Origin of the sequence: Caballeronia telluris (assembly GCF_001544495.1) — a bacterium.
Taxonomy (GTDB): Bacteria; Pseudomonadota; Gammaproteobacteria; order Burkholderiales; family Burkholderiaceae; genus Caballeronia; species Caballeronia telluris.
This window is the reverse complement of sequence record NZ_FCNZ02000018.1, coordinates 1-57,671: the sequence shown is the minus strand read 5'-3', so window position 1 is coordinate 57,671 and position 57,671 is coordinate 1. Positions and strand designations below refer to the sequence as shown.

50 protein-coding genes (1 of these 50 running past the window's edge) are annotated in these 57,671 nt (G+C 65.6%); 40 read left to right on the top strand and 10 right to left on the bottom strand.

All coding sequences use genetic code 11. The features are described from left to right. On the bottom strand, window positions 1-122 hold the start of the coding sequence (locus tag AWB66_RS21995) for a TlpA family protein disulfide reductase (protein WP_087632293.1). The gene continues 412 nt to the left of window position 1, outside the view; only the first 122 of its 534 coding nucleotides appear in the window; the start codon lies at window positions 120-122; the stop codon falls past the left edge of the window. A gap of 37 nt (window positions 123-159) precedes the next feature. Beyond that, on the bottom strand, window positions 160-828 hold the full coding sequence (locus tag AWB66_RS21990; protein WP_087632292.1) for a UDP-N-acetylmuramate--alanine ligase: 669 nt from the start codon (window positions 826-828) through the stop codon (window positions 160-162). A gap of 197 nt (window positions 829-1,025) precedes the next feature. Between AWB66_RS21990 and mpl the strand changes: the two genes are divergently transcribed. The 16 genes from mpl to pyrF all read left to right on the top strand — a co-directional run bounded on the left by mpl (window position 1,026) and on the right by pyrF (window position 18,231). Further along, the gene (mpl, locus tag AWB66_RS21985; RefSeq protein WP_087632291.1) at window positions 1,026-2,432 is read left to right on the top strand and encodes a UDP-N-acetylmuramate:L-alanyl-gamma-D-glutamyl-meso-diaminopimelate ligase; all 1,407 of its coding nucleotides are present in this window, start codon (window positions 1,026-1,028) and stop codon (window positions 2,430-2,432) included. Next, the gene (locus AWB66_RS21980) at window positions 2,429-3,028 is read left to right on the top strand and encodes a YqiA/YcfP family alpha/beta fold hydrolase (protein ID WP_087632290.1); all 600 of its coding nucleotides are present in this window, start codon (window positions 2,429-2,431) and stop codon (window positions 3,026-3,028) included. Before mpl ends, AWB66_RS21980 begins: the two co-directional genes overlap by 4 nt. A 148-nt stretch (window positions 3,029-3,176) precedes the next feature. Continuing rightward, window positions 3,177-5,261, top strand: a complete 2,085-nt coding sequence (locus AWB66_RS21975; RefSeq protein WP_087632289.1) for a ribonuclease catalytic domain-containing protein — start codon at window positions 3,177-3,179, stop codon at window positions 5,259-5,261. Next, window positions 5,258-6,103, top strand: a complete 846-nt coding sequence (aroE, locus tag AWB66_RS21970) for a shikimate dehydrogenase (protein ID WP_087632288.1) — start codon at window positions 5,258-5,260, stop codon at window positions 6,101-6,103. The genes AWB66_RS21975 and aroE overlap by 4 nt, the downstream gene beginning before the upstream one ends. A 28-nt stretch (window positions 6,104-6,131) precedes the next feature. Then, the gene (mtgA, locus tag AWB66_RS21965) at window positions 6,132-6,869 is read left to right on the top strand and encodes a monofunctional biosynthetic peptidoglycan transglycosylase (protein ID WP_087632287.1); all 738 of its coding nucleotides are present in this window, start codon (window positions 6,132-6,134) and stop codon (window positions 6,867-6,869) included. 357 nt (window positions 6,870-7,226) lie between these two features. Continuing rightward, complete coding sequence (locus AWB66_RS21960; protein ID WP_087632286.1) at window positions 7,227-8,165, top strand: IclR family transcriptional regulator; 939 nt, start codon at window positions 7,227-7,229, stop codon at window positions 8,163-8,165. Continuing rightward, on the top strand, window positions 8,162-9,160 hold the full coding sequence (locus AWB66_RS21955; RefSeq protein WP_087632285.1) for a 2-dehydro-3-deoxygalactonokinase: 999 nt from the start codon (window positions 8,162-8,164) through the stop codon (window positions 9,158-9,160). The genes AWB66_RS21960 and AWB66_RS21955 overlap by 4 nt, the downstream gene beginning before the upstream one ends. Before the next feature lie 13 nt (window positions 9,161-9,173). Then, window positions 9,174-9,851, top strand: a complete 678-nt coding sequence (locus tag AWB66_RS21950; RefSeq protein WP_087632284.1) for a 2-dehydro-3-deoxy-6-phosphogalactonate aldolase — start codon at window positions 9,174-9,176, stop codon at window positions 9,849-9,851. Then, window positions 9,848-10,627, top strand: a complete 780-nt coding sequence (locus AWB66_RS21945) for an SDR family oxidoreductase (RefSeq protein WP_087632283.1) — start codon at window positions 9,848-9,850, stop codon at window positions 10,625-10,627. The genes AWB66_RS21950 and AWB66_RS21945 overlap by 4 nt, the downstream gene beginning before the upstream one ends. 158 nt (window positions 10,628-10,785) lie before the next feature. Next, entirely contained in the window at window positions 10,786-11,799 is a 1,014-nt protein-coding gene (locus AWB66_RS21940) for an arabinose ABC transporter substrate-binding protein (RefSeq protein WP_087632282.1), read from the top strand. A 66-nt stretch (window positions 11,800-11,865) separates the two neighbouring features. Next, complete coding sequence (gene araG, locus AWB66_RS21935) at window positions 11,866-13,380, top strand: L-arabinose ABC transporter ATP-binding protein AraG (RefSeq protein WP_087632281.1); 1,515 nt, start codon at window positions 11,866-11,868, stop codon at window positions 13,378-13,380. A 28-nt stretch (window positions 13,381-13,408) separates the two neighbouring features. Next, a complete protein-coding gene (gene araH / locus AWB66_RS21930) occupies window positions 13,409-14,425 on the top strand; it encodes an L-arabinose ABC transporter permease AraH (RefSeq protein ID WP_062632554.1) in 1,017 nt (338 codons plus the stop codon). 19 nt (window positions 14,426-14,444) lie between these two features. After that, window positions 14,445-15,236, top strand: coding sequence for an SDR family NAD(P)-dependent oxidoreductase (locus AWB66_RS21925; protein WP_087632280.1), 792 nt, complete (start codon window positions 14,445-14,447; stop codon window positions 15,234-15,236). Then, complete coding sequence (locus AWB66_RS21920) at window positions 15,236-16,111, top strand: SMP-30/gluconolactonase/LRE family protein (RefSeq protein ID WP_200819041.1); 876 nt, start codon at window positions 15,236-15,238, stop codon at window positions 16,109-16,111. The genes AWB66_RS21925 and AWB66_RS21920 overlap by 1 nt, the downstream gene beginning before the upstream one ends. Before the next feature lie 83 nt (window positions 16,112-16,194). Continuing rightward, entirely contained in the window at window positions 16,195-17,301 is a 1,107-nt protein-coding gene (locus tag AWB66_RS21915; RefSeq protein ID WP_087632279.1) for an aldose 1-epimerase, read from the top strand. A gap of 117 nt (window positions 17,302-17,418) precedes the next feature. Next, on the top strand, window positions 17,419-18,231 hold the full coding sequence (pyrF, locus tag AWB66_RS21910) for an orotidine-5'-phosphate decarboxylase (protein ID WP_087632278.1): 813 nt from the start codon (window positions 17,419-17,421) through the stop codon (window positions 18,229-18,231). A 7-nt stretch (window positions 18,232-18,238) separates the two neighbouring features. Here pyrF and AWB66_RS21905 read toward each other — a convergent pair whose 3' ends face one another. From AWB66_RS21905 to thiL, 4 genes are all read right to left on the bottom strand, one after another. Then, complete coding sequence (locus tag AWB66_RS21905) at window positions 18,239-21,592, bottom strand: DEAD/DEAH box helicase (protein WP_087632277.1); 3,354 nt, start codon at window positions 21,590-21,592, stop codon at window positions 18,239-18,241. Between the two features lie 77 nt (window positions 21,593-21,669). Continuing rightward, window positions 21,670-22,170: a CinA family protein gene (locus AWB66_RS21900; RefSeq protein ID WP_087632276.1), complete on the bottom strand. Its 501-nt coding sequence runs from the start codon at window positions 22,168-22,170 to the stop codon at window positions 21,670-21,672. A 32-nt stretch (window positions 22,171-22,202) separates the two neighbouring features. Then, window positions 22,203-22,736, bottom strand: a complete 534-nt coding sequence (locus tag AWB66_RS21895; RefSeq protein ID WP_200819037.1) for a phosphatidylglycerophosphatase A family protein — start codon at window positions 22,734-22,736, stop codon at window positions 22,203-22,205. Beyond that, entirely contained in the window at window positions 22,726-23,745 is a 1,020-nt protein-coding gene (thiL, locus tag AWB66_RS21890) for a thiamine-phosphate kinase (RefSeq protein WP_087632275.1), read from the bottom strand. Before thiL ends, AWB66_RS21895 begins: the two co-directional genes overlap by 11 nt. Here thiL and AWB66_RS33030 point away from each other — a divergent pair. The 5 genes from AWB66_RS33030 (at window position 23,744) to AWB66_RS21870 (ending at window position 27,814) form a co-directional block, all read left to right on the top strand. Beyond that, window positions 23,744-23,983 (top strand): hypothetical protein, encoded by a 240-nt coding sequence (locus AWB66_RS33030; protein WP_125469768.1) that lies wholly within the window; start codon window positions 23,744-23,746, stop codon window positions 23,981-23,983. The two genes, thiL and AWB66_RS33030, sit on opposite strands and share 2 nt — an antisense overlap. A 21-nt stretch (window positions 23,984-24,004) precedes the next feature. Further along, on the top strand, window positions 24,005-26,311 hold the full coding sequence (locus AWB66_RS21885; protein WP_087632274.1) for an NADP-dependent malic enzyme: 2,307 nt from the start codon (window positions 24,005-24,007) through the stop codon (window positions 26,309-26,311). Window positions 26,312-26,455: 144 nt separating this feature from the next. After that, window positions 26,456-26,743: a hypothetical protein gene (locus AWB66_RS21880; protein ID WP_087632273.1), complete on the top strand. Its 288-nt coding sequence runs from the start codon at window positions 26,456-26,458 to the stop codon at window positions 26,741-26,743. After that, entirely contained in the window at window positions 26,740-27,234 is a 495-nt protein-coding gene (locus AWB66_RS21875) for a ribonuclease (RefSeq protein WP_235021190.1), read from the top strand. Before AWB66_RS21880 ends, AWB66_RS21875 begins: the two co-directional genes overlap by 4 nt. Window positions 27,235-27,250: 16 nt before the next feature. Then, on the top strand, window positions 27,251-27,814 hold the full coding sequence (locus tag AWB66_RS21870; RefSeq protein WP_062632635.1) for a barstar family protein: 564 nt from the start codon (window positions 27,251-27,253) through the stop codon (window positions 27,812-27,814). A gap of 57 nt (window positions 27,815-27,871) precedes the next feature. Here the strand turns inward: AWB66_RS21870 and AWB66_RS21865 are convergent, their stop codons facing one another. After that, complete coding sequence (locus AWB66_RS21865) at window positions 27,872-28,609, bottom strand: 16S rRNA (uracil(1498)-N(3))-methyltransferase (protein ID WP_087632272.1); 738 nt, start codon at window positions 28,607-28,609, stop codon at window positions 27,872-27,874. A gap of 97 nt (window positions 28,610-28,706) precedes the next feature. Next, on the bottom strand, window positions 28,707-29,120 hold the full coding sequence (locus AWB66_RS21860; protein WP_087632271.1) for a VOC family protein: 414 nt from the start codon (window positions 29,118-29,120) through the stop codon (window positions 28,707-28,709). A 398-nt stretch (window positions 29,121-29,518) separates the two neighbouring features. On the opposite strand from AWB66_RS21860, the gene tkt reads away from it, so the two are divergent. Further along, window positions 29,519-31,573, top strand: a complete 2,055-nt coding sequence (gene tkt, locus AWB66_RS21855; RefSeq protein WP_087632270.1) for a transketolase — start codon at window positions 29,519-29,521, stop codon at window positions 31,571-31,573. 51 nt (window positions 31,574-31,624) lie between these two features. Beyond that, window positions 31,625-32,635, top strand: a complete 1,011-nt coding sequence (gene gap / locus AWB66_RS21850) for a type I glyceraldehyde-3-phosphate dehydrogenase (protein ID WP_087632269.1) — start codon at window positions 31,625-31,627, stop codon at window positions 32,633-32,635. Between the two features lie 49 nt (window positions 32,636-32,684). Here the strand turns inward: gap and AWB66_RS21845 are convergent, their stop codons facing one another. Further along, window positions 32,685-33,380 (bottom strand): FadR/GntR family transcriptional regulator, encoded by a 696-nt coding sequence (locus tag AWB66_RS21845; RefSeq protein ID WP_087632268.1) that lies wholly within the window; start codon window positions 33,378-33,380, stop codon window positions 32,685-32,687. 238 nt (window positions 33,381-33,618) lie between these two features. Between AWB66_RS21845 and AWB66_RS21840 the strand changes: the two genes are divergently transcribed. Genes AWB66_RS21840 through AWB66_RS21830 form a run of 3 tightly spaced genes read left to right on the top strand, consistent with a single transcriptional unit; the run spans window position 33,619 to window position 36,500 of the window. Next, window positions 33,619-34,941: a C4-dicarboxylate transporter DctA gene (locus tag AWB66_RS21840; RefSeq protein WP_087632267.1), complete on the top strand. Its 1,323-nt coding sequence runs from the start codon at window positions 33,619-33,621 to the stop codon at window positions 34,939-34,941. 27 nt (window positions 34,942-34,968) lie between these two features. Beyond that, complete coding sequence (gene alc / locus AWB66_RS21835) at window positions 34,969-35,979, top strand: allantoicase (RefSeq protein ID WP_087632266.1); 1,011 nt, start codon at window positions 34,969-34,971, stop codon at window positions 35,977-35,979. Window positions 35,980-35,984: 5 nt separating this feature from the next. Further along, window positions 35,985-36,500 carry an ureidoglycolate lyase gene (locus AWB66_RS21830; RefSeq protein ID WP_087632265.1) on the top strand — a complete coding sequence of 172 codons (516 nt, stop codon included), beginning with the start codon at window positions 35,985-35,987 and terminating at the stop codon, window positions 36,498-36,500. A 93-nt stretch (window positions 36,501-36,593) separates the two neighbouring features. Here AWB66_RS21830 and fur read toward each other — a convergent pair whose 3' ends face one another. Beyond that, complete coding sequence (fur, locus tag AWB66_RS21825) at window positions 36,594-37,022, bottom strand: ferric iron uptake transcriptional regulator (protein ID WP_087632264.1); 429 nt, start codon at window positions 37,020-37,022, stop codon at window positions 36,594-36,596. Window positions 37,023-37,210: 188 nt separating this feature from the next. Between fur and AWB66_RS21820 the strand changes: the two genes are divergently transcribed. The 14 genes from AWB66_RS21820 (at window position 37,211) to AWB66_RS21755 (ending at window position 57,621) form a co-directional block, all read left to right on the top strand. After that, window positions 37,211-38,035: an outer membrane protein assembly factor BamE gene (locus AWB66_RS21820; protein ID WP_087632263.1), complete on the top strand. Its 825-nt coding sequence runs from the start codon at window positions 37,211-37,213 to the stop codon at window positions 38,033-38,035. A gap of 179 nt (window positions 38,036-38,214) precedes the next feature. Further along, window positions 38,215-39,012 carry a 4-hydroxy-tetrahydrodipicolinate reductase gene (dapB, locus tag AWB66_RS21815; protein ID WP_087632262.1) on the top strand — a complete coding sequence of 266 codons (798 nt, stop codon included), beginning with the start codon at window positions 38,215-38,217 and terminating at the stop codon, window positions 39,010-39,012. 18 nt (window positions 39,013-39,030) lie between these two features. Continuing rightward, complete coding sequence (locus tag AWB66_RS21810; protein WP_087632261.1) at window positions 39,031-39,708, top strand: MotA/TolQ/ExbB proton channel family protein; 678 nt, start codon at window positions 39,031-39,033, stop codon at window positions 39,706-39,708. 5 nt (window positions 39,709-39,713) lie between these two features. Next, window positions 39,714-40,142, top strand: coding sequence for an ExbD/TolR family protein (locus AWB66_RS21805; RefSeq protein WP_087632260.1), 429 nt, complete (start codon window positions 39,714-39,716; stop codon window positions 40,140-40,142). Window positions 40,143-40,361: 219 nt separating this feature from the next. Next, window positions 40,362-42,956, top strand: a complete 2,595-nt coding sequence (gene leuS / locus AWB66_RS21800; RefSeq protein ID WP_087632259.1) for a leucine--tRNA ligase — start codon at window positions 40,362-40,364, stop codon at window positions 42,954-42,956. Window positions 42,957-43,022: 66 nt separating this feature from the next. Next, entirely contained in the window at window positions 43,023-43,601 is a 579-nt protein-coding gene (locus tag AWB66_RS21795) for an LPS-assembly lipoprotein LptE (protein WP_235021193.1), read from the top strand. 16 nt (window positions 43,602-43,617) lie between these two features. Then, complete coding sequence (holA, locus tag AWB66_RS21790) at window positions 43,618-44,703, top strand: DNA polymerase III subunit delta (RefSeq protein ID WP_087632257.1); 1,086 nt, start codon at window positions 43,618-43,620, stop codon at window positions 44,701-44,703. A gap of 127 nt (window positions 44,704-44,830) precedes the next feature. Further along, entirely contained in the window at window positions 44,831-46,102 is a 1,272-nt protein-coding gene (locus AWB66_RS21785) for a glutamate-5-semialdehyde dehydrogenase (RefSeq protein ID WP_125469767.1), read from the top strand. Between the two features lie 14 nt (window positions 46,103-46,116). Continuing rightward, window positions 46,117-46,533 (top strand): CopD family protein, encoded by a 417-nt coding sequence (locus AWB66_RS21780; RefSeq protein WP_087632255.1) that lies wholly within the window; start codon window positions 46,117-46,119, stop codon window positions 46,531-46,533. 544 nt (window positions 46,534-47,077) lie between these two features. Then, the gene (locus AWB66_RS21775) at window positions 47,078-49,447 is read left to right on the top strand and encodes a type I secretion system permease/ATPase (RefSeq protein ID WP_087632254.1); all 2,370 of its coding nucleotides are present in this window, start codon (window positions 47,078-47,080) and stop codon (window positions 49,445-49,447) included. Beyond that, window positions 49,444-50,703 (top strand): HlyD family type I secretion periplasmic adaptor subunit, encoded by a 1,260-nt coding sequence (locus tag AWB66_RS21770; protein ID WP_087632253.1) that lies wholly within the window; start codon window positions 49,444-49,446, stop codon window positions 50,701-50,703. The genes AWB66_RS21775 and AWB66_RS21770 overlap by 4 nt, the downstream gene beginning before the upstream one ends. A gap of 6 nt (window positions 50,704-50,709) precedes the next feature. After that, window positions 50,710-52,941, top strand: a complete 2,232-nt coding sequence (locus tag AWB66_RS21765) for a TolC family protein (RefSeq protein ID WP_087632252.1) — start codon at window positions 50,710-50,712, stop codon at window positions 52,939-52,941. Between the two features lie 488 nt (window positions 52,942-53,429). Next, window positions 53,430-55,220, top strand: coding sequence for an ESPR-type extended signal peptide-containing protein (locus tag AWB66_RS21760; protein ID WP_087632251.1), 1,791 nt, complete (start codon window positions 53,430-53,432; stop codon window positions 55,218-55,220). Further along, window positions 55,201-57,621 carry a hypothetical protein gene (locus AWB66_RS21755; protein WP_087632250.1) on the top strand — a complete coding sequence of 807 codons (2,421 nt, stop codon included), beginning with the start codon at window positions 55,201-55,203 and terminating at the stop codon, window positions 57,619-57,621. The genes AWB66_RS21760 and AWB66_RS21755 overlap by 20 nt, the downstream gene beginning before the upstream one ends. The last annotated feature ends 50 nt before the right edge of the window (window positions 57,622-57,671 follow it).

Sequence of the window (57,671 nt, the reverse complement as noted above, 5' to 3'; positions counted from 1 at the left end):
ACGGCATCGGTCGACGGCGCGGCCTCGGTCGTGCCGCCCGTCATCAGATGGCCCGCGTAGAAGCCGCCGCCGGTGGCGGCGATCGCGACGACGAGCGCCGCAAGAATGCGTTTGGAATTCATTGGATGGCGAGTGAGTGAACGTTCAGTCGTTGGCCGCTCAGCCGGCGATGCCGAGCGGCGGCGTGCCCGGGCCGCCAGCGCCGTCTGCGTTGTCCAGCAGCGCCCGCACGGCGGCCGCGTTCGCGCGCGCAAGCCGCCCGCGGCCGTCCGCGCGAACCGCGCCGCGCAGGTCGTTGGTGTCGTAGAGCGCGATGTGGATGCCGATCGGCTCCTCTGCGCGCGTCGGCCGATTCAGGAAGCTTAAGGTTTCAACGTAACCGCGCCCGGCGAAATGCCGCGTCTCGGAGACGTCGTACTGGATGTTCGCATTGAGCAGATAGATCGCGACTTCCTTCGGGTTGTCGCAGAAACATTGCAGATGGACGTCGGAATGTTCGCCGGCTGTGCCGTTGAGTACCGCGCCCGTCAGGTACGGATTGTACGGTTCGAGCCGCAGCATCCAGTCGAGCGCGACTTCGCGCATCCGGCGCAGCACGGCGGGCTGGCTGTCGCTCTGGAAGATCGCCTGGTATTCGCGGATTTCTTCTTCGATCTGGTCGTTATCCGGCAGCCATTCGCCGCCGACCTTCGATTCGCCCACGACCTGCCGCGCCGCCTTGCGCTTCGCGGTGGCGTAGTCGAGCCCGTCTTCGGCGATCATCCGTGCAGCCGCGATGGCGATTTCCTCGCGAACGCGCTGCGGATCGAAATGAGATTTGCGCACCATCTCGGAATAATACTAGAGATTCAGGCACGGCCCGCCGAGGCAGGGCGCCGCGCCAATGCTCCCGCGGGACGGCCGCAAAGCCGGTGCGCCGGGCGCCTCGGTTACAATGAGCGCCTTCTTGCATCTTCGCCGACGGGCATCCGAAAGCCGCCCGTCCAACGTTTTCCGGGACTGGCGCGCTAGCGCCGACACGCTTTATGCACATCCACATCCTCGGCATCTGCGGCACCTTCATGGGCGGTCTCGCCGTCCTCGCCCGCGAGGCGGGTCACAAGGTCACCGGCTGCGATGCCGGCGTCTATCCGCCGATGAGCACGCAACTCGAAGCGCAAGGCATCGAATTGATCGAAGGCTACGGCGTCGAGCAGCTTTCGCTCGAACCGGACCTGTTCGTGATCGGCAACGTCGTGACGCGCGGCAATCCGCTGATGGAGGCGATCCTCGATCGCGGTCTGCCGTATACCTCCGGGCCGCAGTGGCTCGGCGAACATGTGCTGGCGGGCAAATGGGTGCTGGCCGTCGCCGGCACGCACGGCAAGACCACGACGAGTTCGATGCTCGCGTGGCTCCTGGAAGAAGGCGGGCTGAATCCGGGCTTTCTGATCGGCGGCGTGCCGCTGAATTTCGGCATTTCGGCGCGGCTCACCGATTCCAGCTTCTTCGTGATCGAAGCCGACGAGTACGACACCGCGTTCTTCGACAAGCGCTCGAAGTTCGTCCACTACCGGCCGCGCACGGCGGTGCTGAACAACCTGGAATTCGATCACGCCGACATCTTCCCCGATCTCGCCGCGATCGAAACGCAATTCCACCATCTCGTGCGCACCGTGCCAGGCGTCGGGCGCATCGTGACGAACGGGCGTGAAGCGGCGCTCGAACGCGTGCTGACGCGCGGCTGCTGGTCGGGCGTCGAGCGCTTTGGCGTCGAAGGCGGCTGGCAAGCGCTGCCCGCCACCGACGGCGCGCCCGTCGACGAGCAGTTCGCCGTCTACTGGGAAGGCGAGCGGCTCGGGGTCGTCGACTGGCAGGTGCAGGGCGAGCACAACCGCATGAACGCGCTCGCGGCCATCGCGGCGGCGCGCTCGGTCGGCGTGCCGCCGTCGCAGGCGGTGAAGTCGCTCGGGAGTTTTCGCAACGTGAAGCGGCGCATGGAAGTGAAGGGCAGCGTCGACGGCATCACCGTCTACGACGACTTCGCTCATCATCCGACCGCGATCGAGACGACCGTCGCCGGACTGCGCACGCGCATCGGCGGCGAGGGGAAGACGGCGCGCATTCTCGCCGTGCTGGAACCGCGCTCGAACACGATGAAGCTCGGCACGATGAAGGCGCAATTGCCGTCGAGTCTCGCCGATGCCGATCTCGTCTTCGGCTACGGCGCGCGCGAAGGCCGCGACAAGCTCGGCTGGGATCTCGCCGGCGCGCTCGCGCCGCTCGGCGCGAAGGCGCAGGCGTTCAACGAAATCGATCAGTTGGTCAAGGCGGTCGTCGCCGCCGCACAGCCGGGCGATCACGTCCTCGTGATGAGCAACGGCGGATTCGGCGGCGTGCATCAGAAACTGTTGGACGCGCTGTCGGCGCGCCCAGCCAGGGGCCACGCGTGATCCTCTACCTGCACGGCTTTCGTTCGTCGCCGCAGTCGTTCAAGGCGCGCGCGATGCGCGCTCGCCTCACGGAACTCGGGCGGCTCGACGAATGGCAATGCCCGACGCTGCCGGTGTCGCCGCGTGAAGCGATCGAACTGGCCGAAACGCTGACCCAGGGCGTCGCGGCCGGCGATGTCACCGTAATCGGCAGCTCGCTCGGCGGCTATTACGCGACGTATCTCGCCGAAAAGCACGGCTGGCGCGCGGTGCTGCTCAACCCGGCGGTCGTCCCGCAGCGCGACCTGAGTCATTACCTCGGCGAGCAGCCGCTGTGGCACGGCGGCGGCAGCGTCGTCGTCACGCCGCGCCATCTCGATGAACTGCGCGCGCTGTCCGTCGAACCGGTCACGCGGCCCGAGCGCTACTATCTGATCGCCGCGACCGGCGACGAAGTGCTCGACTACCGCACGATGCTGGACCACTACCCGAATGTGCGAACGACGCTGATCCAGGGCGGCGATCACGCGATCAGCGATTTTCCGACGTATCTGGATCGGGTGATCGCGTTTTGCGCGCCCCGGCCGCCTGCGGCGGTGGCGTCCGCGGCGGCCTGAATTCGGCGACGGCAACAATGGCGGCCAGACGCCGCCGGCCGGGCGAAACCGGCGTCGAACTTCCATGCGCCGTGTGCATTGCCCTAAGCTAAATCCATTGCCAGTGAGCCTGTCGGCTCGCGGCTCCACCGTCTTACGAGAGTATTGAGTGAACGTCTTCTTCGAGGAATCGGGTAGTTTCAAGGCCGGCGCGGTGCTGTCCAGACAGGGCGACGCGTTCCAGGTCGAATTGCCGGGCGGGCGGCGGGCGAAGGTGCGCGCGAAAGACGTGCTGCTCGAATTCGAGAAGCCCGCTGCCGGCGACCTGATGAAGGAAGCGGACAGCGTTGCGCAGGAAATCGATCTCGATTTTCTGTGGGAATGCGCGCCCGACGAGGAATTCCCGTTCGCGACGCTCGGCGCCGATTATTTCGGCGACAAGTTCGGCGCCGTGGAGCGCGCCGCGCTCGTCCTGCGGATGCACGGCGCGCCGGTATATTTCCGCCGCAAGGGACGCGGGCAGTATCAGCGCGCGCCGCAGGAACAGTTGCAGATGGCGCTCGCGTCGCTGGAGAAAAAGCGCCAGCAGGCGCTCGTCCAGGCGGGCTACGAAGAGGAACTGAAGGCGGGCAAGCTGCCCGAGGCGCTCGCCGGAAAAGCGATCGGCCTGCTCACGAAACCCGACAAGAATTCGATCGAATACAAGGCGCTCGAAGCCGCCGCCGCCGCGCGTGGCATCTCGCAGGCGCGGCTCATGCTCGAATGCGGCGGCATTCCGTCGGCGCGCGCGCTGCACGAGGCGCGCTTTCTCTCCGAATTCTTCCCGCACGGCGTCGGCTTCCCGGCGGTTCAGGTGCCGCCGCTGCCCGACGATCTGCCGCAAGCGGACGTCGAAGCCTTCTCCATCGACGACGTCACGACCACCGAAATCGACGACGCCTTCTCCGTCGAGCATCTCGCCGATGGCCGCGTGCGCATCGGCATCCATATCGCGGCGCCGGCGCTCGGCATCACGCGCGGCGACATGGTCGACGCGATCGCGCGCACGCGCCTCTCGACGGTCTACATGCCCGGCGACAAGATCACCATGCTGCCCGACAGCGTGGTCGAGGCGTTCACGCTCGCCGAGGGTGGCCTGCGTCCGGCGCTCTCGCTCTACATCATCGTGAATCGCGAGACGCAGGAGATCGTCGCGACCGAAACGCGCGCCGAACGCGTGTTCGTGAAGAACAACCTGCGCCACAACCATCTCGATGAATTCGTCACCGAGGAAACGCTCGCGAACGGCAGCGGCGACTATCCGCACAAGGACGACATCGCCGTGCTGTGGCCGCTCGCGCAGGCGCTCTTCGAAAAGCGTCAGGAAGCGCGCGCCACCTACGGTCTCAAGCGCGAAGTGCAGCGCAACAACGACTTCAACTTCTACGTGGAAGGCGAGCACATCACGATCACGCCGCGCCGACGCGGCTCGCCGCTCGATCTGATCGTCGCGGAACTGGCGATTCTCGCGAATTCGTCGTGGGGCGCGTTCCTCAACGATCACGGCGTGCCGGGCATCTATCGCTCGCAGCGCGGTTTCGGCGGACCGGGCCCAAAGCGCACGCGCATGCAGACGACGCCCGCGCCGCACGAAGGTTTGGGCGTCGCGCAATATGCGTGGAGCACGTCGCCGCTGCGCCGCTACGTCGATCTGGTGAATCAGTGGCAACTGCTCGCGTGCGTGCAGCACGGCGTGATGGCGAAGCTCGCCGCGCCGTTCAAGCCGAAAGACGCGGATCTCTTCGCCGTCGTGCAGGGCTTCGACGACACTTATTCCGCCTACGCCGATTACCAGCGCCGCATGGAGTATTTCTGGTGTCTGCGCTGGATCAAGCAGGAAAACCGCAAGCAGGTGCAGGGCGCGGTGGTGAAGGACGACCTCGTGCGCCTCGATGAAATACCGCTGATCCTGCATGTGCCGGCGCTCGGCGTGCACGCTCGCGGAACGAAGGTGATGCTCGACGTGATGTCGATCGACGAATTGACGGTCGAAGCATCGTGCCGGCTGCTGCACGTGATCGACGCGCCGTCGTCGGCGGCGGCCGAGGAGGAAGAGCCGGAAGAAGAAATCATCGAAGCGGACGACCTGAGCGCGCAAAGCGAAGCGGAAGCGCAAGCTGAAGCCACGCCGGAAGGCTCGCCGGAAGCATCGCCGGACGCTCCGACGGAAAACCCCGAACAACCCTCGTCCGACGCCACGGAGCCGACGCGATGATCAAGGAACGTTACGCCGTCATCGGCAATCCGGTCGAACACAGCAAATCGCCGTGGATCCACGCGCGCTTTGCCGAGCAGACGGGCGAGCCGGTCGACTACGGGCGCATTCTCGGCACGATCGGCGGCTTTGAAAACGACGTGCGCGCGTTCATCGAAGCGGGCGGCCGCGGCATGAACGTGACCGTGCCGTTCAAGCTCGACGCCCACGCGTTCGCCGATTCGCTCACGCCGCGCGCAGCGGCGGCGGGCGCGGTGAACACGCTCGCGTTCACCGCAGAAGGCGCGCGCGGCGACAACACCGACGGCGTCGGCATCGTGCGCGACATCGAGCAGAACCTCGGCGTGTCGCTGCAAGGCGCGCGCATCCTGCTGCTCGGCGCGGGCGGCGCGGCGCGCGGCGTCGTGCTGCCGATGTTCGAGAAGAAGCCGGCCGCGCTCACCATCGTCAATCGCACGGCGGCGAAGGCGCATCAACTGGCCGACCGTTTCGCCGATGCCGCGAGCGCCGCTTCCGTGCGCTTTTCGGGCGGCGGCGCGGAGATCGTCGAAGCCGGGCCTTACGACGTCATCGTGAACGCGACGGCGGGCAGTCTCGACGCCGCGCTCCCCGATTGCGACGACCACGCCTTCGGCCCCGGCACGCTCGCCTACGACATGATGTACAGCCCCAAGCCGACCGTGTTCATGCAGCACGCGGCGTCGCTCGGCGCGCGGGCGTCGGACGGGCTCGGCATGCTGGTCGAGCAGGCGGCGGAATCGTTCTTCGTGTGGCGCGGCGTGCGGCCGGACGGCGGCGCGGTGCTGCGCGAGTTGCGCCAGGCGCTGACCGCCAAGGCGTGACGAGCCCCTCATTCACCGGACCGCGCGCATGGCCTCCCCGACGACGACACGAGCGAAATCCGCGGCCCGTCTCGGCCCGGCGCGCTGGATTGCCTATGGCGTCGCGGTGCTCGGCATCGCGCTCATCGCGACGCAGCTCTTCTACTTCGTGCAGATCGGCATCTGGACGGTCGTGAATCCGTCGTCGACCGCGTTCATGCGTTCCGACGCGTGGAGGCTCAAGGCGGAGCGGCCGGACTTGTCGGTGCAGCGCACCTGGGTGCCCTACGACCAGATTTCGCGCAATCTGAAGCGCGCGATCATCGCGTCGGAGGATGCGAACTTCGCGAGCAACAACGGCTACGAAACCGACGCCATCCTCCAGGCGTGGGAGAAGAACAAGGCGCGCGGACGCATCGTCGCGGGCGGCTCGACGATTTCGCAGCAGCTCGCGCGCAATCTGTTCCTGTCGCGGGAGAAGAGCTACATCCGCAAGGCGCAGGAACTCGTCATCACCGCGATGCTCGAGTTCTGGATGGACAAGGAACGCATCTTCGAGATCTATCTGAACTCGGTCGAATGGGGCAACGGCGTCTATGGCGCCGAAGCGGCCGCGCACTATTACTACAGGAGTTCGGCGGCGAAACTGACGGCGTGGCAAAGCGCGCGGCTCGCGGTCATGCTGCCGCGTCCGCGCTACTTCGACGAGCATCGCAATTCGGCGTACCTCGCGCAACGCACGGGCGTGATCGCGCGACGCATGGGCGCGGCGGAATTGCCGCCATAAGCTTTTTAGTCGATCGTCGCTAAACGCATAAGGCCCTGATTCATCAGGGCTTTTTTGTTTTATCCCGCGATTGGCTTACGCTCAAACTCCCATTATCTGAACGCCGCAATCACATATTGAATTTTCGAGACAGTCGGAACTAGAATCCGTCCACAGCCTGAACGGCACCTGCGACGCGGCGCGATGTTTCACCCGCCCGCGCGACAAAAAGCACGGAGACACACCATGCAATCGATCGTCCGCCTGCGTCCGCAGGTCGCTTCGGCTCATTCGGCCACTTCCCATCGAGCATCCCGCGCGATTGCGCAACGTCTCGCCTGACGCCGCGGCGGCACGGTCCAACGAGCATCGAGCGCCATGAACAAATCACCGAATACCGATATCGACGTCGCTGGCGGCACGGCCACGCCGGACCGCGCGCAGCAGCCGAAGGCCGCCGCGAAGCCGGCCGGCCGCGATCCCGACGCGCTCGCGCTGCCGAGCGCGCTCGTCGACATCACGCCGCAACAGGCGGGCACGCAGACGCTCTTGCGCGGACTCGCGATTCTCGAAGCGGCCGCGAACGGCGCGCGCGATCTGCGCGCGTTCGGCGCGGCGCTCGGCACGACGCGCAGCACGACCCATCGCCTCGTCAGTTCGCTCGTGCAGGCGCGCTATCTGCGCCAGGTGCAGGGCGGCTATCTGCTCGGGCCGAAGCTGATCGAACTCGGCACGATCGCGCTGGAACAGATGCCGCTCACGGCGGTGGCGCGCCCGCACCTGGAAGCGCTCGCCGAGCACACGCACGACACGATCCACCTCGGCGTGCGCGACGGCGACGACGTCCTCTACATCGACAAGATTCCGGGCACCCGCGGTCTGGAAATGCGCTCGCGCGTCGGGCACCGGATGCCGCTCGCGTCGACCGGCATCGGCAAGGCGATGATGCTCGACCTGCCGCACGACGCGTGGACCCGGCTGCTGGATGCGTCGCATCGGGCGCTCGCGGGCGCGAGCTTCAAGCCGGACAACCGCCCCGACATCGACATCTTCACGCAGCGCATGACGCGTTACGCGCAGGGCGGATTCACGTTCGACCTCGAAGAAAACGAGGCGTCGATCCGCTGTGTCGCGGCGCCGGTGCGGGATGCGTCGGGGGCGATCGTGGCGGCGCTGTCTGTTGCGAGCACGATTCCGTACATGCCGCACGAGCGGATGGAAGAACTGATTCCGGTCGTGCAGCGCGAAGCGCGCGCGATCTCGGAAGAACTCGGCTGGCGCGTGCCGCAGCCGACCACGCGCAGGATCAAGCGATGAGCGGCGCCGACACAAAACCCGACTCGAACGCAGGCGCCGCGCTGGTCGCGCTCGACTGGGGCACGACCGCGCTGCGCGCCTACCTGCTAGGCGGCGACGGCGCGGTGCTGGACACGCGGGCGTCGTCGGCGGGGATCATGAACCTGCCGGCCGGCGGCTTCGACGAAGCGTTCGACGCAACCTGCGGCGCGTGGCTCGCGGGCAACGCGAACTTGCCGGTGATGGCGGCAGGCATGGTCGGCAGCGCGCAGGGCTGGCTCGAAGCGCCGTACATCGAGACGCCCGCCGATGCGCCAGCGCTCGTGAACGGCATCGTGAAGGTGAAGGCGGCGAACGGCGTGACGGTGCATATCGTGCCCGGCGTGCTGCAAGCGGGCGCGATGCCGAACGTGATGCGCGGCGAGGAAACGCAGATTTTCGGCGCGCTCGCCGGCGACGCCGCGCTCGAAAGCGAGCCGCACGGCGCGCTGATCGGCCTGCCGGGCACGCATGCGAAGTGGGCGTTCGTGTTCGGCGGGCGCATCGAGCGCTTCTACACGTTCATGACGGGCGAGACTTTCGGCGCGCTGCGCGATCACACGATCCTCGGCCGCACGATGCGCGCGAGCGACCAGCAAGACGCGCAGGCGTTCGTGCGCGGCGTCGACACCGCGAAGGACGCCGGTCACGCGGGCCTCCTCGCGACGATCTTCAGCACGCGCACGCTCGGGCTTACCGGACAGCTCGCGCCGGAACAGCAGCCGGACTATCTCTCCGGCCTCTTGATCGGCCACGAATTGCGCGGCCTGAACGAAGTGCTGGTGCGCGAGCATTCGACGCTCGCGGGCAAGACGCTGCGCCTGATCGGCAACGATGCGCTGTGCGAGCGTTATCGCGTGGCACTCGCGCGCTTCGGCTGCCACGACACCAAGACCGTCGCAGAAGCGACCGAGCGCGGTCTCTTCCGTATTGCAGCGCAGGCGGGACTCGTCGCGTCCGCCGCCCGCGCGAGTTGAAAGGAGCAACGCCATGCAGCCTCACATCAACCTGCCCGCGCCCTACGCGCCGCACGCCGGACTCGACGCAGCGTTCAGCGCCTGTCCGCTGATCGCGATCCTGCGCGGCATCACGCCCGCGGACGCGGCCGACCACGGCCGCGCGCTCTACGAAGCGGGCTTTCGCATCGTCGAGGTGCCGCTCAACTCGCCGCAGCCGTTCGACAGCATCGCGGCGATCCGCCAGGCGCTGCCCGCCGATGCGATCGTCGGCGCGGGGACGGTGCTGCATTCCAGTTTCGTCGCTCAGGTGAAGGCGGCCGGCGGCGAGCTGATCGTGATGCCGCACAGCGACGCCGATGTCGTGCGCGCCGCGAAGGCGCTCGGCATGGCGTGCGCGCCGGGCGTCGCGACGCCGAACGAGGCGTTTCTCGCGCTGAAGAACGGCGCCGACGTGCTGAAGATGTTCCCCGCCGAGCAGCTCGGCCCGGAAGTGGTGAAGGCGTGGCGCGCGGTGATCGCGCCGGCCGTGCCGCTCGTGCCGGTCGGCGGGATCGCGCCGGACAACATGGGGCCGTTCCTGACGGCGGGCGCGAACGGTTTCGGCCTCGGCTCGGCGCTCTACAAGCCGGGGCAGAGCGCCGCCGTCACCGGGTCGCATGCGAAGGCGTTCATCGGCGGTCTGCGGATCGCGCGGGGCGAGAAGAAATGACGCGGCTTGCCGGCAAGGTCGCGATTGTCACCGGCGCTGGTCGCGGGATCGGCGCGGCGATTGCGCTCGCGTTCGCGCGCGAAGGCGCGTCGGTGGTGCTGGCGGAACTCGATATCGAGACCGCGCGCGAGACGGCCGCGCGTATCTCGGGCGCAACCGGCTCGCACAACGTGCTCGCCGTCGCGACCGACGTGACGCAAAGCGCTTCGGTACAGCAGGCGGTTGCGCGGGCGGAGCAGGCGTTCGGCCCCGTCGACACGCTCGTGAACAACGCGGGCATCAACGTGTTCCGCGACCCGCTCACGATGACCGACGACGACTGGCGACGCTGCTTCGCCGTCGATCTCGACGGGGTCTGGAACGGCTGCCGCGCGGTGCTGCCCGGCATGGTCGGGCGCGGCGCGGGGAGCATCGTGAACATCGCGTCGACGCACAGTTTCAAGATCATTCCCGGCTGCTTTCCGTATCCGGTCGCGAAACACGGCGTCATCGGCTTAACGCGCGCGCTCGGCATCGAATACGCGCCGAACAACGTGCGCGTCAATGCAATCGCGCCGGGTTACATCGAAACTCAACTGACGCACGACTGGTGGAACGAGCAGGCCGATCCGGCCGTCGCGAAGCAGGCGACGCTCGATCTCCAGCCGATGAAGCGCATCGGCCGGCCGGAGGAAGTCGCGATGACGGCGGTGTTCCTCGCATCGGACGAGGCGCCGTTCATCAACGCGAGCTGCATCACCGTGGATGGCGGGCGCTCGGCGCTGTATCACGATTGATTCGAAGAATGCACGACGCACGGGCCGTGGTGCGGCATGGGACCAGAGTAAGCGCTAAACCGCCAACTCTGGTCGACACAACAAGACACGGCCACACACCTTCGTAGCGCTCGTCAAAACAGCGCATGGACTTGAGACATACGTCAGGAGACACCAAGATGAAACGCAGAATTTTCCTCACGCTGGTTGCCGCGACCACCGCCGCGAGCGCCACCATGCTTGCCGCACCGGTCGCGCAGGCCGCCGACGAGCAGATCAAAATCGGCTTCCTCGTGAAGCAGCCCGAGGAGCCGTGGTTCCAGGACGAGTGGAAGTTCGCCGAAATCGCCGCGAAGGAAAAGGGCTTCACGCTCGTGAAGATCGGCGCGCCGTCGGGTGAGAAGGTGATGAGCGCGATCGACAATCTCGCCGCCCAAAAGGCGCAGGGCTTCGTGATCTGCACGCCGGACGTGAAGCTCGGGCCGGGCATCGTCGCGAAGGCGAAGGCCGACAAGCTCAAGATGATGACTGTCGACGACCGCCTCGTCGACGGCGCGGGCAAGCCGATCGAGTCGGTGCCGCACATGGGCATCTCGGCGTACAACATCGGCAAGCAGGTGGGCGAGGGCATCGCCGCCGAGATCAAGAAGCGCGGCTGGAACATGGCCGACGTCGGCGCGATCGACGTGACCTACGAACAGCTGCCGACCGCTCATGACCGCACGACGGGTGCCGCCGACGCGCTGGTCGCCGCGGGCTTCCCGAAGGCGAACATCATCATGGCGCCGCAGGCGAAGACCGACACGGAGAACGCGTTCAACGCCGCCAACATCGCGCTCACGAAGAACACCAAGTTCAAGCACTGGGTGGCCTTCGCGCTCAACGACGAAGGCGTGCTCGGCGCCGTGCGCGCCGCGGAAGGCCGCGGCTTCAAGGCGGACAACATGATCGGCGTGGGCATCGGCGGATCGGATTCGGCGTTGAACGAGTTCAAGAAACCGAACCCGACCGGCTTCTTCGGCACCGTCATCATCAGCCCGAAGCGCCACGGCGAGGAAACCACCGCGCTGATGTACGACTGGATCAAGGACGGCAAGGAACCGCCGAAACTCACGCTCACGAGCGGCATGCTCGCGACGCGCGACAACGTCGCGGAAGTGCGTGAAAAGATGGGCCTCGCTTCGGCGAAGTAATTTCTGGTTGGTTGAAAGGAGGCCGCCCGGCGATTCGGCAGGCGGCCTCTGCAAACAGGAGGCGATGTGTCAGCGACGCTGCGTTTTGACAATATCGGCAAGGTGTTTCCAGGCGTGCGCGCGCTCGACGGCGTGTCCTTCGACGTCCACGCCGGCGAAGTTCACGGCCTGATGGGCGAGAACGGCGCGGGTAAATCGACCTTGCTCAAGATTCTCGGCGGTGAGTACCAGCCCGATTCGGGCCGCGTGCTCATCGACGGCAACGAAGTGCATTTCCCGAGCGCGGCCGCGTCGATTGCGGCTGGCATCGCGGTGATTCATCAGGAACTGCAATACGTGCCCGATCTCACCGTCGCGGAAAACCTGCTGCTCGGCGCGCTGCCGAGCACGTTCGGCTGGGTGAACAAGCGCGAGGCGAAAAAGCACGTGAAGGAGCGGCTCGTCGCGATGGGCGTCGATCTCGATCCGAACGCGAAGCTGAGGAAGCTTTCCATCGCGCAACGGCAGATGGTCGAAATCTGCAAGGCGCTGCTGCGCAACGCGCGCGTGATCGCGCTCGACGAGCCGACCAGTTCGCTCTCGCACCGCGAGACCGAGGTGCTCTTCAAGCTCGTGCGCGACCTGCAGGCGGACCAGCGCGCGCTCATCTACATCTCGCACCGCATGGACGAGATCTACGAGCTGTGCAACACCTGCACGATCTTCCGCGACGGCCGCCTGATCGGCTCGCATCCGAAGATCGCGGAAGTGCCGCGCGACACGCTCGTCGCGGAGATGGTCGGCCGGGAAATCAGCGACATCTACGACTACAAGCCGCGCGAACTCGGCCCGGTTCGCTTCGCGGTCGCGAACGTGGAAGGCCACGCGATCAAGAGTCCGGCGAGCTTCGACGTGCGGCGCGGCGAGATCGTCGGCTTCTTCGGGCTGGTCGGCGCGGGACGCAGCGAACTGATGCACCTCGTCTACGGCGCGGACAAGAAGAAGGCCGGCACGATCGAACTCGACGGCCGTCCGATCAAGGTGCGCAGCACCGGCGAGGCGATCCGGAACGGCATCGTGCTGTGTCCGGAGGATCGCAAGGAAGAAGGCGTGATCGCGATGGCGACGGTGGCCGAGAACATCAACATCTCGTGCCGCCGCCATTACCTGCGCGCGGGATTTTTCCTCGACCGCAAGAAGGAAGCGCAGACGGCCGAGCGTTTCATCAAACTCCTGAAGATCAAGACGCCGAGCCGCAAGCAGAAAATCCGCTTCCTGTCGGGCGGCAACCAGCAGAAGGCGATTCTCTCGCGCTGGCTCGCCGAACCGGATCTGAAAGTCGTGATCCTCGACGAGCCGACGCGCGGCATCGACGTCGGCGCGAAGCATGAAATCTACAACGTCATCTATCAGCTGGCCGAGCGCGGCTGCGCGATCGTGATGATCTCGTCGGAACTGCCGGAAGTGCTCGGCGTGTCGGACCGGATCGTCGTGATGCGGCAGGGGCGGATCGCGGGCGAACTGTCGCGTGCGAAGGCGAATGAACAGTCGGTGCTGACTCTCGCGCTGCCGCAGTCGGATACGACGGCAATAGCAGCCTGAACAGGTTCAAAGGAACACGGAGCGAATCATGGAAGCAAGAGAAAACATCGTCAGCCAGGCGAGCGAATCGGTCGCGAACGCGCTGATCCCGCAGAAATCTGACAAGCAGAAGTGGTGGCAGCAGATCACCGAATACAGCCTGATCGTCATCTTCATCGTGATGTTCGTCACGATGTCCGCGACGGTCGATCACTTCTTCTCGATCGAGAACATGCTCGGCCTCGCGCTGTCGATTTCGCAGATCGGCATGGTCGCGTGCACGATGATGTTCTGCCTCGCGTCGCGCGACTTCGACCTCTCGGTCGGCTCGACGATCGCTTTTGCCGGCGTGCTCTGCGCGATGGTGCTCAACGCCACCGACAACACCGCCATCGCGATCGTCGCGGCCGTCGCGGCGGGCGCGGTGATCGGCTTCGTGAACGGCGCGGTGATCGCCTACCTGCGGATCAACGCGCTGATCACGACGCTCGCGACGATGGAAATCGTGCGCGGACTCGGCTTCATCGTGTCGCACGGACAGGCCGTGGGCGTGTCGTCGGATACCTTCATCGCGCTCGGCAGCCTCGCGTTCGCGGGCATCTCGCTGCCGATCTGGGTGACGCTCGCGTGCTTCATCGTTTTTGGCGTCATGCTCAACCAAACGGTGTATGGTCGCAATACTCTGGCGATCGGCGGCAATCCGGAAGCGTCGCGGCTCGCGGGGATCAACGTGGAGCGCACGCGCGTCTGGATCTTCATGATCCAGGGCGCCGTGACCGCGCTCGCGGGCGTGATCCTCGCCTCGCGCATCACCTCGGGCCAGCCGAACGCCGCGCAGGGCTTCGAGCTGAATGTGATTTCCGCGTGCGTGCTGGGCGGCGTGTCGCTCCTGGGCGGCCGCGCGACGATCTCGGGCGTCGTGATCGGCGTGCTCATCATGGGCACGGTCGAGAACGTGATGAACCTGCTCAACATCGACGCGTTCTATCAGTACCTCGTGCGCGGCGCGATTCTGCTCGCCGCCGTGCTGCTCGACCAGTTGAAGAACCGCGGCTCACGCGACTAATTCATCAGAGGGACAAATCATGGCATCTTCGATCGACAGCGCCTACGCGCGCTTTCCCAGCCTCGCCGGCAAGACGGTGCTGATCACGGGCGGCGCGACCGGCATCGGCGCGGCTTTCGTCGAGCATTTCTTCGATCAGGGCGCGAAGGTCGCGTTCTTCGACATCGACACCGACGCGGGCGAAGCGCTCGCCGATCAATTGGGCGCCGATCTCGCAGAAGGCCGCTACCGGCCGATGTTCCTGCGCGTGGACCTGACCGACATCGACGCGCTCAAGAAGGGCATCGCCGATGTGCGCAGCGCGCTCGGCCCGATCGGCGTGCTCGTGAACAACGCGGCGAACGACAAGCGCCACAAGATCGAGGACGTGACGCCCGAGTCCTACGACGCGGGCATCGCCGTGAACATCCGTCACCAGTTTTTCGCGGCGCAGGCCGTGATCGACGACATGAAGCAGCTCGGCAGCGGCTCGATCATCAACCTCGGCTCGGTCAGCTGGATGCTCAAGAACGGCAACTATCCGGTCTACGTGACAGCGAAATCGGGCGTGCAGGGCATGACGCGCGGCCTCGCGCGCGATCTCGGGCCGTTCAATATCCGCGTCAACACGCTCGTGCCCGGCTGGGTAATGACGGACAAGCAAAAGCGTCTCTGGCTCGACGACGCCGGCCGCCGCGCGATCAAGGAAGGGCAGTGCATCGACGCCGAACTGATGCCCGAGCATCTCGCGCGCGCGGCGCTCTTCCTCGCCTCCGACGACAGCCGCATGATGACGGCGCAGGACGTGATCGTCGACGGAGGCTGGGCGTGATGAACGTGGCCGCGAAGCTTCTGATCGACAGCCAGTGCGCGCTCGGCGAGGGCGCGACGTGGTGCGCGGCGAGCGGCCGGTTCTACTGGACCGACATCGAAGGCGCCCGTTTGTGGCGCTACGATCCGCGCGACCAGACGAGCGTGTCGTTCGCGATGCCCGAGCGCCTGTGCTGCTTTGCGACCTGCGCCGATCCGCGCGTGCTGTTGCTCGGACTCGCGTCGCGGCTCGCGTTCTTCGATCTCGCGACGGGCGCGATCGAAACGATCGTCGAAGTGGAAGCGGGGCTGCCGACGCGCCTGAACGACGGCCGCTGCGACCGGCAGGGCCGCTTCGTGTTCGGCACGAAGCACGACGTGGAACGCGCCGAGGCGATCGGCGGCTTTTATCGGCTGAACGCGGATCTGTCGCTGGAACGGCTGCCGCTCGCGGACTGCGCCATTTCGAACAGCATCGCGTTCAGCCCGGACGGCGCGACGATGTACTACTGCGATTCGCCGACGCGGCACATTCGCGCATGCGACTACCCGACCTTCGCGAACGATCGACTGTTCGTCAAACTGAGCGACACTGCCGGCGTGCCCGACGGCTCGACCGTCGATCGCGACGGGGGCCTGTGGAACGCGCAGTGGGGCGGCGCGCGCGTCGTACGGTATGCGCCCGACGGCCGCGAGACGGCGCGCATCGATGTGCCGAGCGCGCAGCCGAGTTGCGTCGCGTTCGGCGGCGCGGCGCTCGACACGCTCTTCGTGACGAGCGCGCGCGTCGGCCTCGACGAAGCGGCGCTGCAATGCGATCCGCACGCGGGCGGCGTGTTCATCGCGACGCCCGATGCAAGCGGGATCGCGGAACCGGTGTTCGCAGGCAAGGCATGAAGCATCCGAGGCGGCGCGCAGATGACGCGCCGCCCACCCGACCCGGCGATGCCGGGCTGTCGCCTCTCGATGGAGCGTGAGCCATGACTGTTGCTCGTTCAGCGCAAAGTGTGAATCCTGCATCGACGTCCTCCACGGCGGCCGCCAACGCGCGGCGCTCGAAGCTCGCCGCCGCTACCGAGCCGCCGATCCGTCCGGGTCCCGGCACGTCGGTGGTTGCGATGGGCGGGGCGGGCATCGAAGGCTGCATCACGCTCGCCAATTCCAATCTGCGGCTCGACGTGGCGCCCGCGCTCGGCGGCGGCATCACGCGTTTCGACTGGCGTCATGAAGGCGCGCTCGTGCCGATCTTCCGGCCGTGCGCGCATCCGAGCGCGGACACCGATCCGAACCAGCTTGCGTGCTATCCACTGCTGCCATATTCGAACCGGATCGGCAACGGGCATTTCAATTTCTCCGGGCGCGCGATCGACGTGCCGCGCAATCGCGACGACGAACCGCTGCCGCTGCACGGCGACGGCTGGCTCGGCGCGTGGGAAGTCGAGGAAGAGGAGGCGTCGCGGGTGCGTCTGACGCTCGACCGTCGCGGCGGCGAGCCCTATTCGTATCGCGCGGCGCAGACGTATCGGCTGGATGGCGCGACGCTCGTCGTGGCGCTGGATGTCGAGAACACCGGGCGCGATGCGCTGCCATTCGGGCTCGGACTGCATCCGTTTCTGATGCGCGAGGCGGATACGGAACTGTCGGCGGCGGCGGGCGGCCTGTGGCTTTGCGGCGACGACTGGCTGCCGGTGCGGCATGTGCCGGCGCCGCCGGCGTGGCAGTTCGGCGTCGCGTATCCGATGCCGTCGACGATGGTCAACAACGCGTTCACCGGATGGAGCGGGCGGACGAGCGTGTTATGGCCGAAGCGGCGTCTGTCGCTGACGATTTCCGCCAATACGGATTACTACGTGCTGTATGCGCCGCCGGGGGCCGATTACTTTTGCTTCGAACCGGTCGATCATCCGATCAACGCGGTGAACCTGCCGGGCGGCGGCGAAGCGCACGGGATGACCGTGCTTGCGCCGGGGGAGAAGCTCGCGCGGGAGTTCCGGTTCACCGTCGAGCGGACGGGGGACGCGGTCAGGCGCGGGCGGCCGAGAGCGGCGGCGGGGGCGAAGGCGCGGGGACGGGCCGTCGCGCGATAACGCGGTCGGCTTCCCGACGAGCGGCCGCCTCGAACGGCTGATGCCGCATCGTGCGTGCGGGCCTCTGTCTGCCCGCACGTTAAAATGCGGGTCATCTCATCCGGATCGCACGCTTTTATGTCCTTCATCGAATCCCTCACCACCGCCTGGGCGCGTACCCAATCGCTCCTGTGCGTCGGCCTCGACCCCGAGCCGTCGAAATTCCCCGGCTCGCTCAAAAACCGCTCCGACGCGATCTTCGATTTCTGCCGTGCGATCGTCGATGCCACCGGGCCTTATGCCTCCTCGTTCAAGCCGCAGATCGCCTACTTCGCCGCCCATCGCGCCGAAGACCAGCTCGAGCAGTTGATCGCGCACATCCACGAGACGCATCCCGGCCTGCCCGTCATCCTCGACGCCAAGCGCGGGGACATCGGCAGCACCGCCGAGCAGTACGCGCGTGAAGCCTTCGAGCGCTACGACGCCGACGCCGTCACCGTGAATCCCTACATGGGTTTCGACTCCATCGAGCCGTATCTCGCGCACGAAGGACGCGGCGTGATCGTGCTGTGCCGCACGTCGAATCCGGGCGGCTCGGACCTGCAATTCCTGGAGACGCAAGGCCGCCCGCTCTATCAGGTCGTCGCGCAACTGGCCGCCGAAAAGTGGAACGCGGCCGGGCAACTGGGGCTCGTCGTCGGCGCGACGTTTCCGAAGGAAATCGAAGTGGTGCGGGGGATCGTCGGCGAGATGCCGCTTTTGATTCCGGGCATCGGCGCGCAGGGCGGCGACGTCGAAGCGACCGTGCGCGCCGGACGCACGGCAGGCGGCGCGGGGATGCTGATCAACTCGTCGCGCGCGATCATCTACGCCGGCCGTGACGACGATTTCGCCAGCGCCGCCGCACAAGCCGCGAAAAAGACCCGCGACACGATCAATCTCTATCGCTGAACTGGAGTCAAGCCGAAGGTATCGGCGCGAACAACGCGTCGAGGTCTTCGGCGGAAAACTTCACCGCGCCCGCCGCGTCGTCCGACAGGATGCTCGCGGCGAGCGCCGCCTTCTTCTCCTGCATCGCGACGATCTTCTCCTCGATGCTGCCCGCCGCGATCAGCTTGTACACGAACACTGGCTTGTCCTGACCGAGCCGGTGCGCGCGGTCGGTCGCCTGGTTCTCGGCGGCCGGATTCCACCACGGGTCATAGTGGATCACCGTATCGGCGGCGGTCAGGTTCAGCCCGACGCCGCCCGCCTTCAGGCTGATCAGGAAAAGCGGCACCTCGCCTTCCTGAAAGCGCCGCACCGGCGCCCTGCGGTCGGCCGTATCGCCCGTGAGCATCGCGTAGGCGATGCCCGCCTTGTCGAGCGCGGCGGCGATGATCGCGAGCATCCCCGTGAACTGCGAGAAGACGAGCACGCGCCGGCCTTCCTCGATCAGTTCCGGCAGCATCGCGAGCAGCAAGTCGAGTTTCGCGGATTCCTCCACGCGCTTCGCCTGCTTCAGCTTGACGAGCGACGGATCGCAGCACACCTGCCGCAGCTTCAGCAGCGCGTCGAGCACGACGATGTGGCTGCGCGCGAAGCCTTGCTCGGAAATCGCGGCGCGCACTTTTTCCTGCATCGCCGCGCGCACGGTTTCGTAGAGATCGCGCTGCGCACCTTCCAGATCGACGGTGCGCACGATCGTCGTCTTCGGCGGCAGTTCCTTCGCCACTTCGTCCTTGCGCCGGCGCAGCATGAAAGGCCGGATGCGCCGCGCGAGCAACTCGCGCCGCACGCTGTCGCCTTCTTTTTCGATCGGCGTGCGCCAGCGTTTGGTGAAATCGCGCTGGGTGCCGAGAAAACCCGGCAGCAGGAAATCGAACTGCGCCCACAGCTCGCCGAGGTGATTTTCGAGCGGCGTGCCGGTGAGACACAGCCGATGCCGCGCGCGCAGGCTGCGGATGCTCGCCGCCGACTTGGTCGTCGCGTTCTTGACGTACTGCGCTTCGTCGAGGATCAGGAGGTGGTAATCGTGCTGCACGAGCGCTTCGTGATCGCGCCAGAGGAGCGCGTAGGTCGTGAGGATCAGGTCGTGTTCGCCGATCTGCGCGAAGCGGTCGTGGCGTTCGGGCCCGTGCAGATTCAGCACCCTGAGGCCCGGCGCGAAGCGGCTCGCTTCCTCGCACCAGTTGTGCACGAGCGTCGTCGGCAGGACGATCAGCGCGGGGCGGTCGAGGCGTCCTGCTTCCTTCTCCGCGAGGATGTGCGCGAGCGTCTGCACGGTCTTGCCGAGGCCCATGTCGTCGGCGAGGACGCCTGACAGACCGTGCTCGCGCAGGAACTGCATCCACGCGAGGCCTTCGCGCTGATACGCGCGCAGCTCGGCGTTCAGGCCCGCAGGCGGCGCCGTCTCGCGCGGGCCGCTCGCGCCCTGCAGCCGCCGCGCGAGTTCGATCACCGCGGTGTCGCCGCGAAACTGCCAGCGATGCGTGTCGTCGAGCGCGGCGAGGCGGCCGGCGTCGAGCGCGGGAATGCGCAGCGTCTCGCCTTCGCGCATCCCGCTGAAGAGGTCGATCAGGACGCGCACGACCGGCTTCAGCCGGCTCGCCATGAGGCGTAGCCGCTCGCCGCTGTCCGTGCGCAGTTCGACGCCTTCGTCGTCGGCGATCGAATCGAGCATGCCGCCTAGCCAGCGGCGGTCGCGCCGGAACAGGTCCGCGAGAAGCGGCTCCAGGCGCAGCTTGCGCTCGCCCGCCGTGATGCCCATCTCGACGTCGAACCAGCCCTCGCCCGAGCTGTGTGCGCTGCCGTCGATGTCGTCGATTTCGATCACGTTGAAGGTGAAATCGCGCGTCATCGTCACGCGCCAGCCGTCGCGGCGCAGCACCGGCAAGACGTCGGCGACGAAGCGCTCCCACGCCTTCGGGTCGTTCAGCACGCGCAGGCCCACGGGAAACGGCTTCGGCCCGTACACGTTCTGCAGCGAAAGCTTTTGCAGCCCGGCGTCGGCGAGTTGCTGCAGCCGTTCGCTTTCGGCGTCGGCGCGGCGCCTCACTTCGACGAGTTCATGGCCGCGGCGCTGCAGTTGCGTCGTGGCGCTTTCGGCGTCGACGGTCAGGCCGTCGTAGTCGAAGCCCACCATCGCGAAATCGAGCGAGGTCGCGCGGTGGTCGTACTTGCCGAAACGCGCGACATGCACGGGCAGCGTGTCGAGCGTCAGCACCGGCACGGGCGCGACGTCGATCACGCGGATCGCGCCGGAATCGCGCAGCGGCGGCAGGGGCAGCGGCTGCGGCAGCGCGCTGGCGCATTCGAGCAGCACCTCGGCGACGAAGGGCGCTTCCGCGAGCGAGATCGGCGGCATGCGGAGGTAGTCGGCGAGTTGCCGCGCGGGCATCGGCGCTTCGACGACGCCCGCTTCGCCCGTCTCTGCGTCGAGATACCACGGCGGGTCGGTGGGCAGGATGGCGGTGGCGCCGGGTTCGGCGTGCAGCACCGGCCGCAGGCGATTGTTCGTTTCCGGCATCCAGTCGATGCGGCCCGGGCGCGCCGCGCCCTCGTGCATCGCAGCGCCTGCTTCGACGCGGCCCGCCTCGCGCTTGTCGAGCCGCGAGAGGAGCCGCCCCGTCGCGAGCAGTTTCGAGACGATCGCCGCGCCGTCCGGGCCGCTCAGGAAGAAACGGCCCATCACGTCGCTCGCGAGACGGCTCGGGGCGAGCGCGCGCAGGATCGTCAGGTCGTCGTCGGTGATGAACTTCGCCGGATTCGCCAACGCCGCCGGGCTCGCGTTCCACCGGTCGATGTCGCGGATCGAGCCGTCGACGGCCAGGCGCACCTTGAAGATTTTCAGTTCGGGCTGGTTCCCTTCGTCGGCGGCGAACAGGTAAACGAGCGCGTACGTCGCCTGCGATTTGGATTCGGACGACGCTGCCGTGGCGCGCCGCGTCGAGCCGACATGCGAGCGGAACATCCTGAGCCATTCGGCGAGTTCGGGACGCATCCCGCCGGGTTTCGCGGGATCGGATTCGACGTCGCTCGCGGATTGCAGGTTCGCGAGCAACACGGCGCCGATGTGCTTGCATCGGAATCCGACGGGGCACGTGCACGCATCGTGAAGCTCGACGCCGTTGCGCGCGCGGACGAACACCAGATTGACCGCATACGGCGCGCGCTGCGTGCCCTGCACGTGGGCGGTCAGGCATTCGCTGCCCAGCCAGCGCATTCCCGACACGGCGCCGACACACTGGACCGCCTTTGCCACCGTTCTGGCGTCGAGCCAATGAGTGATCTGGGATCGGTCGTAGGTAATCGGTGTGGTCGTATCGTTCATTCAGACTAGTTCGTTCGATGCGGCGCGGCCGGCGGCCGTCTTCCCGCCGAGAGCCGCGGTGGGCGTGCGCTCTTCGTTTACTTTTCCCGGCGCTCAAGGAGCAGCAGCAGCCCGCGCAACGCGTGCGCGGCGGCCTGCGCGCGCACCTGCTCGCGGTCGCCCTTGAAATGCTGCGTCTCGACGGCGGTATGCAGCCGGTTGCTCCACGCGAACGATACCGTGCCGACCGGCTTCGCGTCGCTGCCGCCCGCCGGGCCGGCGACGCCCGTGATCGACACCGACACCTGCGCGCGGCTGTTGCGCAGCGCGCCCTCGGCCATCGCTTTCGCGACGGGCTCGCTGACCGCGCCATGCTGCTCGATGAGCGCGGCCGGCACGCCGATCATCTCCGTCTTCGCGAGATTCGAATAGGTGACAAAACCGCGCTCGAACCAGTTGCTGCTGCCGGAGATGTCCGTAATCGCGGCCGCGACCATGCCGCCCGTGCACGATTCGGCCGTGGCGAGCGTGAGCCGTTCGTCGCGCAGCTTGTTGCCGACGCGGATCGCAAGTTGGTGAACGACGTTATCGGTAGCCATGATGTGTCTCGAAGGAGCCGGAAGAGGGAGCGTCAGACCGTCATGCGCCAGAGCGCGATCACGAGCAGGGTAAAGAAAGCCGCGACGAGGTCGTCGAACATGATGCCGAAGCCGCCCTTCAGATGGCGGTCGAAATAGCGGATGGGCGGCGGTTTCACCATGTCGAAGAAGCGGAACACGATGAACGCCCACAGCTGCCCGGTGAACGTGACCGGCGTGACGAAGAGCAGCACGAGCCAGAACGCGACGATCTCGTCCCACACGACCGGCGACGGATCGGCTGTGCCCATCTTCGTCGCGGTGAAGCCGCAGAACCAGCAGCCCGCGACAAAGCCCGCGACGATCAGCGCGCCCCATTCGGCGACGGTCAGATACGGGTTGAATGCGACGAACGACACCCACGCGAAGAGCGTGCCGACGGTGCCCGGCGCGATCGGCGAGAGGCCGCTGCCGAAGCCGAGCGAGAGGATGTGCAGCGGATGCGTCAGCATGAAGCGCGCGCTCGCCTTGCGCGGCTTGGGAGCGGGAGCGGGCGAGTCGCCCGCGATCGGGGGGTCAGTCTGCATGAAAATGATCGAAGCCTTGCAACGTCAGGGGAAGCGGTGCGCCGCTGCGGTCGTGCCAGGCGATGGACGGCGCGCGGGCGGAAGCATCGGCGATGGGCTCGATTGTACCGATGCGGGTGAGACGCACGCGCTCGCGCTCGCCGATGGCCGCGATCGTCGCGCGCGCCTCGGCGGACGCGGTGAAGCACAGTTCGTAGTCGTCGCCGCCCGCGAGCGCGCAGGTGCGCCGCACCGGCGCGGGTAGCGCCGCGAGCGCATCGGAGACCGGCACGGCGTCGGCGTCGACGACGGCGCGCGCGTGCGAGCGCTTCAATATATGCGCGAGGTCGCCGGCGAGCCCGTCGGAGATGTCGAGCGCCGCGCGCGCCACGCCGCGCAACGCGAGCCCGAGCGCGACGCGCGGCTCGGGGCGCTCCAGCGCGCACTTTAGTTGCGCGGCGGCGGCTTCGTCGTCGACGTCCCATTCGCCGCGCAGGAGGCCGAGCCCCGCGCGGGCGTCGCCGAGCGTGCCGGACACCCAGATGTCGTCGCCGGGCCGGGCGGCGTCGCGGCGCAGCGCGGCGCCCCCCGGCACGTCGCCGAATACGGTGATGCAGATGTTGAGCGGACCGCTCGTCGTGTCGCCGCCGATCAGTTCGCAGTCGAAGCGTTCGGCGAGCGCGAAGAGGCCGTCGCTGAAGGCGGCGAGCCATTGTTCGTCGGCGGCGGGCAGCGCGAGCGCGAGCGTGAACGCGTGCGGCGCGGCGCCCATCGCGGCGAGATCGGACAGGTTGACCGCGAGCGCCTTGTGGCCGAGCGCGTGCGGATCGACATCGGCGAAGAAGTGACGGCCTTCGACCAGCATGTCCGTCGAGATCGCGAGCTGCTGGCCGGCCGGCGGGACGATCAGCGCGCAATCGTCGCCGATGCCGAGCGCCGCGCGCGAGACCTTCGCCGCTTCGCCGGGCGGCGACCCGCTTCTCGCACGGCGGGCGAAAAAACGCTCGATTAGGGAAAACTCGGAAAGCATGGTGAACCTGGAAGGCAAATTAGGATTATTGGAATTGACAGCGCCTCGCGCAAATGCAGCCAGTTCCCGGCGGGTTGAATCGCGTTCGACGGCCATGAGCGACTTTAACGCGCGCGGCGCCTTCTGCCCCAAGCGTTTTCAGCCCGTTCAGGTTCAGGCAGTTGCACCCGAATTGCGCGGATTGCAACCCGATTGGGTGCCTGAATGGCGCTACAATGCGTTCGAACTTCTATTCTAATCTCGCACTGCTACCCGCCTCATGACCACGACCGCCAATACGAAATTGCGCGAAGCTGCGCTCGATTACCACGAATTCCCGACCCCCGGCAAAATCGCGATCGCGCCGACCAAGCAGATGATCAACCAGCGCGATCTCGCGCTGGCGTATTCGCCGGGCGTCGCGTTTGCGTGCGAGGCCATCGTCGAGGACCCGCTAAACGCCGCGCGCTTCACCGCGCGCAGCAACCTGGTCGGCGTCGTGACGAACGGCACGGCGGTGCTCGGGCTCGGCAACATCGGGCCGCTCGCGTCGAAGCCGGTGATGGAAGGCAAGGCGGTGCTGTTCAAGAAGTTCGCCGGCATCGACGTATTCGACATCGAGCTGAACGAGTCGGACCCGCACAAGCTCGTGGATGTGATCGCCGCGCTCGAACCCACGTTCGGCGGCATCAATCTGGAAGACATCAAGGCGCCGGACTGCTTCATCGTCGAGCGCGAGTGCAAGAAGCGCATGAAGATTCCCGTCTTCCACGACGACCAGCACGGCACGGCGATCGTCGTCGCGGCGGCGCTCACCAATGGTCTGAAGGTGGTCGGCAAGGAGATCGGCGAGGTGAAGCTGGTCGCTTCCGGCGCGGGCGCGGCGGCGCTCGCGTGCCTGGACCTGCTCGTCGATCTCGGCATGAAGCTCGAGAACATCTATGTGACGGATCTGGCCGGCGTCGTTTATCAGGGCCGCGTGGAACTGATGGACCCGGACAAGGAACGCTTCGCCCGTCAGACCGACGCCCGCACGCTCGCGGACGTGATCGAAGGCGCGGATGTGTTCCTCGGTCTGTCGGCGGGCGGCGTGCTGAAGGCGGACATGGTGAAAGGCATGGCCGCGAAGCCGCTGATTCTGGCGCTCGCCAATCCGACGCCCGAAATCCTGCCGGAAGTCGCGCTCGAAGTGCGTCCGGACGCGGTGCTCGCCACCGGCCGCACCGACTATCCGAACCAGGTCAACAACGTCCTGTGCTTCCCGTTCATCTTCCGCGGGGCGCTCGATGCGGGCGCGACCACCGTCACGCGCGAGATGGAAATCGCCGCCGTGAACGCGATTGCCGAACTCGCGCGCCAGGAACAAAGCGACATCGTCGCGACGGCGTATGGCATTCAGGACCTGTCGTTCGGTCCGGAATATCTGATTCCGAAGCCCTTCGATCCGCGTCTGATCGTGAAGATCGCGCCGGCGGTTGCCAAGGCCGCGATGGATTCCGGCGTCGCGACGCGTCCGATCGAGGACATGGAAGCGTACGAGCAGCATCTGCAGCAGTTCGTCTACCACAGCGGCACCACGATGAAGCCGGTGTTCCAGCTCGCGCGCAGCGTCGAGCCGGAGAAGAAGCGCATCGTGTTCGCGGAAGGCGAAGAAGAGCGCGTGCTGCGCGCGGTGCAGATCGCGGTCGACGAGAAAATCGCCAAGCCGATTTTGATCGGCCGTCCGGCGGTCATTCAGCAGCGCATGGCGAAGTTCGGCCTGCGGCTCACGCCGGGCGTCGATTTCACCGTCGTCGACACCGATCACGACGAGCGTTATCGCGATTTCTGGCAGACCTATTACTCGATGATGGCGAGGAAGGGCATCAGCCAGCAGATGGCGAAGCTCGAAATGCGCCGCCGCACGACGTTGATCGGCTCGATGCTGGTTGAACGCGGCGAGGCGGACGGCATGATTTGCGGCATGGTCAGCACGACGCATCGCCATCTGCACTTCATCGATCAGGTGATCGGCAAGAAGGCGGGCTGCAGCGTCTACGCCGCGATGAACGCGCTGGTGCTGCCGGGGCGCCAGATTTTTATCGTCGATACGCACGTGAACGTCGATCCGACGCCGGAAGAACTGTGCGAGATCACGATCATGGCCGCCGAGGAAGTGCGCCGCTTCGGCATCGAGCCGAAGATCGCGCTCCTGTCGCATTCGAATTTCGGCACGAGCAACGCGCCGACCGCGCAGAAGATGCGCGACGTGCTGGCGCTCCTGAAGGAACGCGCGCCAGATCTGGACGTGGACGGCGAAATGCACGGCGATGTGGCGCTGGACTCGCGTCTGCGTAAGGAAGTGCTGCCGGAATCGACGCTCGAAGGCGACGCGAACCTGCTGATCCTGCCGAACATCGATTCGGCGAACATCTCGTACAACCTGCTGAAAGTGGCGGCCGGCAACAACATCGCGATCGGGCCGATGCTGCTCGGCGCGGCGAAGCCGGTTCACGTGTTGACGGCATCGGCGACGGTTCGGCGCATCGTCAACATGACGGCGTTGCTGGTGGCGGACGCCTCGGCGTCGCTGAAAAGCGCGGGCTGAACGGGCGGAAGGCGCGGGGCTCGCAACGAGCGCCGCGTCGCTTGCATCACCTGACATCGCCTTGCATCGAGAACAAAAAAAAGCGTGCCGGATGACCGGCACGCCCGAGGCATGCAAGGGGATTTGCGTCTTCTCGAATAGGCGATGGCGACGGTGCAAACCGTGAAACGTGCGGCAAGCGAGGCGAACGTGCCGCACCGTTTCTTAGCCATTCCAGGGTTGAATTTTTATCCTGTTAGAGATAAAAATCTCTCAGATTTGGACGAAATGTGCGCTCGGACGACGGAAATCGTGCGTCGCCGGATCGTCGCGCCAGTCATTCGGAAAACGCCGATTCCCGACCGAACGTTGATTCCGGGTGTCATTAGCGATACCCTTACGTCTTTAATGGTCGTCGATTTCAGGGTTCATCGCGGGGACATCGCTACGTGAAGCGGACGTGGTTTCATCACTGCATCGTCGCGCTTTTAGTGGCCCTGAGCGGCTGTGGCAAAGGCGATCACGCAGATCACACGCGTGAGGACGCGGCCGGCGCGAGCGCCGTGGCCGTGCCGAAGTCGCCGGAATCGGCCGCCTCGGGCGGGTCGTCCGGAAAAGCGAACGGGCAGGAGGTCAGGCACGAAGCAGCGGACGGACTGGGCACCGTCGACATCGCGCAATTGCCGAAGCAGGCCGTCGCCACATTGCGGCTGATCGAGTCAGGCGGGCCGTTTCCGTTCGAGAAGGACGGCGTCGTGTTCGGCAATCGCGAGCGTTTGCTTCCGCCGCATCGGCGCGGCTATTACCACGAATACACCGTCCCCACGCCGCGGGCCCGCGATCGCGGTGCGCGCCGGATCGTGTGCGGTGGGCCGCGCCGGCAGATCGGCGACTGTTACTACTCCGACGACCACTACGCCAGTTTTCAACGCATTGCGGGATAACTTCGGGATGAACGGCATGAGCGACAACATCTACGCGCACGGCAACGGTGCGGCGGGTGATCTTTTCGCCACCGGCGATGGCAACCTGTTCCAGCGAGTACTGCGGCTGCGCACGACTGAACACGACAACCGACCCGACGACGAACCGAGCCCGACGCTGTCATCAACGGACGAGGGGTCCATGAGTCTTTTCAGGACGGTGCGGCCGAACATCGTGCAGTCGATTCGCGCGTTTCGCGTGCAGGAACTCGCCGACGAAGCGACCCGGCTCGGTCAGCATTTTCTGTTTGCATATTGCGGCGCGGCCCAGAGCAAGCAGGAAGTGCTTGAGACGATCGCCACGTCGTTCCTGTTTCCCAAGCACTTCGGCAAGAACTACGACGCGCTTTACGACTGCCTGACTGATCTCGTCCACAAGGCGGGATCGCAGCCCGGTTTCGTGATCGTGCTCGAAGCGCTGCCGATCGCGCAGAAATTCGACAAGGAAGGCCGTGAAACGCTGCTCGATGTGTTCCGCGAAGCGTCCGAGTTCTGGGCCGAGCGGCGCGTGGCGTTCCGGGTGTTCTACTCGTTCGCCTGATTTTTGCTTTTTCGCGCGCTTGGTTGAAAAGGGCCGGTCGAATGACCGGCTTTTTATTTACCAGCCGCCCCAGCGTGCGGCCAGCGCCGCCAGCACGGCGATTCCCGCAGTCTCCGTGCGCAACACGCGTGGGCCGAGCGTGAGCGTCGAAAATCCCGTATTTACGATAGATTTCTCCTCGCCAGGCGAAAAACCCGCTTCCGGCCCGATCAGCAAGGTGATCGGCGCGGCGGGCGGCGTCTGCGGCAACGACGCGAAGCTCACCTCGGCGCGCGGCGAGAGCAGAAGCCGCAACTCGCCGTCGACTGCGGGCGCGAGCTGGCCGAGCCATGCGTCGAGATCGCGCGGCGGGGCGACCTCCGGAATCCGGTTGCGTCCGCATTGCTCGCACGCCGCGCGCACAAGCGCCTGCCAGTGCGCCTGACGCCGCAACGCGCGGTCGCCCGCGAGACGCACGACGCCGCGCTCCGCCGTCAGCGGCACGACGCCCGCGACGCCGAGTTCGACCGCTTTCTCGATCAGCCAGTCCATCTTGTCGCCGCCCGCGACGCCCTGCGCGAGCGTCACGCGATACGGCGGCTCCGCTTCGCGATCGTTGTGCCGGTCGATGCGTGCGACGGCGGCGCGCTTGCCGATCTCGACGAGTTCGGCGGCGTACTCGCCGCCCGCGCCATCGAACAGCGTGACGGAGTCGCCGCTTTGCAGGCGCAGCACGTGAACGTGGCGCACGACGTCGTCAGGCAGCGGAAGGGTGGTGCCCGCAGCGAGCGGGCGGTCTACGAAAAAGCGTGGCATGTCGTTGATCGCCGGCGCGCGCCCGAAGGCGGCGCCGGCGGATAAGTTGAGCCCGTCGTGAACAATGCGCCTCGAAACGCGCGGACGAACTGGCCGGTCAGCCGATATGCCGCGCGATCGCCCAGCGATAGCCGTCCGGGTCTTCGAACTGCGCGAAACGGTCGCCCCAGAACTGGTCCTGCGGTTCGATCAGCCCCTTCGCGCCGACCGCGAGCGCGCGCGCATAAGTCGCATCGACGTCGTCGACATACAGATAGAACGACTGCGGCGCCATCAGCCCGGCGCTCTTCGGCGTGCGCGCCTGCGAGCCGTAGGCGCCCTCGGGCGCGAACATCAGGATCAACTGCCCGCGATACGTCATCTCGACGTGGATGATCGCGCCGTCGTCGTTGACGCTGTCGCGCACCGCGAAACTTAGCGCCTGCTCGTAGAAGCCGGTGGCGACGTGCGCGTCGCGCACGGTGAGATAGGGCGTCAGCCAGGGCACATCGGCTGGGCGGGGATCGGTCATCGAAAAGCTCCTTGCAGCTTGGCCGTGAGGCGCATTGTGCCACGAAGGCTTGCGGAGCCTGGCTCGCAGGCCCGCGGCGCGTGGCATTCGACAGTCGGACGGGCGCACGGCCCGCAGAAAACAGCGCGCGGCGGCACTTCGCCTCCTTCGATACGCGCTTTCGCCGGACGTTCCCGCGCGTCCGATGCAAAGGCGCGTGCCCGGCCGTCGAGGCACGCGCCCGCGCCGCCGAGCGCGGCCTGTCGCGCAATGTCGATCGGACCTGTCTGTTAGAATCACGCTCTCCGATCCTCCTCGTTTCTCGTCGTTCCGGGGCCTGAAAGTGTCGTTCGCAGCCGCCCGGCGCGTCATCCGGAAACACCCAGGATTCTTTCAGGACTTACCCCCGACTCTCCGACATGACGACCCCGACCTCCAGCCAAACCGCCCTGATGGCCAACGCGATTCGCGCGCTGTCGATGGACGCCGTTCAACAGGCCAATTCCGGCCATCCGGGCATGCCGATGGGCATGGCGGAAATCGGCGTCGCGCTGTGGTCGCGCCACCTGAAGCACAATCCGACGAACCCGCACTGGGCCGACCGCGACCGCTTCGTGCTGTCGAACGGACACGGCTCGATGCTGCTGTATTCGCTCCTGCATCTGACGGGTTACGACCTGCCGATCTCGGAACTGAAGAATTTCCGCCAGTTGCATTCGAAGACGCCGGGCCATCCGGAAGTCGGCATGACGGCGGGCGTCGAGACGACCACCGGCCCGCTCGGCCAGGGTCTCGCGAACGCGGTCGGCATGGCGCTCGCCGAGGCGCTGCTCGCCGCCGAGTTCAACCAGGACGGCGCGTCGATCGTCGATCACCACACGTACGTGTTCCTCGGCGACGGCTGCCTGATGGAAGGCATCTCGCACGAAGCCTGCTCGTTCGCCGGCACGCTCAAGCTGAACAAGCTGATCGCGCTCTACGACGACAACGGCATCTCCATCGACGGCGACGTCGAGCACTGGTTCCACGACGACACCCCGAAGCGTTTCGAAGCCTATGGCTGGAACGTGATCCGCGCGGTGGACGGCCATAACGTCGATGCGGTCGATGCCGCCATCGCGCAGGCGAAGCAATCCGACAAGCCGACGCTGATCTGCTGCCGCACGGTGATCGGCAAGGGCGCGCCGACGAAGGGGGGCGGCCACGACGCGCACGGCGCGCCGCTCGGGCCGAAGGAAATCGCCGACACGCGTGCGGCGCTCGGCTGGTCGTGGGAGCCGTTCGTGATTCCGCAGGAGGTCTATGCGGCGTGGGACGCGAAGGAAGAAGGCGCGCGCGCCGAAGCCGAGTGGAACAAGGCGTTCGACGCCTATCGCGCAAAAAATCCGCAGCAAGCCGCCGAGTTCGTGCGCCGCATGAACGGCGAACTGCCGGCCAACTGGGCCGAGCAGGCGAAGAATATCGTCGAAGGGGCGAATCAGCGCGCCGAAACGGTCGCGACGCGCAAGGCGTCGCAACAGGCCATCGAAGGGCTCGCCGCCGCGCTGCCGGAACTGCTCGGCGGTTCGGCCGACCTGACCGGCTCGAACCTCACGAACTGGAAGGCGTCGAAGCCGGTCCGCGCCGCCGGCGACGCGGATAACGCCAACCCGGAAGGCAAGGGCATCCAGTGGGGCAACCACATCAACTACGGCGTGCGTGAATTCGGCATGAGCGCCGCGATCAACGGCATCGCGCTGCATGGCGGTTATCGCCCGTTCGGCGGTACGTTCCTGACGTTCTCGGACTACAGCCGCAATGCGCTGCGCGTCGCCGCGCTGATGAAGTCGCGTTCGATCTTCGTGTTCACGCACGATTCGATCGGTCTCGGCGAAGACGGCCCGACGCACCAGTCGATCGAACATGTGTCGAGCCTGCGCCTGATCCCGCAACTCACCACCTGGCGCCCGGCCGATACGGTCGAAACCGCCGTGGCGTGGACGCAGGCCATCGGGCATCAAGGTCCGTCGGCGCTGATCTTCAGCCGCCAGAACCTGCAGTTCTCGCCGCGCAACGACGTCCAGATTGCGAACATCGCGAAGGGCGGCTACGTGCTGCGCGACTGGAACGACGACATCCCCGCGCGCAAGATCATCCTCATCGCGACGGGCTCCGAAGTGCAACTGGCGATGGAAGCCGTCGACAAGCTCGCGCAGGAAGGCATCGGCGCGCGCGTGGTGTCGATGCCGTCGGCCAATGTGTTCGACCGCCAGGACGCCGAGTATCGCGAGCGCGTGTTGCCGAAGGGCGTCGTGCGCGTGGCGATCGAAGCGGGCGTGACGGATTTCTGGCGCAAGTATGTGGGTCTCGAAGGCGGCGTGGTCGGCATCGATTCGTTCGGCGAATCCGCGCCGGCCGGCGTCCTCTTCAAGCATTTCGGCTTTACCGTCGAGCATGTCGTGGAGACGGCCAAGGCCGCGCTCGCCGGCGTGTGAGTTCGTGTTCGCCGGCGCCCCGAAGTATTTTTTAAGCCAAGGAGATAGACCATGACGATTCGCGTTGCAATCAACGGCTACGGCCGGATCGGCCGCAACACGTTGCGCGCCCTCTATGAAAACGGCAAGAAGCACGACATCGAGATTGTCGCAATCAACGATCTCGGCGATGCCAAGACGAACGCGCACCTGACGCAGTACGACACGGCGCACGGCAAGTTCCCGGGCGAAGTGAAGGTGGACGGCGACTATCTCGTCGTCAACGGCGACCGGATCCGCGTGCTGGCGAACCGCAACCCGGCCGAACTGCCGTGGGGCGAGCTGAACGTCGACGTCGTGATGGAGTGCACCGGTTTCTTCACGACGAAGGAAAAGGCGAGCGCGCACATCAAGGGCGGCGCGAAGAAGGTCATCATTTCGGCGCCGGGCGGCAAGGACGTCGACGCGACCATCGTCTACGGCGTGAACCACCATGTGCTGAAGGCGTCGGACACGGTCATCTCGAACGCGTCGTGCACGACGAACTGCCTCGCGCCGCTCGTCAAGCCGCTGAACGACAAGATCGGCCTCGTGAACGGCCTGATGACGACCATCCACGCGTACACGAACGACCAGGTGCTGACCGACGTGTATCACGAAGACCTGCGCCGCGCGCGCTCGGCCACGCACAGCCAGATCCCGACCAAGACGGGCGCGGCATCGGCGGTCGGTCTCGTGCTGCCGGAACTGAACGGCAAGCTCGACGGCTACGCGATTCGCGTTCCGACGATCAACGTGTCGGTGGTCGACCTGTCGTTCATCGCCGCGCGCGACACGACGGTCGATGAAGTCAACAAGATCATGAAGGAAGCGTCGGAAGGCGCGCTGAAAGGCATCCTCGGCTACAACGATGCGCCGCTCGTCTCGATCGACTTCAACCACAACCCGGCATCGTCGACGTTCGATGCCACGCTGACGAAGGTGTCGGGCCGGCTGGTGAAGGTGTCGAGCTGGTACGACAACGAGTGGGGCTTCTCGAACCGCATGCTGGATACGGCCGTGGCGCTCGCGAACGCGAAGTAAGCAACGCGACTGCTGTCAGGAAGCCGCTCCTCGGAGCGGCTTTTTTCGTTTACGCCTTCAGCGGCAGCGGGAAATGCACGCCCGCGCGCTGCGCGGCGTTGACGATATGCATCTCGATGGCGCGGCCCGCGCCTTCGCTGTCGCGCGCCTTGAGCGCCTCGACGATCGCCGCGTGCTCGTGAAAGGTCGACAGCACCAGTTCGCGCCGGTAGAACGGCAGGCGCTGGCTTTCCTTCATGATGTCGGCGCTGCCGCGCAGGATCGATTCGATCGCCGCGTTCCCCGCGAGACTCACGATGCGCATGTGGAACGCGAAGTCGAGTTGCGCCGCTTCTTCCAGCTCGGCGCTGATGAGCGCGCCTTGCAGCGAATCGAGATTGTCCTGCAGCCAGTCGATGTCCGCGTCGCCGATCGAATGCGCCGCCAGCCGCGCGACGAAGCCTTCCAGCGCAAAACGCATCTGGTACGTGTCGGGCAGCGACGCCTGATCGGCGAAACGCCACGCATGCGACGCCGATGCCTGCGCGCTGCTCACATACACGCCCTTGCCCGGCCGGATATGCAGCATGCCGAGCGCTTCGAGCGTCGTGAGCGCCTCGCGCAGCGAAGCGCGGCTGATTGCCAGTTCCTCTGATAGCTGCCGCTGCGCCGGCAGCAGGCTGCCCACGGGATAAACGCTTGCCTCGATGCGGTCGCGAATGGTCGCGATCGCGGCATCGGTCACGGTATGCGGAACGTTTTTCATAGAATCAATCGGATTAGGCCGGTCTGACCGCCATTGTAGGCGCAGCGCGCGGTTCCGTCCCACAAGCATTTTTACCTATCAACGCAAGCCACTGATAACACGGGTAAACGGGTATCAGGCCGACCTTGACTGGACCATATCGGCTTTCTAATATTCATCATCGCAGCACTGGTCCGACCAGTCCGAACAGTTGCTGAATTGATCCTCTGATTGAGATTGACGACGAAGGAGAACGGTCGTGTCGAGATTCCTGAATTCGCTGTTTGGCAGGGTAATGATCGCGTTGATCATAGGCATCGTGGTCGGGGCGCTGTTCCCGCACTTCGGACAGTCGCTGAAGCCGCTCGGCGACGGCTTTCTCAAGCTCATCAAGATGGTGATCGGCCCGATCGTGTTCTGCGTCGTCGTGAGCGGCATGGCGAGCGCGGGCGATCTGAAGAAGGTCGGACGCGTCGGCCTGAAGGCGGTCGTCTACTTCGAGATCATGACGACGCTCGCGCTCGTGATCGGCGCGCTGCTCGCGTGGTTCACGCGTCCGGGCGTCGGCATGAACATCGACCTGCATTCGCTCGATGCCGCGTCGCTCACCACCTACACGGAGCACGCGAAAAGCCTGAAGGACACCGCCGGCTTCCTGCTGAAGATCATCCCCGACACCGCGATGGACGCCTTCGCGAAGGGCGACATCCTGCAAGTGCTCGTGTTCTCCGTGCTGTTCGGCGCGGCGCTGTCGCTCCTCGGCGACAAGGCGCAGCGCGTGACGAGCCTGATCGACGAACTGTCGCACGTGTTCTTCCGCATCATGGCGTTCGTCATCAAGCTCGCGCCGCTCGGCGTGCTCGGCGCGATCGCGTTCACGACCGGCCAGTATGGCGTGGCGTCGCTCAAGCAACTGGGTTTGCTCGTCGTCGTGTTCTACGCGAGCTGCTTCCTGTTCGTGTTCGTCGTGCTCGGCGTCGTGATGCGCCTCGCGGGCTTCTCGATCTTCAAGCTCGTGCGCTACTTGCGCGAAGAACTGTCGATCGTGCTCGGCACCGCTTCGTCGGACGCCGTGCTGCCGCAGATCATGCGCAAGCTCGAATGGATGGGCGTGAAGGATTCGACCGTCGGCCTCGTGATCCCGACCGGCTACTCGTTCAACCTCGACGGCTTCTCGATCTATCTGACGCTCGCCGTCATCTTCATCGCGCAGGCGACCAACACGCCGCTCTCGCTGCACGATCTGATCGTCGTGGTGCTGGTGTCGCTCGTGACGTCGAAGGGCGCCCACGGCATTCCCGGCTCGGCCATCGTCATTCTTGCCGCGACGCTCTCCGCGATTCCCGCGATCCCCGTGCTCGGCCTCGTGCTGATCCTGCCGGTCGACTGGTTCGTCGGCATCGCGCGGGCCGTGACCAACCTGATCGGCAACTGCGTGGCGACGGTGGTCGTCGCCGTGTGGGAGAAGGACATCGACCGGGCGCGCGCCAAACGCGTGCTCGACCAGGACGCCGACTTCCTGTTCGTGCCGGCGCCCGCGAACACGAACGGACACCCGCACGAAACCGCGCACGCGCTGTAACGCTCAACTCCAAAGGAAACGATCATCATGGCAAACCCGATCCTCGACGCCGACGCTCCCGCATTCACCCGCCGCTACATGAATCTCGCCGATCCGCGGCTGGGCGCCGAAGCGCTCTTCGCCAGCGACGAATTCTTCGCGCCGAAGGAGCGCATGCTCGACCCGCAGCCGGCGCAGTTCATTCCCGGCAAGTACGACGGCCACGGCAAGTGGATGGACGGCTGGGAAACGCGCCGCAAGCGCACGACCGGCTACGACTTCTGCATCGTCAAGCTCGCGCGGCCGGGCACGATCCACGGCATCGACATCGACACGAGCCATTTCACCGGCAACTTCCCGCCGGCGGCGTCGATCGAAGCGTGCTGCACTGACAGCCCGAACCCGCAGGAAAACGGCGACTGGCGCGAGATCGTCCCCGCGACGACGTTGCAGGGCAATCGCCATCATTACGTCGAAATCGCCGACGCGCGCGCCTACACGCATCTGCGCGTCAATATCTATCCGGACGGCGGGATCGCGCGGCTGCGCGTCTACGGCCAGCCGAAGACGGACTTTTCGCGGGTCGCGCGCGGCACGCTGCTCGATCTCGCGGCGATCGAAAACGGCGCGTATCTGGTCGCGGCGAACAACCAGCATTTCGGGCCGGCCTCGCAGATGCTGATGCCGGGGCGCGGCGTCAACATGGGCGACGGCTGGGAGACGCGGCGTCGCCGGGAGCCGGGCAACGACTGGGCGATCGTCGCGCTGGCGCATCCGGGCGTGATCCGCGCGATCGAAGTCGACACGGCGCACTTCAAGGGCAATTTCCCCGACCGCTGCTCGTTGCAGGCGGCGCGCGTGGCGGGCGGCACGGACGAGTCGCTCGTCACGCAGGCGATGTTCTGGCCGGTGCTTTTGCCCGAGCAGAAGCTGTCGATGGACAACGTGCATCGCTTCGAGAGCGAAGTCGCGGCGCTCGGACCGGTGACGCACGTGCGTTTCAATATTTTCCCGGACGGCGGCGTGTCGCGGCTGCGCGTCTTCGGCGACATCGAGTAACGGCCATGAAAACGCTGACGCTGGAACCCCTGACGCGCGAGGCGTTCGCGCCTTTCGGCGACGTCATCGAACTGGAAGGCGCGCGCCATTTTCCGATCAACGGCGGCACGACCGAGCGCTTTCACGATCTCGCCCACGTCGATATCGGCGCGGACGAGGGCGGGCGGCCGCTCATCAGCGTGTTTCGCGGCCAGCCGCGGCCGCAGCCGGTCGAGATTTCGATGATGGAGCGCCATCCGCTCGGCAGCCAGGCGTTCCTGCCGATGCGCGACGTGGCGTATCTGATTGTCGTGGCGGCCGCGGGCGAGTTCGATCCCGCGGGGTTGCGCGCGTTCCACACGCGGGGCTGGCAGGGCGTGAACTACGCGCGCGGCGTCTGGCACCATCCGCTGATCGTGCTGGATCGCGAAGGCGATTTCATCGTCGTCGACCGTGGCGGCAGCCAGCCGAATTGCGACGAAATCGATCTGGCAGAACGGCATGTGCTGGTTCGCGCGGCGTCCGCCCGGCACGCCGCCTGACAAGCCGCCTGACAAGCCGCCTGACAAGCCGAGGCGCAAAAAAACCGCCGCCCATCGTTGCCGATGGGCGGCGGTTTTTGCATCGAAAGCGCGTCAGTGCTTGCGATGCGGGCAATTTTCCTTCGTGCACGCGCCATAGAGCGCGAGTGCGTGCTCGTGCAGCTTGAAGCCGCGGTCCTTCGCGATCGCCTGCTGGCGCGCTTCGATTTCGCCGTCGAAAAATTCCTCGACGCGTCCGCAGTCGATACACACGAGATGATCGTGATGCGTCCCTTCGTTCAGTTCAAAGACGGCCTTGCCCGATTCGAAATTGCTGCGCGAAAGCAACCCGGCCTGCTCGAACTGCGTGAGCACGCGATAAACCGTCGCGAGCCCGATGTCGAGTTCCTCATGAATCAGGTTGCGATACACGTCTTCGGCCGTCAGGTGGCGCACCGGACTATGCTGAAAAATTTCCAGAATCTTGAGGCGGGGCAGGGTCGCCTTGAGCCCGATGTTTTTGAGATCGGCGGGATTGGTCATAGCTAGGCATCCCTAGAGTACAATTCAAGGTTCTCATAGTAATGCGTTTTTACCGTTTCGGTCATCTTCGTGCGAAGTCGAGCCGCGGTGGAAGCAATCAGCGTGGTCTGAAAACGCCTCGCACGCAGGGTGAAATGAAAGGTGAAATGTTGCCAAAATCTTTGTCGAATTGCCTGGAGAGCCGTCGTATGCGGGGAACCTTGATCGCTGCCGTATTGGCCACCGCGCTGGCCGGATGTTCCACCTACGACAGCGTCACGCAGCGGATTGCGCAAAGCATCACGCCGTATCGAATCACTGTCGTGCAGGGCAATTTCGTTTCGCAGGAAGCGGCGAGCCAGATGCAGGTCGGCATGTCGCGCGATCAGGTGAAGACGCTGCTCGGCACGCCGCTGCTCACCGACATGTTCCACTCGGACCGCTGGGACTACGTGTTCTATTTCAAGCGCGGGTCGACTTCCGTCGTGCAGCAGCGCGACTTCATCGTCAACTTCGCGAGCGATCGCGTCGTGAGCTGGTCGGGCGGCGAGAATCTGCCTTCGAACCTCGAATTGCTCGCCGAAATCGACGGCGACAAGGGCGTCAAGCTGGCGAAGGCGTCGGCCGCGCCCGTGGCCGCGGCTTCCGCGGCGTCGGGCACGACGGCCGCCGTCACGGCGCCGCCGGCCGAGCAGCCGTCGATCCAGCCGGACGCGTCGGCGGCATTTGCGGGCGACGCGAACCAGCAGGCCGCGCAGGCCGCCAACCGTGCGACGAGCCAGGTGCAGACGCCGGCCGGCCGCGGGCAGTCGTCGGCGCGGGCGAGCGTGCCGCAGACGGCAGGCGGCGCGCCGGGCGCGGCGGCTACCACGGCCGGCAATTCGCAAATCCAGCTGAAACGCCAGCCGCAGCCGGTCAACATTCCGGACAGCAGCGCGGTCGGTCCGCAGAGTTCGTCGCCGGCGCCCGCGTCCGCGAACGCTGCCGGGCAGACGCAGTTCTACGTGCCGCAGCAGGGCGCGCCGAGCAACTGATGCCGGTCGCAGGACACGTCATCAAGCGCTTCAGCTTCAATTAGCAGGTCGTTCGGGAACGGCGGGCGTGGTCCTGCTGTCTCTCGTCTGGACCCGGCGCGCGACAGGCCAGACGGGTTTCGTCGCACGTTTCACCCGGGTCCGGACGCACGTCTTAACCCAGTCACCGCAGACACGCCATGAAAATCGCCATCGCCGGCGCATCGGGCCGCATGGGCCGGATGCTGATCGAAACCGTTCTCAACGATGCCGACGCCAAACTGGCCGGCGCCCTCGACCGTACCGGCGCGCCGCAGCTCGGCCAGGACGCGGGCGCGTTCCTCGGCAAGACGACAGGCGTCGTGCTCACCGACGACATCGAGCGCGTGTTCGCCGACGCCGAGTTCCTGATCGACTTCACGCGCCCCGAAGGCACGATCGCGCATCTGGAAGCGGCGCTGCGGCACGGCGTCAAGATGATCGTCGGCACGACCGGCTTCGACGACGCGCAAAAAGCGCAACTGCGCGCGGCGGGCGAGAAGATCGGCATCGTGTTCGCGCCGAACATGAGCGTCGGCGTGAACGTGACGATGAAGCTGCTCGAATTCGCCGCCAAGCAGTTCGCCGAAGGCTACGACATCGAGATCATCGAGGCGCATCACCGCCACAAGGTCGACGCGCCGTCCGGCACGGCGCTCGCGATGGGCGAAGTGATCGCGGGCGCGCTCGGGCGCGACCTGAAGGACTGCGCGGTCTACGGCCGCGAAGGCGTGACGGGCGAACGCGATCCGTCGACCATCGGTTTTTCCGCGATCCGCGGCGGCGATATCGTCGGCGACCATACGGTGCTGTTCGCGGGCATCGGCGAGCGCATCGAGATCACGCACAAATCGGCGAGCCGCCTCTCGTACGCGCAGGGCGCGCTGCGCGCCGCGCGCTTCCTTGCTGGCCGCGACGCCGGTTTCTTCGACATGCAGGACGTGCTCGGCCTGCGCTGAGCGAGCCCCTAGCTGACGATGGCGGCCACGGGCGTTATCCACTATCTGCAAAGCGGCGACGGCATCACGCGCGGCGTCGCGCTGGTGCTGCTCGCGATGTCGGTGGCGAGCTGGTGCTTTCTGATCGTCAAGGCGTGGGTGCTCTCGCGCGCGAAGCGTCAGGGCCCGCGCGCTTTGAAACGCTTCTGGCAGGCCGCGACGCTCGCGGACGGCATCGACGCGTTGCGCGCGACCGACCGCGAGCGCGTCTATCTGCCGCTCGCGGAAGCGGCGTGGCATGCGTCCGAGGCGGAAGTGCCGGGCGCGCTGCTCGCGCGCGTCGAGCGCAGCGAGCGCGTGCTGCGGGCGCTGCGTCAGGCGCTGCTCAATTCCCAGCGGCGGCTCGAATTCGGGCAGGTGCTGCTGGCGTCGGTCGGCAGCACGGCGCCGTTCGTCGGACTGCTCGGCACGGTCTGGGGCATCTATCACGCGCTCAACAGCATCGCGGCGAGCGGGCAGGCGATGATCGAAAACGTCGCCGGGCCGGTCGGCGAGGCGCTCATCATGACGGCGTTCGGCCTCGTCGTCGCGATTCCGGCGGTGCTCGCGTACAACGTGCTCGGGCGCTACGTGCGGCAGGTCTCGGAGGAACTCGACGGCTTCGCGCACGACCTGCACGCCTATCTCTGCGGCAGCCTCGGCGCCGACCAGGCGTAACGGCGATGGCCTTCGGCGGACTCGAAAAAAAACCGAACGGCTCGCCGATGGCCGACATCAACATGACGCCGCTCATCGACGTCATGCTCGTTCTGCTCGTGATCTTCATCATCACGGCGCCGCTTTTCACGCACGCGATCCGGCTCGAACTGCCGAAGGTCTCGTCGCAAGCGGTGCGCGAGACACCGGACACCATCACCCTTTCCATCGACGATGCCGGCAAGCTCTACTGGAACGACCAGCCGGTGACGCTCGACCAGATGCGCACGCGCTTCGCGACCGAAGGCAAGCGCGCGACGCCGCCTGCGATCCATCTGCGGGCGTCGGCGGCAACGCGCTACGACGTCATCGCGCAGGTGATGGGCGCCGCGCAGCAGGCGGGGCTCGACAAGATCGGCTTCGTCACGCAGCCGAAGGGCACGCCGGCTCGCTAAATGAAGCGCGGGCGGCCCCCGAAGGCCCGTCAAACCGCGCCGGCCGGGCCGCCGGGCCCGCCGCCAAGGGCGCGTCGCCGAACGGTATAATCGCCCTTTGCCTGATCGGCGCGTCCGTCACGACCGTAGACTCAAGCCAACAAGCCGATTCCCCTGTCACGCGCCACAGCGAGCGGGGCCGGGCCAGATTCCAGCATCAGCCGAACAGCCAACCACACCATGCACGATAAATACGTACCCGCCGACGTCGAATCCGCCGCACAAAGCGACTGGCGCGCGAAGGACGTCTACCGGTCGACTGAATCCACGACCAAGCCCAAGTTCTACTGCGTCTCGATGCTGCCGTATCCGTCGGGCAAGCTGCACATGGGCCACGTGCGCAATTACACGATCAACGACGTGATGTACCGCTATCTGCGGATGAACGGTCACAACACGCTGATGCCGATGGGCTGGGACGCGTTCGGCATGCCCGCCGAGAACGCCGCGATGGCGAACGGCGTGCCGCCCGCCAAGTGGACGTACGACAACATCGCGTACATGAAAAAGCAGATGCAGTCGATGGGCCTCGCGATCGACTGGTCGCGCGAAATCGCCACCTGTTCGCCCGATTACTACAAGTGGAACCAGTGGCTGTTCCTGAAGATGCTGGAAAAGGGCATCGCGTACAAGAAAACCGGCACGGTGAACTGGGACCCGGTCGACCAGACCGTGCTCGCGAACGAGCAGGTCATCGACGGGCGCGGCTGGCGCTCGGGCGCGCTCGTCGAAAAGCGCGAAATCCCGATGTACTACATGCGCATCACCGATTACGCGGATCAACTGCTCGACGACCTCGAAGGCCTCGGCTGGCCCGAGCGCGTGAAGGTGATGCAGCAGAACTGGATCGGCAAGAGCTACGGCGTGAACTTCGGCTTCCCGTATGAAATCGACGGCGAAGCGAAGCTCCTGCGCGTGTTCACCACGCGCGCCGACACGATCATGGGCGTCACCTTCGCCGCGATCGCCGCCGAGCATCCGCTCGCCACGCGTCTCGCGCGCGACAATCCCGCGTTGCAACCGTTCATCGACGAATGCAAGCGCGGCGGCGTCGCCGAAGCCGACATGGCGACGATGGAAAAGAAGGGCATGGCGACCGGCTTTTTCGTCACGCATCCGCTGACGCAGCAAAAGATCGAAGTGTGGATCGGCAACTACGTGTTGATGAGCTACGGCGAAGGCGCGGTGATGGGCGTGCCGGCGCACGACGAACGCGACTTCGCTTTCGCGAAGAAATACGGCCTGCCGATCAAGCAGGTTGTCGCGATGGAAGGCAAGGAGTACTCGACCGACGCGTGGCAAGAGTGGTACGCCGACAAGACCGGCGGCCGTCTCGTGAATAGCGGCAAGTACGACGGCCTCACGTCGGAAGAAGCCATCGACGCGATCGCCGCGGACCTGAAGTCGGCCGGTTTCGGCGACAAGCAGGTGACGTGGCGTCTGCGCGACTGGGGCATTTCGCGCCAGCGCTACTGGGGCACGCCGATCCCGATCATCCATTGCCCGAGCTGCGGCGACGTGCCGGTGCCGGAGAAGGACCTGCCCGTTGTGCTGCCGGAAGACCTCGTGCCGGACGGCACGGGCAATCCGCTCGCGAAGTCCGAAGCGTTCGTGAACTGCGCGTGCCCCAAGTGCGGCGCGGCGGCGAAGCGCGAAACCGACACGATGGACACCTTCGTCGATTCGTCGTGGTACTTCTCGCGCTACGCCGCGCCCGACGCGACGTCGATGGTCGACGAGCGCACCGATTACTGGATGCCGATGGACCAGTACATCGGCGGGATCGAGCACGCGATTCTTCACCTCTTGTATTCGCGTTTCTGGACCAAGGTCATGCGCGACATGGGCCTCGTCAAGTTCGGCGAACCCGCGAAAAACCTGCTCACGCAAGGCATGGTGCTGAACGAAACGTACTATCGCGAAGACGCGGCGGGCAAGAAGACCTGGTACAACCCGCTCGACGTCACAGTCTCGCACGACGACAAGGGCCGGCCGACCGGCGCCGTGCTGATCGCGGACGGCCAGCCGGTCGTGCTCGGCGGCGTCGAGAAGATGTCGAAGTCGAAGAACAACGGTGTCGATCCGCAAACGCTGATCGATCAATACGGCGCCGATACCGCGCGTCTCTTCGTGATGTTCGCCGCGCCGCCGGAGCAGTCGCTCGAATGGTCGGGCACGGGCGTCGAGGGCGCGAGCCGCTTCCTGCGTCGCGTGTGGCAATACGCGCACGCGCAGGCGGATGCGCTCAGGCAGCACGCCAAGCTCGATGCGTCGGAGCTCACCGACGCCGAGCGCGCGTTGCGCCGCGAAATCTACAGCGTGCTCAAGCAGGCCGACTTCGACTACGGCCGGTTGCAATACAACACGGTCGTGTCGGCGGCGATGAAGATGCTGAACGCCGTCGAAGGCGCGAAGGGCGCGAGCGCGGGCGTGCTCAACGAGGCGTTCGGCGTGCTCTTGCGCGTGTTGTATCCGGTCGTGCCGCACCTCACGTTCCAGTTGTGGTCGGAACTCGGTTACGCCAGGGAATTCGGCGGTCTGCTCGACGCGCCCTGGCCGAAAGTCGACGAAGCCGCGCTCGAACAGGCCGAAATCGAACTCGTGCTGCAGGTGAACGGCAAGGTCCGCGGTTCGCTCACGGTCGCGAAGGACGCGCCGCGCGAAGCCATCGAAAAGGCGGCCGTCGAGCACGAAATGTTCGCGAAGTTCTCGGAAGGCCGCGCGCCGAAGAAGGTCGTCGTGGTGCCGGGGCGCCTCGTCAACGTGGTCGTCTGAGCCGCAACGAAAAACATGGGAGTGTATGTGAGCCGGAAAGTCGTCGAAGGGAAGGCGTGCGATCGTTTGTCCGGGACGCACGCGCAGTCCGGTGTCAGCAGGCGCGCGTTCCTGTCGCTCGTGGGCGGCGCGCTCGCGTTGTCCGCGTGCGGCTTCCAGTTGCGCGGGCAGCAGGACTACGTCTTCAAGCGCCTCGCGATCAGCGGCGGCGCGCCGCAGATGGTCGCGCGCCTCGAACGCATGGTGCAGGGCGGCAGCGACACCGTGGTCGTCAGGCCGTCGGAAAAGCCGGAGGCGATCCTGTCGCTCGGCGAGGGACGCGGGCAGCGCACGCTGAGCCTGAATTCGCAGGGCGTCGTGCAGGAATACGAGCTGGTGTATTCGCTCAACTATTCGTTGACCGGCGCGGACGGCACCGTGCTGATTCCGCCGAGCGTGATCGCGCTCAACCGGGCGATGACCTACAGCACGCAATACGCGCTCGCGAAACAGCAGGAAGCGGATCTGCTCTATCGCGACATGCAGAACGACGCGGTCGATCAGTTGACGCGCCGGCTCGCCGTCGTGCGTTCGCTGCATCCCGCGCCGAGCGAGCAGTTGCCTGGCATCGCACCGCGCGCGCCGCTGCCGACGCCGCCGCTCTGAGCGAAGCGCGCCTGGCATGCAAATCAAACTCGACGCGCTCGATGCGCATCTCGCCAAGGGTCTCAAGGGCCTGTACGTCGTCTACGGCGACGAGCACCTGCTCGCGCAGGAAGCGTGCGACCGCATCCGCGCGGCCGCGCGCGCGGGCGGGTTCACCGATCGCTCGGTGTTCACGGTCGAGCGCTATTTCGACTGGAGCAGCCTCCTGGGCGCGAGTCAGTCGATGTCGCTGTTCGGCGACCGTCAACTGGTCGAGTTGCGCATTCCCACTGGCAAGCCCGGCAAGGAAGGCGCGGAAGCGCTCAAGGCCATCGCCGCCGCCGACAACCCCGACGTCCTCACGTTGATCACGCTGCCGCGCCTCGACTCCGCGACGCAGAAGGCCGCGTGGTTCACCGCGATCAGCGGCACGGGCGTCGCGCTGAAGATCGATCCGGTCGAGCGCGCCCAACTGCCGATGTGGGTCAACCAGCGCCTCTCGCAGCAGGGACAGCGCGTCGCGCCTGGCGAGGAAGGGCGGCGCGCGCTGACGTTCATCGCGGAACGGGTGGAGGGCAATCTGCTCGCGGCGCATCAGGAAATCCAGAAGCTCGGGCTGCTCTATCCCGAGGGCGTGCTGACCTTCGAGCAGATTCACGATGCCGTGCTCAACGTCGCGCGCTACGACGTCTTCAAGCTGAACGAGGCGATGCTGACGGGCGACGTCGGCCGTCTCGCGCGCATGCTCGACGGTCTGAAGGGCGAGGGCGAAGCGGCCGTGCTGGTGCTGTGGGCGCTCGTCGAGGAAGTGCGCACGCTGTTGCGCATCAAGCGCGGCGTCGCGGCGGGCAAGCCGCTCGCCACGCTCCTGCGCGAAAACCGCGTGTGGGGTCCGCGCGAACGGCTGATCGGACCGGCGCTTTCGCGGGTGACGGAAAGCGCGCTGGAAAAGGCGCTCGCGCTCGCGGCGCAGCTCGACCGCCAGGTCAAAGGCCTGTCCGGCAGCACCGGCAAGCGCGGCAGCGAGCCGCCGCCGAATCCGTGGGACGGCATGTTCGAACTCGCGATGACGGTCGCGCATTCGGGAAACCCGACGCCCGCGCCCGGCCGACCTCGTCGCTGAAACGCGCATCGGCTTAGAATCAGGTTATTGGGCGTCCCGTTTTCCGCGGACGCATTCGGTTCCCGTTGCACTGGAACGCGCAGGCCGCGTCGCCTTCGAGCCAGCGGGAGCACTGCAAGAGACCACGATGAACATCGACGAATACATGACCGACCTCGGCCGCCGCGCGCGCGCCGCGTCCCGCGCGATGGCGCGCGCCACGACATCCGCGCGCAATGCGGCGCTCGAAGCGGTCGCGAAGGCGATCGAACGCGAACGCGCCGCGCTGAAAGAAGCGAACGCCCGCGATCTGGCCCGCGCGCGCGACAAGGGCCACGACGCCGCGTTCATCGACCGCCTCACGCTTTCCGACCGTGCGCTCGACACGATGGTCGAAGGGCTGCGTCAGGTGGCGTCGCTCGCGGACCCGATCGGCGAGATCAGCGGCCTCAAGTTCCGCCCGACGGGCATTCAGGTCGGCCAGATGCGCGTGCCGCTCGGCGTGATCGGCATCATCTACGAATCGCGGCCGAACGTGACCATCGACGCCGCCGCGCTGTGCCTGAAGTCCGGCAACGCGGCGATCCTGCGCGGCGGCTCCGAGGCGCTCGAATGCAACACCGCGCTCGCGAAACTGATCGGCGAGGGCCTCGCGGCCGCCGGATTGCCGCAGGACGCCGTGCAGGTCGTCGAGACGGCGGATCGCGCGGCGGTCGGCAAGCTCATCACGATGACCGATTACGTCGACGTGATCGTGCCGCGCGGCGGCAAGAGCCTGATCGCGCGGCTGATGGAAGAGTCGCGCGTGCCGATGATCAAGCATCTCGACGGCATCTGCCACGTCTATGTCGACGACCGCGCCGATCTCGCGAAAACGCTCGCCGTCTGCGAGAACGCGAAGACGCATCGCTACGGCACCTGCAACACGATGGAGACGCTGCTTGTCGCGCGCGGCATCGCGAACGAGGCGCTGCCCGCGCTCGCGCGCATGTTCCAGGCGAAGGAAGTCGAACTGCGCGTCGATCCGGGCGCGCGCGCCGTGCTGGAAGCGGCGAAGATCGGCGGTCTCGTCGATGCGACGGAGGAAGACTGGCGCACCGAATATCTCGCGCCGGTGCTGGCGGTGAAGATCGTTGGCCATCTCGACGAAGCCATCGACCACATCAACGAATACGGCTCGCATCACACCGACGCGATTCTCACCGAAGACCACGACCGCGCGATGCGCTTCCTGCGCGAAGTAGATTCGGCGAGCGTGATGGTGAACGCATCGACCCGTTTCGCCGACGGCTTCGAGTTCGGTCTCGGCGCCGAAATCGGCATTTCGAACGACAAGCTGCACGCGCGCGGACCGGTGGGCCTCGAAGGACTGACATCGCTCAAGTACGTGGTCCTCGGCCACGGCGAAGTGCGCCAATAAGAAGGCGCGCACCGATGCTCTGGATCAAATCGCTGCATATCGTGCTGGTGGCCTCGTGGTTCGCGGGGCTGTTCTATCTGCCGCGCATCTTCGTGAATCTCGCGATGGAGAACGACGCGGCCGCCACCGCGCGGCTCTTGCTGATGGCGCGCAAGCTGTTTCGCTTCATGACGTTCATCGCGATACCCGCGCTCGCGTGCGGGCTGTGGCTGTGGCTCATGGTCGGCATCGGCCAGGGGCAGGGCTGGCTGCACGCGAAGCTGGCGATCGTCGCGTTGCTCGTCGTTTATCACGCGTATTGCGGCCGGCTGCTGCATACGTTCCAGCGCGGCGAGAACAAGCGCTCGGACAAGTGGTACCGCATGTTCAACGAACTGCCGGTGCTCGGACTGCTCGGCGCGACGCTGCTGGTGGTCATCAAGCCTTTCTAGGCGGTTCATCGACGGCGGGCGGCGCGAATCGCGCGGCCCGCCGTCCAGCACGCTTCTATCCAACTCCCTGTGTGGCGGATCGCGCAACGCGATTCAAAAATCGGACGAACCTCATAGTCATCCGATGCCAAACGTGGACAATCCCGTCGCGCACCGGAGCAGATCCTGGCTGCGAAGTCCGACTGGCTTCCCGCTCGAACCCAGCACAAAAAATTTTTGATACGCGACCCCGCATTATTCGGGAGGTCGAAAAGATAACTTTTGTTTGAAATTGGCATAAGTCGTCAAATAAAAGTACTTCGATAACCCGATTAATCGCGATTAAGAGGCTTCTTATACGTCATCGACCAGGCGCTGCGGATAATTCGCTGCCTACTTGTGACCCGTCGTCGCGAGAATGAGGAAGATGCGAAAGCAATCGAACTTAAAGACAAACGATTCGGATAACACAGCAATCGGTATGTCCGTTTTCGATCGACGCACCCACCGCACGCAGACCGTGGCATCACCCCGGCCGACGTGCACAACCGCGTAGCAACACGTCATGAAAAACGATGCCCCAGACGCCGACGCGTCCGTCCAACCGGCTTTGAACGAACAGGCGCTCGCGCCTGCCAGGAAAGTCGACGATACCTTGCTCAAGAGCCTCATCTGGATGACGGCTCACCACGGCAAGCCGGTCAGCGAGGCCGCTCTGGTCGCGGGTCTGCCCGCCGGCCGCTTCATGTCGCCGAAGCAGGCGCAGATCGCGATGGAGCAGGCCGGATTCGCGGCGGGCGTGGTCGAGCGATTCGTGCACGAAATCTCGCCGATGCTTCTTCCGGTGATCCTCTTTCGCAAGGACCACGGCGGCTGCATTCTGCTCGGCACCGCGCCGGACAAGGTCAAGGTGCAGAAGAGCCCCGCCGACCAGAAGGACAAGAAGGACGACGAATACGAGACGGCCTATCTGGTGATCCTGCCCGAAGTCGGGCCGCAGGTCGTCAAGATGGGCGTATCGAAGGTCAAGGAGTTCTACGCCGGTTTCGCGATGCTCGTGAAGCCGCTTGCCAAGGTCGACGCCCGCGCTGGCGCGCCCGCCACCGACAGCAACGGCCACTGGCTGCTCTCGACGCTCTGGCGTTATCGACGCTATTACTGGAGCGCCGCGCTCGGCGCGCTCATCATCAACGTGCTCGCGCTCGCCGGCACGTTCTTCACGATGAACGTCTACGACCGCGTGGTGCCGAATCATGCATTCGTGACGCTCTGGTCGCTCGCGATCGGCGTGTCGATCGCGATGCTGTTCGAATTCATCGCGCGCAACGTCCGCGCGCACGTGCTCGACGTCGCCGGCAAGAAGGCCGATCTCGTGATGGGCGCACTGCTGTTTCGCAAGGCCATGGCGATCCGCATGGAGCACAAGCCGGCCTCGGCGGGTTCCTTCGCGAATCAGTTGCGCGAATTCGAATCGGTGCGCGATTTCGTGGCCTCGGCGACGCTCGCCACCATCTCCGACTTGCCGTTCACGCTGCTCTTCGTTGCGGTGATCTTCATGATCGGCGGCGTGCTCGGATTCGTCCCACTGATTCTTATTCCAATCATTGTCGGCGTAAGTATTGCCATCCAGTGGCCGCTTGCGAAGACGATGAAGGAGAACTTGCGCGAATCGTCGCTGAAGCAGGGTCTTTTGATCGAGGCGGTGGAAGGCATCGAGACGCTCAAGGCGACGAGCGGGGAACGCTACATGCAGGAGCGCTGGGAGCAGTTCAGCGCGCTCGCATCGGCGACGTCGATGAAGTCGAAACGCCTTTCCACGCTCGCGATCAACTTCGTGAGCTGGATGACGCAGTTCGAAACCGTGCTGCTCGTCGTGACGGGCGTGTATTTGATCGCCGATGGCAAGCTCACGCAGGGTTCGCTGATCGGTTCGGTGATTCTCGGCGGGCGTGCGCTCGCGCCGCTCGGCCAGGTGGCGGGGCTCGCCGTGCGCTTCCAGCAGGCGAAAGCCGCGCTCGACTCGCTCAACAAACTGGTGGAAAGACCTTCCGAACGCGATCCCAAAGTCGATTACCTGCACGATCCGGCGATCACGGGCGCGCTGGAATTGAAGGGCGTCGGGTTTCACTATCCGTCGCCGAACGGCATGCCGGTGCCGGACTTCCTCAAGGACATCAACCTGAAAATCGAAGCGGGCGAACGCATCGCGATTCTCGGGCGCGTCGGTAGCGGCAAGTCGTCGCTTCTGCGCGTGATGGCGAACCTCTACCGCCCGACCAAAGGGCAGATGTTCAGCGCGGGCATCGACGTCGCGCAAATCGATCCCGCCGACTGGCGCGCGTCCGTCGGCTATGTCGCGCAGGACAGCCGGCTGTTCTACGGTTCGCTGCGTCAGAACGTGATGATCGGCCGGCCCGATGCGTCGGTGCATGAACTGCTGCGCGTGGCGCAACTGACGGGCGTCGACGCGATCGCGGCCGGCAGCCCGATGGGCTACAACATGCCGATCGGCGAGAACGGTGACGGGCTCTCCGGCGGACAGCGCCAACTCGTGGCGCTCGCGCGGACCTTGCTCGCGCGGCCCTCGCTGCTTCTCATGGACGAACCGACGAGCGCGATGGACACGCAGACCGAAGCCGCGTTCATCGCCGACCTGGCGAAGGCAACCGTCGGGCAGACGCTCGTCGTGGTCACGCATCGGCCGTCGCTGCTGGCGCTGGTGGACCGGATCGTCGTCGTCGATAGCGGGAAGATCGTCGCCGATGGTCCGAAGGAAAAAGTGCTCGCCGCGCTGAACCCGGCCAGCAAGAAGGTACAGACGGCTGCGGCAACCGATGAGCCCTCGCCTGTGCGAGCCGCTCAACCCGTCACCCCGCTGCCGCCGTCGCCTCCACGGCCACCGCAGTCCGCCCCGGCAACGGAGCACACGCAATGAACCTGATTCAGAAATTCCGCAGTAGCCTCGGCGCGCCGGCGCCGGCCAAGAAGCGCATTCATCCGGCCGATCTCGCCTACATGAACGACTTGCGCGAGTCGCAGCTCGCGCAATCGATTCCCGGCACGACCGCCGTGCTCTATCTGCTGGTGGCGATCATCGTCGCGGGTCTCGTGTGGGCGAAATTCGCGCGCGTCGAGGAAGTGACGCAAGGCGAGGGCAAGGTCATTCCGGTCAGCCGCGAGCAGATCATTCAGAGCCTCGAAGGCGGCATCCTGGCCGACCTGCACGTGCACGAAGGCGATGTCGTCGAGAAGGGACAACTGCTCCTCAACATCGACCCGAAGCGCGCCGATTCATCCTATGCGGAAGGCTATTCAAAGCTGATCGGCCTGCGCGGCACGGTCGCCCGGCTGCGCGCCGAAGCGTACGGCCAGCCGCTTTCGTTTCCGGACGACGTGCAGAAGGACAAGAGCGTCGTCGAAGCCGAGACGCTCGCGTATCAGGCGCGGCGCCGCGCGTTGCAGGACAGTGTCGTGTCGTTGCAGCACAGCTACGACCTCGCGATGAACGAGCTCAACATGACCGAGCCGCTGTCCAAGCGCGGCCTGATCTCCGAGACCGAAGTCTTGCGCATGAAGCGCAGCGCCAACGATCTGCAGGCGCAGATCGTCGAGCGTCGCAACAAGTATCTGGCCGACGCAAACGAACAATTGTCGCGGCTCGAACTGGAACTCGCGCAGACGAAGGAAAACCTCACCGGCCGCGCCGATGTGCTCAAGCGCACGACGATGCTCGCCCCGGTCAAGGGCACGGTGAAGGACATCAAGGTGACGACGATCGGCGGCGTGATCCAGCCGGGCGCGCAGATCATGAGCATCGTGCCCTACGCGGACCAGTTGATCGTCGAGGCGCGGATCAAGCCGCAGGACGTCGCGTTCCTGCATCCCGGCCTGCCCGCGACGGTGAAAATCTCCGCCTACGACTTCGGCATTTACGGCGGCCTGAAGGGCACCGTCAAGGACATCAGTCCCGACACGCTGCAGGACGACCACGCCGCACCCGGCAAGCCCGATGCGATCTATTACCGCGTACAGGTGCTGACCGACAAGAGTGAACTCGTCGTGCACGGCAAGCATCTGCCGATCATTCCTGGCATGACGGGCCACGTCGAGATCCGGACTGGCGAGAAGACCGTCCTGTCCTATTTGTTGAAGCCAATTTTCAAGGCGCGCGAAGCCTTCCGCGAGAGATGAGCTGTCATGCATAAGGGAAATTCCATCTCGCAGAAGATGAAGAAGGCTCGGCGACGTCCGGGCCAGGAAGGGGCGGCAGCGTTGCCCCGGCCGTTGTGGAGCGCTTCGGGCGCGGTCGTCGGTGCCGGGATGATGGCGCTCGCGTTCGCACCGTCGCGATCCGAAGCGGCCTCGGCGCTCGACGCGATGCCGTGGTTGCCCACGCAGGTTCCGGTCACGCAACCGGGCGCGTTCGTCCCGGCGGCGCCGGCTCCGGCTCCGGCTTACGTCGCGTCGAACGTGATGGCTCCGGCGCCCAGGCTGGCGGCGAATCCCGAAGCAGGCCCGGCGATGAGCGACGAGCCCGTGCGCGTGGCCGGAGCAGACTTCGGGCTGACCAGGATGGCGCCGGAGCCGGCTATCGCGGCGCCGCAGGTGAGCACGAAGCCGGCGGCCGTCGTCGCCGAGGCGCCTCGCGCGCCGATCGGCATGGCGACGCGGCCCGTGTCCAGTTGGCGCCTGCGATCCGCCGACGTTACGCCGGTTCGTGCACAGAGCGCCAATGTCGCGCCCCAACCGGTCGTGCGCGAGCAGCTTCAGTACGCGTCGAGTTCCGGCGCTTCGGCTGTCGAGACGACGATACGCGGGAATCCGCCGCCGGTTGTCTCCGCTGCCGCGATGGCGCCGGAGCCTTTGCGAGTGCATGCGCCGGACCTGCACGCGGCAGCCCTGAACGTTCAACCGACGCAGGCGCAAGCCCAGACTTTCGGCCAGCCGCCGATGCCTGTACTCGTGCCGGAGCCCGCGCACGCGTCCGCGACCGCACCGATCCCGAAGGCCGACCTCGTGAGCGCCGCGCAAGAGCCGATCAGCGCGATGACGGCGGCTCCCATGTCGCACGCGAACGACGTGGTGATCGATTTCCCCGACGCGGCGCCGCATGCGAAAAAGCGCGCCGATCGCGGTGCGCGTGCCGTGGACGAAGCGTACTCGCAGTGGCTCGACGACGGCTCCGCCGACGCGCGCGACGCCACCCAGCGTGCAACGGTGCCCGAGCAAGTGGTCCGCGGTGCCTTGCGTCATGCGGCGGAGATCGCGGGCGACCGCAGCGCGGACGTCCGGCAGGCTCGCGCCGACTGGGAGGCGGCAGGATTCGACACCGATGCCGCCAAGGGTGCGCGCTGGCCGCAATTGCAGATCGGCGGCTACTCGCCATCGATCAGGGATTCGAAAACGCAGTTCAACGACTACAACCGCGCCTACGCGAACGTCAACCTGTCGACGACCGTGTACGACTGGGGCAAGAACAGCAAGACCATCGAGAGCCGCAGCAAGACGGCGGCCGCGGCGGAGTTCAAGTACGTCGCGACCGCGCAGCAGAACGCCTTCGACGTCTCGTCGAACCTCGTCGAGCTGGCGAAAAACCGCGCGTCCTTCGAAATCGGCGTGACTTATGTCAAACGGATGGGCGCGCTCGTCGACATGCTCGCGGAGATCGTCAAGGTCGACCCGGGCCGCTCCAGCGAACTGACGCAGGCGAAGGCGCGGTTCCTCCAGGCGCAGACGTCGCAGGACCAGGTCACCACGCGCATGCGCGAACTCGAACTGGCAGTGAAGAAGCTCGTCGGCGACGAACCGGTGTCGATGCCGCGCAGCACGCGCTGGCAGATGCACGCGATGAGCGTCGACGACGCCGTCGCGGCGATCGACCAGAACCCGGCGGTCGCGCAGGCGGCGGCCGAGCAGGAAGCCGCCGATGCGTATGCGAAGGCGGTCCGCGCGTCGGGGCTGCCGCAGGTGAACTGGGTCGTGACGAAGTCGACGGGACGCGACGAGTTCGGCCAGCGCCAGCCGTGGACCACGATGTTGCAGCTCTCGTGGACGCCGTTCTCGGGCGGCACCCAGACGTCAAACGAGCGTGCGGCGCGGGCGCGTGCAACGTCGAGTGGCGAGAAGAAAGACCAGCTGCGCCTCGACGCCGAGTACAACGTGCGTCAGGCGCATCACGACGCGCTCGCGCTCTCCGACCGGGCGCGGCTGTATGACGAGGTGACGGCCGAGTCCGAACTCGTGCGCAAGCAGTTCTTCGAGCAGTGGTATCACCTGAACAGGCGGACGTTGCTGGACGTGCTGCTGGCCGAGAGCGATTTCTACAACAATCGTGTCGCCGAGGTGACGACGCAGTTCGACGCATATCAGGCAGTGCTGAAGATGCGCTTGAACAGCGGGACGTTGTTGCAGTGGTTGCAGCAGGGGTGAAGCCGCGATTACGCCTCGGCTGAAGGAGCTGGCGCGTCAAATCAAAAAGCCGTCGATGCTTTGCATCGACGGCTTTTTTTTATTGGCGGACCACACGCTGAATTGACGATGAAAAAGAGTTGTTCCCAAGCAACGTCGGATATTCCGAGATTCTCCTTGCAGTGTCTCAAATTCGAGGGCGATCGAGCGGAGGAAGCCGGAAACCCTTTATGCGGTATGGGTTTTCGGACATGCGATGAACGAGTCGGTCGCAGCTTGCGCGGCTTCGGGGCATGCCGAATCTTCCGCATTTAATCTGGGATGCGAAATTAAGAGTTTTCGTGTTAAGCGCAATGCTTGCAATCCCTATAGTTCGCCAGCGTTCTCAAATGGGCGGGATTGGCCATCGGCCCGTTTCTCTACGAACCCAGTGCGAACGCGCTGGAAGAGGCTGGAAGGTCAAGTCGATTGACAAAATTTTTCAATCACTTGGTCATCCTTAGAAAAGGATGCCGACCAACCACCGTGCCGCGCTGCAATGGCGATTCTTTTTATTTTTTGTTGGGGTTAGCGATAGTATGAATAAGACATACAAGTCCGTATGGAACGAAACGACAGGCTCGTGGGTCGCCGTTTCCGAGTTGGAAAAGGGGCGTAGCAAGAGCAAGCGTGCGAAGACTGCGATCTCGAAGGCGATCCTGGCGCAGGTTGCGGTGGGCGGTCTCGGTCTCGTCAGCGCGTCGTCGGTGTTCGCCGTGACGGACGGCTCGGCAACGGGCACGAACGCGACGGCCATCGGTACGAGCTCGATTGCAGACGTCACGGACGGCGTCGCAATCGGGACGGGCGCCCTGGCGACTCTCGATACGGGCCCGAGCGCTTCGAAGACGGGTGCGATCGCTATCGGCAGCGGTGCCGAAGGCGACGGCTCGGGTGTAGCGATCGGCGTGAATACGAACGCAGGCTCCGACAGCTTGGCACTCGGTGCCAACGCGACTGCGTCGCTGCAAAGCGTGGCAATCGGTAACAACGCGCGTTCGTACAACACGTCGGCCGTTGCAATCGGCGACGGTGCCGTGTCCGGGGCTGCTCAAGCGCTCGCGCTCGGTGCCAATGCCAGCGCCAGCGCCACGGGCGCAGTCGCGCTTGGTGCAAACTCGGTCGCCAACCGCGCAAACACGATTTCGGTCGGCAGCGCGCTGATCAAGCGCCAGATCACCAACGTCGCGGCAGGCACGCAGGACAACGACGCGGTCAACCTGGCTCAGATCAAGGCGCTCGGCCTGCAGACGGATTCGAACGGCAATCCGACCAACTCGTTCGTCGCGTATGACGCGGGTTCGTCGAACGGAAAGGTCACCCTCGCAGGTGGCACGGCCGGCACGACGATCACGAATCTGGCAGCGGGCGCGATCGGCGCATCGAGCAAGGACGCGGTCAACGGTTCGCAACTGTTTGCCCTTGCGTCGAGCACTGCGGCGGCCCTCGGCGCTGGTTCGAAGATGAACCCTGATGGCTCGGTCACTGCGCCGGTCTACACGATCGACGGTAAGAACACCAGTAGCCTGCAGGATGCACTGGACAAGGCAGCCGCTGCCGGCGGCGGTGGCACCGACGCCAATGCCGTTCACTACGACGACGCGTCGACCAAGGCCACGGTTACCCTCGGAGGCTCGGGCGCGGCGCCGGTCAAGCTGACGAACGTGGCGGATGGCACGAGCGGTAGCGATGCGGTCAACTACAAGCAGCTCCAGTCGGTTGCGCAAGATGCGTCGGCGGCGAGCAGCCAACTGCGCTACATGAGCTTCTCGAACAACTCGGGCGGCGCCGCTAACGCAAGCGGTAACGACTCGGTTGCCGTCGGCGGCAACTCGGCTGCGACGGGCAATCAGGCACTGGCATTCGGTGCTGGCGCCCGCGCAACGGCAGACAACTCGGTTGCCGTTGGTTACGGCTCGTCGGCGACGGTATCGGGCACGTTCTCGGTCGGTAGCTCGAAGAACACCCGTAGGATCGTCAACGTAACGGCAGGCACGGCAACCACCGACGCGGTCAACCTGGGTCAGGTGCAGTCGTTGCTGGCTGCGCAAACCACGACGTTCAGCTCGGCAACTCACGTCCCTCTCGCAAGCCGTTCCGACGAGCCGCGCTTTGCTGGTTCCGCTCGCCGCCCCCGTCGTATCCAGCCTGACACCGGACCAACTAATTGCATCGGGTCCGACGGCGAACCAGACGAACTCGATTCAGGCACTGGGTACGGATTCGATCGCAATCGGTCTGTTGACGCGCGCAAACGGTAACCGCTCGGTGGCAGTCGGCGCGAACGCTATCGCGGGTGCGGACCAGGCGGTGTCGGTCGGCTATGGCACGTTCGCTTCGGGCGTGCAGTCCGCAGCATTCGGCTATAACGCCAACACGATCTCTGATCGCGGCCTGGCAATGGGCAACCTGGCGCAGATCAACGATTCTTCGCCGGACGCGATTGCGATCGGTACGCGTACGCAAGTCAACAACGACAGCGCGATCGGCATCGGCCGGGACAATCTGGTGAACGGGCTGAAGTCGGTCGTGCTGGGTAACGACAGCACTGCGGACGGCGACGGCACTTTCGTGATCGGTAACAGCGTCACGAAGTCGACGGGTAAGAACAGCGTCGTGCTTGGTTCGGGCAGCGATGGCTCAATGGACAACGTGGTTTCGGTTGGCGCGAAGGGTTCCGAGCGCAAGATCGTGAACGTGGCAACGGGCACGGCCGGCACGGACGCAGTGAACGTTGCGCAGTTGAACGCCCAAATTGCAGCGATCCCGAGTTCACCCGACGCAGTGAAGTACGACACGTCGGCGCACGACAAGCTCACGCTGGGCGGCAAGGGCTCGACGACGCCGGTAACGCTTTCGAACGTGGCAGCGGGCAAGGCCGACACCGACGCAGTGAACGTCAAGCAATTGACGGATGCAGGCCTGACGACCGATTCGAGCGGCAACCTGACGAACGCATTCGTTGCATACGACAACACAACGAAGGCAGCGATCTCGCTGGGCGGTTCGAGCGGCACGCAGATTCATAACGTCACGGCAGGCACGGCGGCGAAAGACGCGGTCAATCTGGCACAGTTGAATGCGCTGGGCGCAACGGTCGATTCGCTGGGCAATGTGACGAACTCGTTTGTCGCCTATGACGACACGACGAAGGGCAAGGTTACGTTCGGCGGCAAGGGCTCGACGACGCCGGTAACGCTTTCGAACGTGGCAGCGGGCAAGGCCGACACCGACGCAGTGAACGTCAAGCAATTGACGGATGCAGGCCTGACGACCGATTCGAGCGGCAACGTGACGAACGCATTCGTTGCATACGACAGCGCGGCGAAGGACCTGGTCACGCTGGCTGGCGCCTCGGGCACGAAGATCACGAACCTGATGGCGGGCACGATCAGCGCGTCGAGCAAGGACGCGATCAACGGCTCGCAGTTGTACAACGAGGCGGTGTCGACGGCAGCAGCGCTGGGTGCTGGCGCAACGGTCGGTGCGGACGGAAAGATCAGCGCACCGGCTTACAAGATCGGCAACAAGACGTATGCCGATGTCGGCAGCGCGTTGAATGGTTTGTCCGGCGTTTCGGCAAGCCTTCAGTACATCGCCTTCGGTACGTCGCTGGACAACGCCGGCAATCCGATTCCTGCTGCACTCGCGACCGGTCAGAACTCGGTGGCAATTGGCGGCGATGCATCGGCCGGTGAAGACAACTCCTTCGCTCTCGGTACGAACTCGCGTGCCTATGGTCTGAATTCGGTAGTCATCGGCTACGGCTCTTCGGCTAACGGCAAGAACGCAGTAGCTATTGGTGCGAACTCGGTCGCCTCGGCGGACAACACGGTTTCGATCGGTAACTCGAAGCTGACTCGCCGGATCGTCAACGTGGCGGCCGGTACGGGCGACACCGACGCAGTGAATCTGGGTCAGGTGCAGTCGTTGCTGGCTACCCAGCACTCGGCGGTGACCACGCAACTGGCATCGCTTTCGCAAGCCATTCCGACGAGCCGTGCCGCGGTTGTGTCGCTTGCTGCCACGTCCAGCCTGACGCCGGACGATCTGATCGCAGCAGGTCCGACGACCAACGTCACTAACTCGATTCAGGCACTGGGTACGGATTCGATCGCAATCGGTCTGTTGACGCGCGCGAATGGCGTGCGCTCGGTGGCAGTCGGCTCGAATGCTATCGCGGGTGCGGATTCGGCAGTCTCGGTGGGTTACGGCACGTTTGTTTCCGGTGTGCAGTCCGCGGCATTCGGTTACAAGGCGAACTCGATCTCCGACCGCGGCCTGGCAATGGGCAACCTGGCGCAGATCAACGATTCTTCGCCGGACGCGATTGCGATCGGTACGCGTACGCAAGTCAACAACGACAGCGCAATCGGCATCGGCCGGGACAATCTGGTCAACGGCCTGAAGTCGGTCGTGCTGGGTAACGACAGCACTGCATCCGGCGACGGTACTTTCGTGATCGGTAACAGCGTCACGAAGCCGACGGGTAAGAACAGCGTCGTGCTCGGTTCGGGCAGCGATAGCTCGATGGACAACGTGGTTTCGGTTGGCGCGAAGGGTTCCGAGCGCAAGATCGTGAACGTGGCAACGGGCACGGCCGACACCGACGCAGTGAACGTCAAGCAGTTGAACGTATGCGGTCCTTCAGGGACGCCCTAGCAATGGACGAGTGATTCTCTGATGCTACCTGTCCACGTGGACAGCTGGGA

Bases quoted from the DNA above. Each gene is read 5' to 3' on its own strand.
- thiL (WP_087632275.1), bottom strand. From the start codon at position 23,745: ATGCTTTCCGAGTTTTCCCTAATCGAGCGTTTTTTCGCCCGCCGTGCG.
- AWB66_RS21780 (WP_087632255.1), top strand. From the start codon at position 46,117: ATGCTCTGGATCAAATCGCTGCATATCGTGCTGGTGGCCTCGTGGTTC.
- AWB66_RS21905 (WP_087632277.1), bottom strand. From the start codon at position 21,592: ATGAACGATACGACCACACCGATTACCTACGACCGATCCCAGATCACT.
- AWB66_RS21760 (WP_087632251.1), top strand. From the start codon at position 53,430: ATGCCGACCAACCACCGTGCCGCGCTGCAATGGCGATTCTTTTTATTT.
- alc (WP_087632266.1), top strand. From the start codon at position 34,969: ATGGCAAACCCGATCCTCGACGCCGACGCTCCCGCATTCACCCGCCGC.
- araH (WP_062632554.1), top strand. From the start codon at position 13,409: ATGGAAGCAAGAGAAAACATCGTCAGCCAGGCGAGCGAATCGGTCGCG.
- AWB66_RS21915 (WP_087632279.1), top strand. From the start codon at position 16,195: ATGACTGTTGCTCGTTCAGCGCAAAGTGTGAATCCTGCATCGACGTCC.
- AWB66_RS21820 (WP_087632263.1), top strand. From the start codon at position 37,211: ATGCGGGGAACCTTGATCGCTGCCGTATTGGCCACCGCGCTGGCCGGA.
- mpl (WP_087632291.1), top strand. From the start codon at position 1,026: ATGCACATCCACATCCTCGGCATCTGCGGCACCTTCATGGGCGGTCTC.
- AWB66_RS21925 (WP_087632280.1), top strand. From the start codon at position 14,445: ATGGCATCTTCGATCGACAGCGCCTACGCGCGCTTTCCCAGCCTCGCC.
- dapB (WP_087632262.1), top strand. From the start codon at position 38,215: ATGAAAATCGCCATCGCCGGCGCATCGGGCCGCATGGGCCGGATGCTG.
- leuS (WP_087632259.1), top strand. From the start codon at position 40,362: ATGCACGATAAATACGTACCCGCCGACGTCGAATCCGCCGCACAAAGC.
- AWB66_RS21865 (WP_087632272.1), bottom strand. From the start codon at position 28,609: ATGCCACGCTTTTTCGTAGACCGCCCGCTCGCTGCGGGCACCACCCTT.
- AWB66_RS21770 (WP_087632253.1), top strand. From the start codon at position 49,444: ATGAACCTGATTCAGAAATTCCGCAGTAGCCTCGGCGCGCCGGCGCCG.
- AWB66_RS33030 (WP_125469768.1), top strand. From the start codon at position 23,744: ATGGTGAACCTGGAAGGCAAATTAGGATTATTGGAATTGACAGCGCCT.
- AWB66_RS21775 (WP_087632254.1), top strand. From the start codon at position 47,078: ATGAAAAACGATGCCCCAGACGCCGACGCGTCCGTCCAACCGGCTTTG.
- AWB66_RS21845 (WP_087632268.1), bottom strand. From the start codon at position 33,380: ATGAAAAACGTTCCGCATACCGTGACCGATGCCGCGATCGCGACCATT.
- AWB66_RS21920 (WP_200819041.1), top strand. From the start codon at position 15,236: ATGAACGTGGCCGCGAAGCTTCTGATCGACAGCCAGTGCGCGCTCGGC.
- AWB66_RS21830 (WP_087632265.1), top strand. From the start codon at position 35,985: ATGAAAACGCTGACGCTGGAACCCCTGACGCGCGAGGCGTTCGCGCCT.
- AWB66_RS21810 (WP_087632261.1), top strand. From the start codon at position 39,031: ATGGCGGCCACGGGCGTTATCCACTATCTGCAAAGCGGCGACGGCATC.
- AWB66_RS21960 (WP_087632286.1), top strand. From the start codon at position 7,227: ATGAACAAATCACCGAATACCGATATCGACGTCGCTGGCGGCACGGCC.
- AWB66_RS21765 (WP_087632252.1), top strand. From the start codon at position 50,710: ATGCATAAGGGAAATTCCATCTCGCAGAAGATGAAGAAGGCTCGGCGA.
- AWB66_RS21950 (WP_087632284.1), top strand. From the start codon at position 9,174: ATGCAGCCTCACATCAACCTGCCCGCGCCCTACGCGCCGCACGCCGGA.
- AWB66_RS21885 (WP_087632274.1), top strand. From the start codon at position 24,005: ATGACCACGACCGCCAATACGAAATTGCGCGAAGCTGCGCTCGATTAC.
- AWB66_RS21955 (WP_087632285.1), top strand. From the start codon at position 8,162: ATGAGCGGCGCCGACACAAAACCCGACTCGAACGCAGGCGCCGCGCTG.
- holA (WP_087632257.1), top strand. From the start codon at position 43,618: ATGCAAATCAAACTCGACGCGCTCGATGCGCATCTCGCCAAGGGTCTC.
- AWB66_RS21870 (WP_062632635.1), top strand. From the start codon at position 27,251: ATGAGCGACAACATCTACGCGCACGGCAACGGTGCGGCGGGTGATCTT.
- tkt (WP_087632270.1), top strand. From the start codon at position 29,519: ATGACGACCCCGACCTCCAGCCAAACCGCCCTGATGGCCAACGCGATT.
- AWB66_RS21990 (WP_087632292.1), bottom strand. From the start codon at position 828: ATGGTGCGCAAATCTCATTTCGATCCGCAGCGCGTTCGCGAGGAAATC.
- AWB66_RS21860 (WP_087632271.1), bottom strand. From the start codon at position 29,120: ATGACCGATCCCCGCCCAGCCGATGTGCCCTGGCTGACGCCCTATCTC.
- gap (WP_087632269.1), top strand. From the start codon at position 31,625: ATGACGATTCGCGTTGCAATCAACGGCTACGGCCGGATCGGCCGCAAC.
- AWB66_RS21785 (WP_125469767.1), top strand. From the start codon at position 44,831: ATGAACATCGACGAATACATGACCGACCTCGGCCGCCGCGCGCGCGCC.
- mtgA (WP_087632287.1), top strand. From the start codon at position 6,132: ATGGCCTCCCCGACGACGACACGAGCGAAATCCGCGGCCCGTCTCGGC.
- AWB66_RS21805 (WP_087632260.1), top strand. From the start codon at position 39,714: ATGGCCTTCGGCGGACTCGAAAAAAAACCGAACGGCTCGCCGATGGCC.
- AWB66_RS21900 (WP_087632276.1), bottom strand. From the start codon at position 22,170: ATGGCTACCGATAACGTCGTTCACCAACTTGCGATCCGCGTCGGCAAC.
- AWB66_RS21945 (WP_087632283.1), top strand. From the start codon at position 9,848: ATGACGCGGCTTGCCGGCAAGGTCGCGATTGTCACCGGCGCTGGTCGC.
- AWB66_RS21880 (WP_087632273.1), top strand. From the start codon at position 26,456: ATGGCGACGGTGCAAACCGTGAAACGTGCGGCAAGCGAGGCGAACGTG.
- AWB66_RS21940 (WP_087632282.1), top strand. From the start codon at position 10,786: ATGAAACGCAGAATTTTCCTCACGCTGGTTGCCGCGACCACCGCCGCG.
- aroE (WP_087632288.1), top strand. From the start codon at position 5,258: ATGATCAAGGAACGTTACGCCGTCATCGGCAATCCGGTCGAACACAGC.
- pyrF (WP_087632278.1), top strand. From the start codon at position 17,419: ATGTCCTTCATCGAATCCCTCACCACCGCCTGGGCGCGTACCCAATCG.
- fur (WP_087632264.1), bottom strand. From the start codon at position 37,022: ATGACCAATCCCGCCGATCTCAAAAACATCGGGCTCAAGGCGACCCTG.
- AWB66_RS21895 (WP_200819037.1), bottom strand. From the start codon at position 22,736: ATGCAGACTGACCCCCCGATCGCGGGCGACTCGCCCGCTCCCGCTCCC.